The organism is Lacticaseibacillus pantheris DSM 15945 = JCM 12539 = NBRC 106106, from assembly GCF_001311175.1.
GTDB classification, from domain to species: Bacteria; Bacillota; Bacilli; order Lactobacillales; family Lactobacillaceae; genus Lacticaseibacillus; species Lacticaseibacillus pantheris.
On the sequence record NZ_BBAI01000015.1, the window covers coordinates 1 to 53,519 of the forward strand.

General features: G+C 50.3%; 40 protein-coding genes and 10 pseudogenes. 5 read left to right on the top strand and 45 right to left on the bottom strand.

Going from position 1 to position 53,519, the window contains the following annotated elements:
- The first annotated feature begins 164 nt into the window (after positions 1 to 164).
- On the top strand, positions 165 to 794 hold the full coding sequence (locus JCM12539_RS06295; protein ID WP_054650091.1) for a histidine phosphatase family protein: 630 nt from the start codon (positions 165 to 167) through the stop codon (positions 792 to 794).
- Positions 795 to 946: 152 nt separating this feature from the next.
- Here the strand turns inward: JCM12539_RS06295 and JCM12539_RS14650 are convergent, their stop codons facing one another.
- From JCM12539_RS14650 to JCM12539_RS15140, 15 genes and pseudogenes are all read right to left on the bottom strand, one after another.
- Positions 947 to 1,465 carry an enolase C-terminal domain-like protein gene (locus JCM12539_RS14650; RefSeq protein WP_082405370.1) on the bottom strand — a complete coding sequence of 173 codons (519 nt, stop codon included), beginning with the start codon at positions 1,463 to 1,465 and terminating at the stop codon, positions 947 to 949.
- 11 nt (positions 1,466 to 1,476) lie between these two features.
- A complete protein-coding gene (locus JCM12539_RS14655) occupies positions 1,477 to 1,872 on the bottom strand; it encodes an enolase C-terminal domain-like protein (RefSeq protein ID WP_054650095.1) in 396 nt (131 codons plus the stop codon).
- Positions 1,869 to 2,036 (bottom strand): hypothetical protein, encoded by a 168-nt coding sequence (locus tag JCM12539_RS14660; RefSeq protein WP_162204056.1) that lies wholly within the window; start codon positions 2,034 to 2,036, stop codon positions 1,869 to 1,871. Before JCM12539_RS14660 ends, JCM12539_RS14655 begins: the two co-directional genes overlap by 4 nt.
- Positions 2,037 to 2,756: 720 nt before the next feature.
- A complete protein-coding gene (locus tag JCM12539_RS06315; protein ID WP_054650100.1) occupies positions 2,757 to 3,038 on the bottom strand; it encodes a hypothetical protein in 282 nt (93 codons plus the stop codon).
- Positions 3,039 to 3,365: 327 nt separating this feature from the next.
- On the bottom strand, positions 3,366 to 3,854 hold the full coding sequence (locus JCM12539_RS06320; protein ID WP_156302094.1) for a hypothetical protein: 489 nt from the start codon (positions 3,852 to 3,854) through the stop codon (positions 3,366 to 3,368).
- Between the two features lie 187 nt (positions 3,855 to 4,041).
- On the bottom strand, positions 4,042 to 4,371 hold the full coding sequence (locus tag JCM12539_RS13155; RefSeq protein WP_156302095.1) for a hypothetical protein: 330 nt from the start codon (positions 4,369 to 4,371) through the stop codon (positions 4,042 to 4,044).
- 253 nt (positions 4,372 to 4,624) lie between these two features.
- A complete protein-coding gene (locus JCM12539_RS06330; protein ID WP_054650106.1) occupies positions 4,625 to 5,317 on the bottom strand; it encodes an AP2 domain-containing protein in 693 nt (230 codons plus the stop codon).
- 44 nt (positions 5,318 to 5,361) lie between these two features.
- On the bottom strand, positions 5,362 to 6,354 hold the full coding sequence (locus tag JCM12539_RS06335) for a glycosyltransferase family 2 protein (RefSeq protein ID WP_054650108.1): 993 nt from the start codon (positions 6,352 to 6,354) through the stop codon (positions 5,362 to 5,364).
- Positions 6,355 to 6,359: 5 nt separating this feature from the next.
- The gene (locus JCM12539_RS06340) at positions 6,360 to 7,352 is read right to left on the bottom strand and encodes a glycosyltransferase (protein ID WP_054650110.1); all 993 of its coding nucleotides are present in this window, start codon (positions 7,350 to 7,352) and stop codon (positions 6,360 to 6,362) included.
- 229 nt (positions 7,353 to 7,581) lie between these two features.
- Positions 7,582 to 8,649, bottom strand: a complete 1,068-nt coding sequence (locus JCM12539_RS06345; RefSeq protein ID WP_054650112.1) for an LPXTG cell wall anchor domain-containing protein — start codon at positions 8,647 to 8,649, stop codon at positions 7,582 to 7,584.
- A 20-nt stretch (positions 8,650 to 8,669) separates the two neighbouring features.
- Complete coding sequence (locus JCM12539_RS06350; RefSeq protein ID WP_439645125.1) at positions 8,670 to 14,210, bottom strand: beta strand repeat-containing protein; 5,541 nt, start codon at positions 14,208 to 14,210, stop codon at positions 8,670 to 8,672.
- On the bottom strand, positions 14,137 to 14,640 hold the full coding sequence (locus tag JCM12539_RS06355) for a mucin-binding protein (RefSeq protein WP_054650116.1): 504 nt from the start codon (positions 14,638 to 14,640) through the stop codon (positions 14,137 to 14,139). The genes JCM12539_RS06350 and JCM12539_RS06355 overlap by 74 nt, the downstream gene beginning before the upstream one ends.
- A gap of 22 nt (positions 14,641 to 14,662) precedes the next feature.
- A complete protein-coding gene (locus JCM12539_RS06360; RefSeq protein ID WP_054650118.1) occupies positions 14,663 to 15,970 on the bottom strand; it encodes a hypothetical protein in 1,308 nt (435 codons plus the stop codon).
- 28 nt (positions 15,971 to 15,998) lie between these two features.
- Complete coding sequence (locus tag JCM12539_RS12670) at positions 15,999 to 16,520, bottom strand: hypothetical protein (RefSeq protein ID WP_263849758.1); 522 nt, start codon at positions 16,518 to 16,520, stop codon at positions 15,999 to 16,001.
- Positions 16,521 to 16,529: 9 nt separating this feature from the next.
- Positions 16,530 to 16,613: pseudogene (locus tag JCM12539_RS15140) on the bottom strand (KxYKxGKxW signal peptide domain-containing protein); the annotation flags it as partial.
- A gap of 201 nt (positions 16,614 to 16,814) precedes the next feature.
- Between JCM12539_RS15140 and JCM12539_RS06365 the strand changes: the two are divergent.
- Positions 16,815 to 17,327 (top strand): recombinase family protein, encoded by a 513-nt coding sequence (locus JCM12539_RS06365; RefSeq protein WP_082405371.1) that lies wholly within the window; start codon positions 16,815 to 16,817, stop codon positions 17,325 to 17,327.
- A gap of 132 nt (positions 17,328 to 17,459) precedes the next feature.
- On the opposite strand, the gene JCM12539_RS06370 is transcribed toward JCM12539_RS06365, so the two are convergent.
- From JCM12539_RS06370 to JCM12539_RS06500, 27 genes and pseudogenes are all read right to left on the bottom strand, one after another.
- Positions 17,460 to 18,731 (bottom strand): mucin-binding protein, encoded by a 1,272-nt coding sequence (locus tag JCM12539_RS06370; RefSeq protein WP_054650120.1) that lies wholly within the window; start codon positions 18,729 to 18,731, stop codon positions 17,460 to 17,462.
- Positions 18,732 to 18,944: 213 nt separating this feature from the next.
- Positions 18,945 to 19,610, bottom strand: coding sequence for a hypothetical protein (locus JCM12539_RS06375; protein ID WP_156302096.1), 666 nt, complete (start codon positions 19,608 to 19,610; stop codon positions 18,945 to 18,947).
- A 278-nt stretch (positions 19,611 to 19,888) separates the two neighbouring features.
- A complete protein-coding gene (locus JCM12539_RS06380) occupies positions 19,889 to 20,983 on the bottom strand; it encodes a hypothetical protein (protein WP_156302097.1) in 1,095 nt (364 codons plus the stop codon).
- Positions 20,984 to 21,627: 644 nt separating this feature from the next.
- Positions 21,628 to 23,964, bottom strand: coding sequence for an Ig-like domain-containing protein (locus JCM12539_RS14005; RefSeq protein WP_162204058.1), 2,337 nt, complete (start codon positions 23,962 to 23,964; stop codon positions 21,628 to 21,630).
- A 317-nt stretch (positions 23,965 to 24,281) separates the two neighbouring features.
- Positions 24,282 to 25,871 (bottom strand): annotated as a pseudogene (locus JCM12539_RS06395) (Ig-like domain-containing protein); the annotation flags it as partial.
- 1,262 nt (positions 25,872 to 27,133) lie between these two features.
- Positions 27,134 to 27,646, bottom strand: a complete 513-nt coding sequence (locus tag JCM12539_RS12675; RefSeq protein ID WP_082405373.1) for an RES family NAD+ phosphorylase — start codon at positions 27,644 to 27,646, stop codon at positions 27,134 to 27,136.
- A 34-nt stretch (positions 27,647 to 27,680) separates the two neighbouring features.
- Complete coding sequence (locus JCM12539_RS06405; protein ID WP_156302100.1) at positions 27,681 to 28,136, bottom strand: hypothetical protein; 456 nt, start codon at positions 28,134 to 28,136, stop codon at positions 27,681 to 27,683.
- Positions 28,137 to 28,275: 139 nt separating this feature from the next.
- Positions 28,276 to 28,838 (bottom strand): annotated as a pseudogene (locus JCM12539_RS15145) (sce7725 family protein).
- Positions 28,839 to 28,869: 31 nt separating this feature from the next.
- Entirely contained in the window at positions 28,870 to 29,163 is a 294-nt protein-coding gene (locus tag JCM12539_RS14665; RefSeq protein ID WP_054650136.1) for a sce7725 family protein, read from the bottom strand.
- Positions 29,164 to 29,257: 94 nt separating this feature from the next.
- Entirely contained in the window at positions 29,258 to 29,728 is a 471-nt protein-coding gene (locus tag JCM12539_RS06415) for a sce7726 family protein (RefSeq protein ID WP_054650138.1), read from the bottom strand.
- Positions 29,725 to 30,018: a hypothetical protein gene (locus JCM12539_RS06420; protein WP_054650140.1), complete on the bottom strand. Its 294-nt coding sequence runs from the start codon at positions 30,016 to 30,018 to the stop codon at positions 29,725 to 29,727. The genes JCM12539_RS06415 and JCM12539_RS06420 overlap by 4 nt, the downstream gene beginning before the upstream one ends.
- Before the next feature lie 308 nt (positions 30,019 to 30,326).
- Positions 30,327 to 32,161: pseudogene (locus tag JCM12539_RS06425) on the bottom strand (monovalent cation:proton antiporter family protein).
- Between the two features lie 154 nt (positions 32,162 to 32,315).
- Positions 32,316 to 33,435, bottom strand: a pseudogene (locus JCM12539_RS06430) (NAD(P)-dependent alcohol dehydrogenase).
- Between the two features lie 173 nt (positions 33,436 to 33,608).
- Positions 33,609 to 34,746: pseudogene (gene wecB / locus JCM12539_RS06435) on the bottom strand (non-hydrolyzing UDP-N-acetylglucosamine 2-epimerase).
- Between the two features lie 33 nt (positions 34,747 to 34,779).
- Positions 34,780 to 35,634, bottom strand: coding sequence for a hypothetical protein (locus tag JCM12539_RS06440; RefSeq protein WP_054650142.1), 855 nt, complete (start codon positions 35,632 to 35,634; stop codon positions 34,780 to 34,782).
- Positions 35,624 to 37,138: a cellulose biosynthesis cyclic di-GMP-binding regulatory protein BcsB gene (locus JCM12539_RS06445; RefSeq protein WP_054650144.1), complete on the bottom strand. Its 1,515-nt coding sequence runs from the start codon at positions 37,136 to 37,138 to the stop codon at positions 35,624 to 35,626. Before JCM12539_RS06445 ends, JCM12539_RS06440 begins: the two co-directional genes overlap by 11 nt.
- A complete protein-coding gene (locus JCM12539_RS14670) occupies positions 37,138 to 37,695 on the bottom strand; it encodes a cellulose biosynthesis cyclic di-GMP-binding regulatory protein BcsB (protein WP_054650146.1) in 558 nt (185 codons plus the stop codon). The genes JCM12539_RS06445 and JCM12539_RS14670 overlap by 1 nt, the downstream gene beginning before the upstream one ends.
- Before the next feature lie 4 nt (positions 37,696 to 37,699).
- Positions 37,700 to 38,952 (bottom strand): annotated as a pseudogene (locus tag JCM12539_RS06455) (glycosyltransferase family 2 protein).
- Positions 38,939 to 39,961, bottom strand: coding sequence for a polysaccharide deacetylase family protein (locus JCM12539_RS06460; protein ID WP_054650148.1), 1,023 nt, complete (start codon positions 39,959 to 39,961; stop codon positions 38,939 to 38,941). Before JCM12539_RS06460 ends, JCM12539_RS06455 begins: the two are co-directional and overlap by 14 nt.
- Entirely contained in the window at positions 39,961 to 40,554 is a 594-nt protein-coding gene (locus JCM12539_RS06465) for a hypothetical protein (protein WP_054650150.1), read from the bottom strand. Before JCM12539_RS06465 ends, JCM12539_RS06460 begins: the two co-directional genes overlap by 1 nt.
- A pseudogene (gene wsfD, locus JCM12539_RS06470) lies at positions 40,551 to 42,031 on the bottom strand (glycan biosynthesis hexose transferase WsfD). Before wsfD ends, JCM12539_RS06465 begins: the two are co-directional and overlap by 4 nt.
- A gap of 67 nt (positions 42,032 to 42,098) precedes the next feature.
- Complete coding sequence (locus JCM12539_RS06475) at positions 42,099 to 43,226, bottom strand: glycosyl hydrolase family 8 (protein ID WP_225350274.1); 1,128 nt, start codon at positions 43,224 to 43,226, stop codon at positions 42,099 to 42,101.
- 261 nt (positions 43,227 to 43,487) lie between these two features.
- Positions 43,488 to 44,270, bottom strand: a complete 783-nt coding sequence (locus tag JCM12539_RS06480; protein ID WP_054650154.1) for a metal ABC transporter permease — start codon at positions 44,268 to 44,270, stop codon at positions 43,488 to 43,490.
- Positions 44,263 to 44,961, bottom strand: a complete 699-nt coding sequence (locus JCM12539_RS06485) for a metal ABC transporter ATP-binding protein (protein ID WP_054650156.1) — start codon at positions 44,959 to 44,961, stop codon at positions 44,263 to 44,265. The genes JCM12539_RS06480 and JCM12539_RS06485 overlap by 8 nt, the downstream gene beginning before the upstream one ends.
- Positions 44,962 to 44,992: 31 nt before the next feature.
- A complete protein-coding gene (locus tag JCM12539_RS06490; protein WP_054650158.1) occupies positions 44,993 to 45,448 on the bottom strand; it encodes a MarR family winged helix-turn-helix transcriptional regulator in 456 nt (151 codons plus the stop codon).
- A gap of 27 nt (positions 45,449 to 45,475) precedes the next feature.
- On the bottom strand, positions 45,476 to 46,378 hold the full coding sequence (locus JCM12539_RS06495; protein ID WP_054650160.1) for a metal ABC transporter solute-binding protein, Zn/Mn family: 903 nt from the start codon (positions 46,376 to 46,378) through the stop codon (positions 45,476 to 45,478).
- A gap of 523 nt (positions 46,379 to 46,901) precedes the next feature.
- A complete protein-coding gene (locus JCM12539_RS06500) occupies positions 46,902 to 47,744 on the bottom strand; it encodes a metallophosphoesterase family protein (RefSeq protein ID WP_054650162.1) in 843 nt (280 codons plus the stop codon).
- A gap of 410 nt (positions 47,745 to 48,154) precedes the next feature.
- On the opposite strand from JCM12539_RS06500, the gene fba reads away from it, so the two are divergent.
- The gene (fba, locus tag JCM12539_RS06505) at positions 48,155 to 49,036 is read left to right on the top strand and encodes a class II fructose-1,6-bisphosphate aldolase (RefSeq protein ID WP_054650164.1); all 882 of its coding nucleotides are present in this window, start codon (positions 48,155 to 48,157) and stop codon (positions 49,034 to 49,036) included.
- A 120-nt stretch (positions 49,037 to 49,156) separates the two neighbouring features.
- Here the strand turns inward: fba and JCM12539_RS06510 are convergent, their stop codons facing one another.
- On the bottom strand, positions 49,157 to 49,948 hold the full coding sequence (locus JCM12539_RS06510) for an ABC transporter permease (protein WP_420835971.1): 792 nt from the start codon (positions 49,946 to 49,948) through the stop codon (positions 49,157 to 49,159).
- Between the two features lie 29 nt (positions 49,949 to 49,977).
- A pseudogene (locus JCM12539_RS06515) lies at positions 49,978 to 50,918 on the bottom strand (ATP-binding cassette domain-containing protein).
- Between the two features lie 142 nt (positions 50,919 to 51,060).
- On the opposite strand from JCM12539_RS06515, the gene JCM12539_RS06520 reads away from it, so the two are divergent.
- On the top strand, positions 51,061 to 51,567 hold the full coding sequence (locus JCM12539_RS06520) for a MarR family winged helix-turn-helix transcriptional regulator (RefSeq protein WP_054650168.1): 507 nt from the start codon (positions 51,061 to 51,063) through the stop codon (positions 51,565 to 51,567).
- 119 nt (positions 51,568 to 51,686) lie between these two features.
- Positions 51,687 to 52,028 carry a thioredoxin family protein gene (locus tag JCM12539_RS06525; RefSeq protein WP_082405375.1) on the top strand — a complete coding sequence of 114 codons (342 nt, stop codon included), beginning with the start codon at positions 51,687 to 51,689 and terminating at the stop codon, positions 52,026 to 52,028.
- Between the two features lie 54 nt (positions 52,029 to 52,082).
- Here JCM12539_RS06525 and JCM12539_RS06530 read toward each other — a convergent pair.
- A pseudogene (locus JCM12539_RS06530) lies at positions 52,083 to 53,293 on the bottom strand (MFS transporter).
- Positions 53,294 to 53,519 lie beyond the last annotated feature (226 nt).

Consider the following 53,519-nt stretch of genomic DNA (forward strand, 5'->3'; position numbering starts at 1 on the left):
CACAGCGGTCACCGTGGAGCGGTCCACAAAGTCGCAGTACCCCACGGCACCCGCACCGGCCAGAACCGCCAACTCCCAAAATATTAATCCGTAGCTGACAACCATCAACGCGGTATGCGATAATATGCCCAACAAATAACGTACAGTTCAGAAACGAGGACCTCATGACCACCTTTTACTTCGTCCGCCACGGACAAACCGTCGCCAATGCGCTCGGCCTTAAACAAGGTACCATTAACGACGATATGACCCACCTAAACAGCGTCGGTGAGGCCCAAGCAGAACACCTGCACCGACAATTCGATATCAGCTTTGCCGACCAGATCATTATCAGTCCCCTCGACCGTACCCGCGAGACGGCGCTAATTCTCAACGACACGGCGCGCCTACCGCTCACCACCGACAAGCGCCTGCTGGAAATTTCTTACGGCTCCTGGGACGGCCAACCTAACGCCCAGCTTGAGGCTGAGCACCCCTCCGTCTTCGATCCCCTCCTCCACGACGTGCTCCCCGACTATGCGCAGCTCGCCCACGACGGGGAGACGTTTGCCCACGTCAACGCCCGCGTCAACGACTTCATGCACGACATGGCCGCTAGCCATCCGACCGACAACATCATCGTGGTGTCCCACGGGTTTACCATCAAAGCCGCCACGCTCGTCGCCACCAAGAGCACCGAACCCATGAGCATCCCCGAACCGGACAACACCAGTGTCACCAAGATTTCCTTCAGCGAGGAAACCATGCGCTACTACCTCTGGTATTACAACCGCTTCGACGCCCAAACATACTAACCAGCGCAAAGTAGCGGCAACTCTACCAACGCAAAATGGACCAGAGAAAATCCCGTACTCAGGGGTTTCTGCTGGTCCATTTTCGTAGGCCGGGAATCGCCATTTACCGGGTAACATCGTCACGTACACCCACGTGACGGCGTTCCCCCGGCTTACTTTGCACCCACCGCCCGAACGCTAATCGTCGACCGTGATGGGCGTGAGGTAACTGCCGTCCACCGCGTAACCCGGCGTCTGCACGTCGCGTCGGGCGCAATCATGTACGCCGCGTCCAGGTCGACGTACTGCACGTTGGCGTGCGCGGAGGCAAAGGCGACGGCGGCCGCCAAGCTGATCGGCGCCTCAATCATACAGCCGACCATACAGTCAATTCCGTAGCCCGCGCACAACTCTGCAATCTTGGTTGCCTGCGATAAGCCACCTGTCTTCATCAGTTTAATGTTGATGAGGTCGCACGCGTGCATGTTAACCAACCGCAAAGCATCACGGTAAGTGTGCACCGCCTCATCCGCCATCACCGGTAGGCCAACATTGGCCGTAACGTGGGCCAAACCGTCCAAATCATCAGCACGCACGGGTTGCTCCACAAACTGAATGTTTAGATCCAGGTCCGCAAAACGGTTAATGGCGTGGATGGCCTGCTTGGGCGTCCAACCCTGGTTGGCGTCCAGGCGAAGCGGCGTTAAGCGCCGACAGCGTTGGCGATTGCCCGCACCCGTTCAAGGTCCGTGTCGAGGTCGGCGCCCCCAACTTTGATTTTGAACGCCGCAAAGCCCTTGTCCGCCAACGTGCGGGCCTTGGCCACCATGTGCTCCGTGTCCGCGATACCAATCGTGTAGTCAGTCTGAATGGTCACCCCAGAGCCGCCCAGCAGCTGGACGAGCGAGGTGTCGAACTGCTGGGAACGGAGGTGGTACAAAGCAATTTCCACCGCCGCCTTGGCCGCCGAGTTGTTGCGGATGCTGCTTTGTACCAACGCTAGCAGGGCCTCCCAGTCATCGATGTCCGCACCAATAATCGTCGGCGTGATCCCCTCACGAACCGCCGACTGCATGGTGCCCATCGTGTCGCCCGTCACGATGCGTTCGGACTCGACGCGCCAATACCGGTCAGCCCGTTATCCAACTGAATGCGTACGACCATTGCTTCCAGCTGCGTTACGGTGTGCTGCGCCGTGGTAAACGGCTCCGCCAGCGGTAACCGCTGCGAATCCACCGTAATACTTGCAATTTTGTTACCCATAATGTAAGCCCCTTCACGTCGTTTACCCCAATGTAACATTCCGCGCGGGCAAAGTGAACGGGGGTGAGGAAGTTTTGTTGTTAACAGCGTCAGGTTTAATTGTCAGCCGGGCCGGTGTTGTAACCGAACTCGCTTACTCAGCCACACCAAAAAGTTTGACTTAGTGGTGCCATTTTTTTTGCGTCTAAAGCGGGCTATCAACGAGCACTTGCAAGTATGTGCTTATTGATAGCCCGCTTTATTTTGGGGATGAAACTCATCCATTGCTAAAACCGTCTATTCCGTACCTTTACCTGCCGGAGACTCCCGCTATGCCCCCAAATTTTTCAGCACATCCGCCGCGTACGTTCCGGTTAACACCCGCTCGACCATATCGACGTCGTTACTACGTTGCACAACGCGGCCTGGCCCAAAAATAGGTACATACACTTTTCATATTCGGTTTGTAACGCACCACTGGCAAGCACCTCGCTAAAGCTAAGGCAATACAACGGCATTTCGCTTTGATCCATGCAGTCCGCCATCGTCTGAAACCCACTCACCATGAGTAACTGTGAATCACCAGCAGCCCAGTCAATTGCGATAATGGGGCCGTTGCCAAAGTTGACCAACTGGCTTTCAGATATTGGCACCCTACCAACCAACTGCCGTAATAAATACGCCGGTAAAGTATCGATACTTCGCTGCGTTTGAATTAGATAGTGCCGAATACGGTCGACGTTAAATAAAAAAATACACAGAGAATTCGTCAAAGCTCAGGGTTGTCCGTAGCAACTGCCGTGTGTTATCTTGTCGACCCGTAACACGTCCCGCGTCTAATTGACGGTTGGTAATCGCCGCGGCCACCCTGAAGGCCTCCATCCAGGCATCCGACCACTGGCTAACCGCTTGTTCACTGATACCCAACCGCATCAATCTTGCTGACCACTGGCGGAACTGTGCGCGTACCCGCACTTGATTAAACTCCAGCTGCCGCTTCATCCCCAACATTGCAATCAACATCCCCCACTTTTTTTCTACAGTACGCCGAACTGTAGCCTCCCCACCGAATACCGTTCAGTCCCCAACTGTCCGGTATGTTAACTTATCTCAGTACCCTGTTAATTCGACCACTAGTCCCCCTACACGTTAGTCCGGCCCTCTGCCGCTTTGACCACTAACCGTGCCATTTTTACGTGCCGATGCGCCTTAAAAAAAAGACGGTGCGATTATGCCATTGAATCCCCACAGCCAAAGTGACTTGACCACCCGCGACGTTCATCAAACCAACGTAATGTTGTACGTTACTCGTGGTCACATCAACTGGTGCGACCGCGCCAAAGGGCCGAGTCACGCTAATGACACGTGCCAAAATATCATCACGCTAATAAATTGCCTGGCTGAGATTGATTGCAACGTTCGCTGCCAGTTAAGCCGAAACGCCAACCGTGAAGTATTAATCTCATCCGCCTCACGGGCTAATGCGACTGGTAACACCGCTGTGGGAACGGTTTTGGCTGTGTAAACCAACACTAAATCACCTACTAATGGTTCCAAGTACACGACATCGACGGTATTGGTGCCGTCAACCCAATCCCGATACAGACGGGCAATCTGGCGGTGCCGCCACCAGTAGAGGGTAACCGACACAATTAATAAACAGATGAACGCCAACACGGCGTACAACCACATCCCCAGCATTACCGGTTGATCAACTAACGCTACGCCAACTAATAACAACACCTGTAACACCGCGACTTCCATCGTGTGATTCAATAGGAGCAGTTTACCCAATAACAATGCACCCAAAATCACGGTCACGACGTAAATCAAACCCACTGGAACCCGCCCAGGTAGCCTGATCATGCGGCGAAAAGTTCGCCAGTTCCCCAAATCTTTCCTCACAGTTTCCAACGCTGTGTGGTCTTGCTCGCTCATAAGCGTTCACTCCTGCTTGATGGCGTTAGACACCATCATCAACTTTTCGTAGTAATACCAACCCGCTACCCAATCCATTACTTAACTATTACTGCACGCCATAGCCATCGTTGATGACAACGTGACGTGTTTGCTGTCGTGGTGTGTGCTCAAAGACTACAAACTGCCAAGCCTTGGCCGGCAGGTACTCGCGCTCGGCCGCCATGCGAGCCTCTACAGCGTCCGTGAAGTGATAAAAGACTCGATTCAACACCAACTTGCCGTGCACCATGAGTCGCGCACACCAGAGATTGGAGTCGGTCATTCTAGAAACACCCACCACACCAGTCTGGTTGTTCGCACGAATCTGGTGGTAAGATGCTGCGTCGTGCATAAAGTTCTGGTGGTTGGCTTGCCATTCTTGCTTTTGTTTAATCAATCGCTTCCGTGATAATTCACGGGCCAAGCACCCACAACTTTTAGTTACGCCACGCCGTAAGTTGTAACTATTGACTGTACAAACGTTGCCGCATTCACATTGGCAAACCCACATTGCATTCCCGTTAACGGCTAATCCACCCCGACGCAGTACCGTTAGTCGGCCAAATTTACGGCCGGTCATATCGATCGCTTTAACCATAGCTGTTCCTCCAAAGATCGTCCTACATACTTGCCTAATTCCGACAAACCCATTAATTACTTTTCCCCAAATACTGTCGTTCAGCAGCGTGGCGCAACTCTGCGGCCTCTTCGAATGTCTTGCAGGTCTTGTTTAAAACGTACCGGCTGTGAAACCTCAGCCGAGCCACCCAGCGGTCACTGCTTTTGTCATAAGAGACCCCAATGACGCCTGTGTGGTTACGTTTCGATAGATTTACCGAGCTGATATAAATTCCTTCATCATTCTTCAATGCTTGTACATTACCCATGTGTTTCCTAAATCCGTCATTATGCTGCGTCAATTTTCGTGAGTTCTCGATCCGCAAACATCCGCAGCTCTTGGTAACGCCATGGCGCAAGTTGTAACTATCAACTTCGGTATAATTACCACAATCACACTTGCAGAGCCAGCGTGCATTCCCACTAGATGATGTCTGTGGGGCCTGGCGGAGCACCGTTAGGCGGCCAAATCGTCGTCCCGTTAGGTTAATCAGACGCTTATGGTGCACGGCTGAAGCACAGTGCTTTGTTTTGCCACTAAGTAGGTGCGTTTGCGTAATGATGACCGTTTGCCCACACGAACACTGACATAACCATATCTGAATGCCCCCATCGTCCAATCCCAAACGTTGCTTGACTGTTAACTCTCCAAACTGTTGGTCAGTGAGATCAGCAAGCATCGATGGACGTAGTGCTGTTTCTAAATTACCATCCTTACTGCTCATGACCGGGCACCTCCTTTCTTCAGGATATGCTGCCCTCTAGGAAACTACCTATCGTACCTGGGCGGCATGTTCTTGTAGTACAGCATCTTGTGACTCGATAAATTTACCCAAGCCCTTGGTGGTGAAGGAACGATAGCGGATATTGCCCTGAATCCGTGCATTGACGGCATCTGGCATATTATCTTTGATTTGTTCCCACTGATCGGCAAATTCAAAGAATAGCTGGTTGTGTTCCTTCCGGAAGGCTTGAGCGTCGAGCGGTGGGGATGCTTGATACCGCAGGTAAATGTCGGCCATGTAGTCCAAGTAATCGGCCGTAAGGTTCTCTGGCCGGTACTTCGCAATCTTGCGAGATACAGACGTTTTGCGAATACCCATTGATCTAGTTGGCGGTGAACTTTTTGACCGTCATCCTCGTGAGTGATAGAATGCTCGTTCCACAAGTGGGTGTAGACAATGGGATTGAAGGTCGCAATATCTGTTGCCAATTCACAGGCCGTGCTGACAAAGTAAGTGTCTTCGTGTACTTGCAGACGTTCACTCCATGACAGCTTGATTGAATCTAGGTAATCGCGATTAAACCATTTGGCGTAGGCCACATTCCAATCGTTATAGCCGTGGGTGTAGTACTTAAAATCACCCTGATCATTGCGTATTTGGTTAATATAACGGCCAATAATTACCTGATGGTCTCCATGTTTAATGGCATTAAAGAAGTCCAGTAACGCGCCCACGTAATGTAGCTGATCATCGGCGTCCACAAACATAAAGTACTTGCCGGTAGCCATAAACATGCCCATCGAGCGGGCAAAACCAGGGCCTTTAACGACGTCGTACTCGTAAATTTTGATATCTAAATTAGCGAGGTAGGGAAAGGGATCTTGATCATCAACCTTTAGGCCACCATCGCCAATCAAGATAACCTCGACCTGTTTAAAATCGATACCAATCTGATTGTTAATGGACGACAAGCAAATCCCTAGTTGGGCTTCGGTCTCGCCATGAAACGGCACGATGATGGAAACTTGCTTCTGCATGGGAATCAGCTCCTCTCTTGGTTAATGTTCATCTGTAGGCCATATGCATTCAAATGTTGACTCAGGCCATTCAGATAGTTATCAAACTGCTGCGCTTCGGCATTCCATGGCGCGGCGGGTGATTGATCCTTGGCCCGCACCTGCTTCACGTAGGCCAGGGTAGGCGCCCAGGCTAGTGCGTTGGTACCAACAATCGTCTTCATGATGCTTTGGAGACTCGACCGGTCGGCAACCGGTACCGATTTCAGCTGCGTGTAAAAGCGGATAGTGAACTTCGCGAATTCGTTCATGTAGGCCACTTGGTCGGCATTCTGTAATTGCTGGAAGTACAGTGACATCATCTTCATCCAGGTCACGTTAATTGGCGCCTGTAGCGCATTATTATTTGGCAATGCCCGGCTCATAAACTTCATGACCCCGTAGTCGTCTAAATCGACAGCGTCGTTCGAGAGCTTGTTCACCAACCGACTCACGTATTCTTCGGCGTAGGGCCCAAAGTCGTCCTTGAACCGGATCTGATTGTCTTGCAAGAAACTGCGCTTGATCCAGCGACCAGCGATACTCTGGACCATCCGGCCAACTTGATAGTGGGCCACCCGCTGCTTATCAAAGTACTGAGTGGTAACAATCCCATTGATCGAATCTGCATCCGGGTGGGCATCACTCATCGTGAAGTAGCCTTGTAGTGTTGGGGCTTGGTGCAACTGATTATTTGGTTCCAGAATGGTCACGTAATCGCCCTGGGCCGCGTCAATGCCGAACTGGATGGCACTATTACTCTCCATTACCTGATCCGTAATCAGGTAACGCAGGTCAACGTTGCGGAATAGGTCAAAGAATTCTGGATGTTCCAATTTATAGGGGCCATTATCAATTAGTAGCAACTCGACATCATGAAAATCAATGCCAATCTGGTTGTTGATCGACGAGATGGGGATACTCAGGTCGCTCTCCTCAACGTTGTTCACGGGTAAGATGATGCTAATGCGTTTGTTCATGTGCTCTCCTCCAAAGTAGTGATTGTTTAGCCCTCAACGAGCTATATGTATGTGTCCGGAATTAAGTTCCGGACTATGAATTAGTGAAGCTATATGTGGGATCAAAGTCCCTATGTACGACAAACTGCACAGCCATTGATTCAGCTGTGCAGTCTGCCTAGTTCTTACCGCGAAGTCTGTAGCGAGCTGTCTGGTACATCATATATTTTCGATTGAGGGGGGATCTCTGTCAGAAAACATTCATCGGGTGGAAAGTAACCCTATTTCTAGTACAGACCCTCGCCATCGTCGTCTTCACGACGTTTGCGACTAGCAAAGGCGTAAGCATGGAAGCAGCCGCTGCGGTTAATCCAAGACCCAGAACAACAAATTCATTGTCCGAATCATCACCGGTTTGTGGCAGTGTCCGGGCCGCAACTGCGTTGCCAGTCATAGCTCCAGAGGCAACCACGCGTCCGGCAGAGGTCATGGTGCTGGTCGTAGTGGTGTTACCGCCATTACCATTGTTGTTACCGTTGTAGGCCAGACCGACCGTCGTTGCACCGTCAGTACCGTTGTTGTTACCGCCGTTACCACCAAAGTTCCCGGTGTTTGGCAGCGTGCCACGTGGCGAACCACCATCGGTACCAGTCTTGCTACCACCGTTACCGCCGTTGTCGGTCGTCGTAGTTGTGTGATCACCACCGTTACCACCATTGTCGGTTGTAGTAGTGGTGTGATCGCCACCGTTGCCGCCGTTATCGGTTGTGGTAGTTGTGTGATCACCGCCGTTACCGCCGTTGTCAGTTGTAGTAGTGGTGTGGTCACCGCCATTGCCACCATTGTCGGTCGTGTTATTGTTGCCGCCATCTACGCCGCCGTTGTTGTCAGTGTCTGGCGCCCCATTGTTGTCACCATCAGTACCGTTGTTGCCATCGGCACCGTTACTACCGTCGGTACCATTGCTGCCACCACCATTATTGTTGGTTTGAGTGTTATTGCCGTTCGTGGCATTACCACCGTCACCGCCTTCATTAGTGATCGTCGTGCCAGTACCTTTATCCGAACCACCACCGTTGTCAGTAGTGTTGGTGGTCTTTGAGCCTCCGGTCGTAGTCGTGTTAGTATCACCCGATGCACCATCAGAACCCTTGTTGCCATCATCGCCATCAGTATTGATGTTGATGTTGCCACCGTTGTTCGAATTATTGTTGTTATTGTTATTGTTGTTGTTGATATTGATGTCAGGTGTATTACCAGAGGCACCGTCAGAACCGTTGCTACCATCCGAGCCGTTGGAACCGGCTGGGATCGTCAAGGTCTTGCCGTCACCGAAGACTAGGACAATACTGCCATCACCGTTCTTAGTTTCAGAAACGATTTCAGCGTCCTTGCCGTCGTCACCCTTGTCACCTTTATCGCCTTTATCACCCTTAGCAACCGTAACCTTGGTGCCGTCACCGAAGACGAGTACCGTGTTGCCGTCTTGGTCAGTGTAATGATCGGTAACCTTAGCATCCTTACCATCAGCGCCGTCCTTGCCATCATTGCCTTTAGCAACCTTGACCTTGGAACCATCGCTGAAGACGATGACCGTGTTGCCATCCTCATCGGTATAATGGTCGGTGATTGTGGCATCTTTACCGTCGTCACCCTTGTCACCTTTATCACCCTTGGCAACCTTAACTTCAGTGCCATCAGCGAAGACAAGTACCGTGTTGCCGTCCTCGTCAGTGTAATGATCAGTAATTTTGGCGTCTTGACCATTGTCGCCTTATCGCCTTTGTCACCTTTGACCCGAATGGTCTTATCAGTTTGACCATCGATATGAATCGTGATGGTGCCATCACCATTATCAGTGACTTCTGGCGTCTTACCATCGTTCCCATCTTTACCGTTGTGCACCGTGATGACCTGTGTTGGGTCTTCAGAGCCTGGTGTCGTGATAGTGATGATGGTGCCAATGGTTTTACCATCAGAATCAACATCTGGCGTAGTGGAGATAATCGGCGTCTTGCCGTCCACGCCGTCTTTACCGTTGTGCACAGTACCGACTGTCTTACCATCAATGGTGATGGTGTAACCCGTAGTCTTGCCATTTTCATCAGTGATTGGCGTGAATTCAGGTGTCTTACCATCGGTACCGTTCTTAATTTCACCGGCTGGTTTGCCATCAATTGTAATAGCGTAACCAGTAACGTTACCGTTACCGTCCGTGACTGGTGTAATAGCTGGTGAGGTGCCGTCCACGCCATCTTTACCGTCCTTGCCGTCGATCCCATTCAGCACCGTACCGGAAGGCTTACCATCAATAAGGATGGTGTAACCGATGACCTTGCCACTAGGATCTTTAACTTCAGTAGTAGTGACGGTTGAACCGTCCTTACCATCGGTACCGTTCTTGACCTCGCCCATGTCCACACCATTCAGTGTGATCGTGTAGCCAGTCGTGTTCCCGTTGCCGTCAGTTTCAGGCGTAATGACTGGTGTAGCACCGTCCTTACCGTCTTTGCCGTCCTTACCGTTCATCACGGTGATAGGGTTCTGGCCGTCAATTGTCAACGTGTAGCCGAGCACCGTACCGTCAGTATCAGTAATTGGGGTAATGGTTGGCGTTTTACCGTCAACACCATCTTTACCGTCCTTACCATCTTTGACAGTGGCAACTGGCTTACCATCAATGGTTAGGGTGTAGGTGCCATCACCGTTATCAGTGACTTCAGGTGTTTTACCATCGACACCATCTTTGCCGTCCTTACCATTAGCCACATTGATGACCTGTGGTGCTTGGCTAGAACCTGGAGTCGTGATAACTAGGGTAGTACCAATTACATTGCCTTCACCATCAACCTCAGGTGTCGTTGTGATAATTGGTGTTACACCATCTTTACCATCAACACCGTCCTTACCATCGGTACCGTTCTTAACGGTTCCCAGTATCTTGCCATCAATACTGATGGTGTAACCAGTGATATTGCCGTTGCCATCAGTGGTTGGGGTAACTTCAGGCGTTTTACCGTCGGCACCATCAACACCGTTCTTAATTTCACCGGTCTTTACACCGTTCAGGGTAATGACGTAACCAGTAACGTGTCCATCGGCGTCAGTTTCAGGCGTAATGACTGGCGAAACACCGTCAACGCCATCCTTACCATCGACACCGTCTTTCCCGTTCAAGCCGTTGTAGACTGTCCCGGAAGGCTTGCCATCAATTAACAGCGTGTAACCAATAACGTTACCACTAGGATCCTTGGCTTCCTCGGTAGTGATGACTGAGCCGTCCTTACCATCGGCACCATTCGTCCCGTTCTTGACTTCACCCATGTCCACACCGTTCAGCGTGATTGTGTAGCCCGTCACGTGACCGTCACCGTCAGTTTCTGGAGTTATAACTGGTGTTGCGCCGTTTTTACCATCCTTGCCGTCGGTCCCATCCTTACCGTTCATCACAGTAACAGGAGTTTGACCGTCAATCGTCATGGTGTAACCAAGAATCGTCCCATCAGTGCCAGTTAGCGGCGTGATGGTTGGCGTCTTACCGTCAACACCATCTTTACCGTCCTTACCATTTTTGACAGTGGCAACTGGCTTGCCATCAATCGTCAGGGTAAAGGTACCATCGCCGTTGTCAGTAACTTCTGGCGTTTTACCATCAACACCGTTAGTGACGTTGATGACTTGTGGATCCTTATTGGAACCTGGTGTGGTAATTGTGATCTTAGTGCCAGTAACGTTGCCATCACCATCGGTCGTTGGCGCAGTGGTAATGACCGGCGTAATGCCATCCTTACCATCAACGCCATTCTTAATGGTGACACCTGGCTTACCATCGATTGTGATGGTGTAGCCAGTAACATTGCCGTCACCGTCAGTAGTAGGTGTGATTTCAGGTGTCTTACCATCGACGCCATCCTTACCATTCTTAATTTCACCGGTTTCAACGCCGTTCATGGTAATCATGTAGCCGATAACGTTGCCGTCGTCGTCTTTTTCTGGTGTGATGACTGGTGAAACGCCGTCGATACCATTCTTACCGTCAGTGCCATTTTTACCATCGGCGCCGTTGAGCACTGTGCCGGAATCCTTACCGTCAATGAGTAGCGTGTAACCAATGACTTTACCACTAGGATCCTTGACTGTTTCGGTCGTGACAACAGAGCCATTAGTGCCGTTAATGCCGTCTTTACCATCCTTAACCGTGGCAACTGGTGTGCCGTCAATTGTGAAGGTGTAGGTACCATTACCGTTGTCAGTGACCTTTGGTGTCTTACCATCGACACCGTCAGTACCATTAGTAACATTAACCACTTGTGGATCCTTCTCGGAGCCTGGCGTTGTGATAGTCAGTGTTGTGCCGATGACCTTACCGTCACCGTCCAACGTTGGTGTTGTGGTAATAATAGGCGTTGTGCCGTTGGTACCATTCGTTCCGTTAGTCCCATTGGTTCCGTTGATACCGTCCTTACCGTTCAATACGGTAACCGGAGTCTGGCCGTCAATTGTCAGCGTGTAGCCAAGAACTTTACCATCAGTACCGTTCAACGGCGTAATGGTTGGGGTCTTACCGTCAACACCATTCTTCACCGTGCCTACAGGCTTGCCGTCAATATAAAAGGTGAAGGTGCCATCGCCGTTGTCCTTAACGGTTGGGGTCTTACCATCTTGACCATTCAGGACGTCAAATGTTTCTGGATCCTTACCAGAGCCTGGCGTTGTGATCGTAATCGTAGTACCAATGACGTTACCGTCACCATCGAGTTTATCTGTCGGTGTAATAACTGGCGTGACACCGTCTTTACCATCATCAACAATCTGGGTATGGATTGAACCATCAGCACCACTAATTGTGACGATGAGCGTGTGCTTGTTGCCATCATTGTCGGTGTACTTCCGCGTTTGGATCGTATCGCCGTTAGTTCCGTTGGTACCGTCTTTCCCGTCATCGACAATCTGGGTGTGAATTGAACCATCTTTACCACTAATTGTCACAATGGCAGTGTGTTCATTACCATTGTTATCGGTATACTTCCGCGTTTGGATTGTATCGCCGTTGGTTCCGTTAGTACCATCCTTACCGTCGTCAATAATCTGCGTGTGGATTGAACCATCCGTGCCGCTAATTGTGACGATGAGGGTGTGTTCGTTACCATCGTTGTCAGTATACTTGCGGGTTTGAATCGTATCGCCATTAGTACCATTGATACCGTTGATGCCATCAGTCCCGTTCTTAACCTCACCAACGGGCTTGCCATCAAGCATAATGATGTAACCAGTAACCTTACCGTCTTTATCCGTTTGTTCTTGTAGCGTCGGCGTCTTACCATCAGGAATATCAACCACTTGATCAGTTGACTTCGTGCCGTCATCACTATATTGACGAATGGTCAGTTGCGTCCCGGTCGTGCCGTCTGCGTTCGTATATTTAACCGCATTAACGACTGGGCTCTTACCATCTTTACCCTTCAATGATTGTAAGAAGTCGACTTCAGTTCCTTGGTGAGTCTTATGCCAAACATCGTAAGCTGATTCGCCAGCCTTTGGTTCAGCATCAAAGATCAACCAAACGTCTTGTCCGGTTGTGCCGAATTCGGCGTCAACACCAGTATCATCGGCAATACCATTGACCATGTAACCGTAGTTGTCATCAATACCCACAAAGTGTAGCTTCGACGTGTTAAGTGCGCCATCGGCATCATCTAATTCGTTACCATCCAAATCAGTAACTGCAGTCGTACCGTCACCATACTTCGTAAAGTTATCTATATCATTGTCTAGGTCTGGTACATAATCGTAACCGTAGTCGCCAGTGATCATATCATCCTTTTGTAACTTAACGCCAGTTGCACCCTGGTAGACGTAGTGAACGTTGACTGTTCCAGTCATCTTATCGTAGTTGAAGTTTCGCTTGATCGTGTCGTTTGCTTCAGTAACCGTGACGTCAGCATTGTCATTGGTTGCTGCTGCATCATCAACCTGGGTTGTGGCCTTAACTGTGTAGCCAGTAGGGGTCTTATCCTCAGCCGAACCAACAGTTACCGATGTGTCACCTGTCGTTGCGACACCGTTTTCGTTAGTTGTCCAAGCTGTGTAGTCATAACTATCATCCTTAGATGGATCAGCATCGTTAGACTTAAGCGTTGCTGTCCGATAGAAACTTGCGACGGTCTTTGTTGAGGTGGTACCAACAGGATCACCGTAAGTATCAGTTTCAGTGACCTTGTGCGTTAATTCCAGGTTGTTCGGGTTGTTCGTTGGTGTGTAGGTAACTGGTGTTTGCTGAATTGTCCGTACAACTTCAGTATTGTTATCAGTACCTTCCAACGTAACGTCGGTATTGGTTGTGCCTTTTTGTGTGCCATCAACATCAGTGCGGAGGTACTTAGAAGTGAATCCTTCTGGACTTGCTAAATAGCCAGGGTTCAGCGCTTCAATGACACCTTCCTTATCAGCATCTGATTGTGAAACACCACTAGGTTGAGTTGTCCAATCAGTATAATTCCAATCGTTGCTTCCATCTTCTTTGGCTGTTGCTGTACGGTAGAAGGTTACATTATCAATATCCTTAATGGAACTAATCGTGGCGCCACTAGCATCTACGTAGTTGACCGTTTCAGTAACCATCTTCTTGAGATCAGTATCGCTAGGGTTAGTTACTGGAGTTCGATTATTAGGTGTATACGTGATGGTTTCGGTGTTATCTGTAGGAATACCATTGTCGTCAGTTGTGCTAATAGCTGGAATGTTTGGTTTATCCGGCGTTGCGTTTTCGATAGTAGGTGCGGTAACCGCATCAAATTCTTCCTGATTATTCGTGTTTGTATAAGTGACTTGCTGCAGGACTGTACCATCTTTTTTTGGTATAAGTATCTTGCCCGGCAGCCTTTAATACTTCGTCCGTTTGAATAGTAAACGGTACACTAGTTGTGGTCGATTTTGAGGCCGGTGATCCATCAGCATAAACATAATTAATGGTCTGAGTTGCATTTGCTTCGCCTGGTGTAATCTTGTGAGTTAACTGAATTGTGTATGTGGCACCCGCTTCAGTGTTTCTGATCAATTCAAACCGTCCATCGGATTCCCCCTGTTCGACAGTACCATCCGGATAGGTCTCACTCATCTTGCTTGAATCGAAGTTGTAGTTTTTAAAAAGTGCACTTGAAACACCCATCTCGGGTGCAAGTGATCCATCATCATTAACAACATTGCCGGTAGTTGTTCCATACACTGCGTGGGGATTACCTGGATCAACCATCACTTTGACCTGAATAATTTTTCGATTGTCTTCATCCTCATCAACGTAGTTAACCATATAAGAATCAGCTACTGGCGTTTCAATGTTTTTTTGTAATCGTGTAAGTCAAGGTGGGCGTTTTGGTCAATGACTTGGCTGTTTTATAGTCCAGAGCAATTTTAGCTGTTCCATCATCATTAACATCGTAAAACCCTTCTTTTTGATTGGTGTCATCAACAGGAGTTGCTTGAGTATCAACTAATTTATACGTAGTTGTACCGTCACCTTTAAGTGCTGTAGTCAAAGCATCACTGACGTTAATATCCTTTTCTGCTAAATCATCTTGACTATCATCTTGAAAGTCAGCTGCTGTAGCGCTTAGTTCATTCAGCCCGGTGTTGTTCAATTTACCACCTTCAACTGAAACGTCAGTTGTGAAAACTATTGATGCCGGATCGTCAGCAGCCACGGTGTTTCCATCTTTATCAGTGGGGTTCCCATCAGCATCAACACGCTGAATCTGAACCTTAGCACTAGCAGCGAAGTCTACGCCGGTAGAATTAATTGGAGCATCAAGTGTTTTATAGGTTGCTGTGGTTTGATTTGAGGTTAAGTCATCAGTAAATCCATTAGTAGAGGCATACAGGCCAGCAGAATTCCCAGGTGCAGCGCCATCTGATCCTTGAACCTGATTATTTAAACCATTATCCGCTGCAAAGGCCAAAGCTCGAATAATTGCGGTTGTCTCCTCGGGTGTTAGTTCATATCCGTAAACTGCACTTCCGCCCGCTTTTACCGCATCCGCGGCTATTGTTGTCAATGGCTTTAATGAAGCTGAATCAACTGGAATGTATTCCCCGTTACTGGCTATTTTTAGAGTTCCGTCGTCATTCTTCTCAAATGTGTTGTTGTTGGCCTGAACAACCATTTTTGAGCCCAAGTAAAAACGGGTAAATGCTTCACCCTTCATCATTAATACGACAATTTTGGAATCGGGATACACTTTCATAAGTGTACTATTTGCACCATTGTATTGAACGTGACTGAAAAAGACGCCGACCTGGGCCTGACTCAAATCACTGGTTACTTGCCCATTTTCTTGGCCTACTTTTGATCTAACAGAAAACCAATTAGTTAATTCTGTTAGATCGGTAGGATCATCTGCTTGTTCTTCAAAAACGTAATTACCATCAGCATCAACCCCAAGATCAGTGTAGGTAACGCCTCCTGTGGATTCTGGAAGCCCAGGTTTTACGGCCTTAGCATCAACCCGTGCATAACTGGCCTGCAAACCATTAGAATTGGCATATGACGTAACTAAAGCTTTATCGGTACTTGAAAGATCGTCACCACTATAGTCAGTGAGAGTGATTTGATTGCCATCAAGTGTCGCTTTAGCATCAGTCAATCCGATAGCTTTAGTTAAATCTTGAATATCAGCTGAAGCTAATGAAGTAGATGATTTTGCCGAATCGACATTTTCGTGAGTTTCTGTGTTTTTTTGTTATTGCATTATTTTGACTACTGAGGACATCAGAGTCAGTATTATTCGGTTGCGTTGCGTTAGCCATCGGCTGAGCACTATCATTATCATCAGATGTTGTTGCAGACTTAACTGTATCTGATGCAGAGGCAACACTTGATTGAGCTGCGCTGCTTGCAACAGGCTTAGCGTTAGTTGTATCTACCGGTGCAGACTGCGGTGCATTAGAGGCAGCACTGGACTGTGTTTGTGGACTCGTTGCTTGCGAGTCGGTTTTTGACGAACTGGCACTTGACGGTGCAGCACTACCCTTGTTAGTAGTGGCTGTTTGCGTGTCATCTGCTGCACTATTGCTTTGACTAAGTACTACATTTTTCTTCTGCAGACTTGCAGAAGATGTCGTATCATCGCTGGTTTGTACAGCGGCCCCGGAATCATCAACTGTGTCGGCTTTAACGACATTACCATCGCTCAAGGTGAATCCCAGCCCCGTAAGACTTGCTACAACAGCCCCGGCGATCAGCCATTGCTTTCCGGATTTGTAAAGCTTGAAATGTTTTTTTTCGATCGACCATGTCTCCGACTAATTTGTCATGAGCATGTATAACCTGTTTTGACATATCTTCTCCTCCTAAAAACCCTGTTGAATTTAGGAGCACTACCAAGCATTAAAAGTCGATTGCAGAAATGTAATTATACAAGTTTTCTAAGTGTACTTAGAAAACCGAAATGATGTAGCCTGAATAATATATATTTAGGAGGTTACATAATGAGGTACGGGTACGCGCGAGTTAGTAGTAGAGATCAAAATCTTGAACGTCAATTGGTTAGGCTACATGATGCAGAGGTAGACTGTATTTTTATGGAAAAGGTTTCGGGTGTTGAACAGGATCGCCCAAAACTAGCGGCGGCAATGGCGCATCTCAAAGAAGGCGATGAACTAGTTGTAATCAGCCTAGACCGCCTTAGTCGCGACACTGAGCAGCTGTCACAACTAATGCTTAGAATATCTGTAAAGCGAGCCAAATTAGTGGTTCTGGACATGCCACGGTTTGAGGAGGTGTCAAACATTAATACTCGTCATCTACTAGAGGATATAATCGTGTCTTTGAAGACGTATTTTGCTGCTGAAGAACGCGCTCAGATCAAAGAACGTCAGCGACAAGGAATTGAACTGGCAAAAAAAAGCGGGGTGCCTTCCACGGTGGTCAGAAACTCTACACGGCTGACAGCGAGGATCCAGAACGCAGGCATAAATACCTTCAAATTCAACAAATGGTGACCAACCATGAACGTCTTACGGATATTATGCATGCGACTGGTTGTAGTAATACGTTAGTTTACCGGGTTAAACACGAACTAGAAGCATAGCAAAAGAACCATTCAGCCAACAAGTCCATGTCGCTGAATGGTTCTAATTATTTCGGATGCCAAAATTGATGGTTCCGGAAAGGCTGATAAAGAATTTACCCAATTCTGATATGTCCGGTTCATCATTCCCGCCACCTCGACCAGATGATGCGAGGATAGCGTCAATTTCCTTGTCAAATATGACTGGTTCATTGTGATCTTGCTTCTTCGTACGGTTAGTCCGTCGTTTGTGTCCGTCATGGTTATGATGACTGCTTGCATTAGTAATCGGTTCAGACTGCTTAGTATGCTTTCTGGTGGTGTCAGACGTTCGTGGTGTTTGTCCCACACCAGCATCATCTTTCGTCAATCTCTGTTGCTCTAGCACTACTTGGTAAGTTATTGGTACATTGGTAAAGTAGGCTGCAGTGAAACGCATAGTGTCATCACGGACAATATAGTAACCCTCGCGTTGAAGACTAACTATTTGTTTGTAGGTATCGAAAATTATTCGTTCTCCAATTTTACCGGTTAAAATTTCTGTACCTAAAGTCCTACCCGTCGCGCCATCAACATACATAATCGTGGCTGTTGACAGATGTCCCTTTGAACGCATGGTCGTGTTTGACTCCGTAAGTTGCTTTTGTGAATTAGCAGCACCGTGGCTCGGGATAATTGGGAATGCAGTGGTCAAATGATCACGGTTGTTGTTAACTACGGACGATTTCGTTGTAATTGATTCTATTGCAACCGATAATGGAGTTCCGCTTGTAGTAAGAGTGTACGCAATGTGAGTTTGGTTATTGTTAACTAACCTGTATCCTGATGGTACAACAAGGTTGTATGATCCAGAATCACCTGTCAGTCCATTGATAGTATCTGTTTTTATAGTTTTTCCATTTTCATCAACGTAATCAATTTTCTGCGTTACTGGCTTTTTATTCGATGTCTGGTTAACTTGTATATTAATTGGCTTATTTGAGCTCGATAAAGTGTATGGAACAGTTTTATTCTGTCCTTTTGCCAAATCATATCCATTTGGAGTACTGGTAGTATAGGTGCCTTGTTCGCCAACGTTGCCTTTTACTGTATCGGTTTTAACCAAGACACCATTAGTATTAGTATAGTTAATTGTTAACGACGTAGCCTGAGGCTGCACAACTTTCTTGAGTTTGATAGTCAACTGATTAGTTGAGTTGGCTAGTGTGTAGGAGCTAGCCTGACTCTGACCATCAGCTAAGGCATAACCAGTAGGTGCTTTGGCAGCGTAGCTTCCCTTATCACCAATATTTCCGCTTACTGTATCTGTCTTAACAGTTTTGCCCTGGTCATCCACATATTTAATAGCCAGAGTCGCTTTGGCCGGTGCAGCTGGTGTAAGACTAATCTTCCTGTGTCAGATGTGTCAGCAGTATAGTACAAACCACCAGAAGTCAGTGCCTTCTGATTAATCGTATTAAGAGCCGTATTAACTTTTTCTACTCCAGAGTTGCTAAGGGAATAAGTGTACTCTTTTGGATCAGTTCCATCCTGAGCAACAGTAATATCACTACTGCCTAAGAACACGCTCCCAATTTTTTTGATTATTGGCATCAATAATTGTTCCCGTCTGATCTTTAAAATGGGTACTTGCCTTTTGATCATCTTCCGTATCCGCCACTGTTGGTAATTGGATAGACGCAGTACTAGACATGGTTTTAATATTAAGAGTTGTTAGATACGATGTCTTTGTGGAGCCATTAGTAATATTGATGTGTAGCTTGCCTTGACTAGTTTGTGCAGCATCAAATCCAGCCTGAATAACTGAGCTTGGCAAGCACAATGCATAGTACGAGTTACCACCAACATTAACTTGTGTAAAGCGTCCACTAGTAATTACAGCGCTATTACTAGTGTTGGTAATAGTGTATGTTGCACCACTTAAATCTTCGCCGGTATTATAAATAGAAATGAACTGACTGGATTCACTGTATATAACGCTACCATTCACGTTTTTAACATTCGTAACAAAAGAACTATTAGAACTGTTACCATTAATTTGGACCACACTATCATCTGTGGATTGAAAAGCATAATCCCCTGTGCCTAACTCAATTTTTGAGGTATCAAATTGATCGGAGCTATTTTGATTTTCATTGTCATTTTGGATTGTGGTGCTGGCAATAACAGTAGAAAAGCTAAAATTATTTGAAAAAAAACATAGTAGTGGCAACAATCACTCCCAATGCTGTTCCCACACCATAAAAAGCAGCTGATGAACGTTGATTTGTAGGTTTGCTTGGTGAATTCATACGAAACGCCTTCTTTCCGAATAGTTAATACTATCCATTTTGCCACTTATAATTTGGGAACAATTGACCCAGGCGCCTATGCTTAATCTCCAAAATTAAGTCGGCAAGTTCAGACCAGTCTTGCGATGTTGGTGGATCCAACCAGATAACCTGTGGTGCACTAACTTCCATGGAATGAAAATCTGAAATGTAGATATCAGTATCATCCGTTATGTTTTTTTTGAATCACGATATGGGCATGATTAAATGCTTTCAATGATTTAATCACATAGTTTGTATATAGTTGGCCCTCAGAAAAATCAACGCAAATGAAAACACGATCTTTCATACTCGTCGTTGGAATACTGTTGATCAAACAAAACATGTACGAGAAGTACAAATTAACAATCATTCGTTCACTTAGATCGAATGAAATCATATGTTTCAACGCCCCCAAGAAATCACGAATGATTAGGTCAAACGTAGGGTAAAGATCCCGGAAAAAAGTTACCTGTTCCGGACTAATAAATGTCGTTGGCTCAACATAAAAGGTTGTGAATTGAAGGTTTACTGAAAGTAGTTGGTTGTATAAGTCAGTACTGTGGATATCTGTTCTTTCTGTTAGAACCTCTTTTGCGAGTACCATCTCTACAAACTTCTTAGAAATAGTAGTGGCCGTCGGAAAGTTATGCTCAACATACTGAACATCATTTAATCCTAAGAAGCCTTGGGTTAACAGGAAACTAAAGATATAATCAGCTTCTGCCGTATCTATATGAAGCCGATCTTTTAGACCGTCTTGTAACGTTTCGTACACCGTTTGATAAGTTCTGTCTCTCAAATTATCGTCTAGCAATTCAGATTGAATAAATCGGTGGTTTTGCTGACGAAGAATCCAAACCTTGAGCAATGTTTCTAACTTGACGACTTGAGTCGGGTTAAGTTCACCGGGGAAAAGCCCTTCCAGTCGAGCACACAACTCATCACTTATCAGGTTTAGTTGCGGCAAAGGTTTCTCAATACCAGTAAATGTTGTGTAGTAAAACTGAAAAAGCCGTAATCGAGAAATAAACTCAGGATCCTGATTAACACCTGCAATCAAGTAATAGTCATGGTCATCTAATTCCTTCTTTAGCTTGCGGTCGTTTTTGTAGAACGTAGACTCTGTTTGGAAATGTTCACGTGCATAAACACTAATCTTAATGTCCTGTTGATCATAGAACGCCCGAAATTCATAGGCAGGAAATAAATTTGATCGCCGTAAGTACAATAGATAGATTTTTTTGATTAATAAAAGTTGTAATGTTATGGCCGACAAAGGTTCCCTTCGTAGTTTCATCAATGAAACTTGGTTCGTTTTCAGAAACCGTAGCCAAATCCTCATTCATAATCACAAGGTATTTATTAAGGTGATAGTTAGTAAGTCCCAATTTCTCACTAATGCTTTCACGTTTGGCCTTGTGCGATGGTTCCTTGGCAAGCAGCATCAAGATACTTAGGCACGCACTATCCCCAGAGTTCAACATAAAATCGTAGTACATAAACGTCCTCGCCCCCCTCACTTGAGTCACAAATTGTATAAATACACAAAATGAGACAATTATAACTATATAATACGCCGAATCGGAGCTGAATACTGGATTATCCGTAAACTTTTGACTGTCCACTTTTTCCAAAAATCAAGAAAAACATGACAGTTAAAAAATCTTTTAATTAACCTCTATTGGCCTTACTATTGGTCGTAAAGAAGCGCCACCAACAATTTAAAATAATTCGACGTTTTAGAAATTACTCCTGAGTACGGGTAAAAAGTACGACGGAATTTCGGTTTTCTAAGTACACTTAGAAAAATGTATAATAATTCAAAAAAAGCACTCCGTACTGAGCTCTTCAGTGCGGAGTGCCTCTCTATTTTATTCAGGTATAACGATTAAGAAACTACAACAATAGACGAAGGCGAACTTACGGTCCTATCTGCATTTGTTTCCGCAATCGCGTATGCAGTACCTTGACTGCCTGATCAGGTAAATCAATAGTAACAACACCATCAGCGGGAATTTCTTCTTCGGCTATTACAACCCCGTCACCATTCGTAACTCGGATTAAATTACCTACATTATAACCACCTTCCGAGTTTTGACCTGCATTAACAATAATTTGTGTAGCTCCACCTCTTACCCCATCACTGGTAGGCTTAGGTAGAGTGGTTTCTGTTGCGGTTGGTACAGTTGCATTCGCTGCCGGGCTTTCGGTAGTCCCCTTACTTTGAGTAACTGAGATTTTGTCGCCTGGTTTAAGCTTTGTATTCAATAGAACACTATAGCTACCGCCGTCGTCAACGATTCCTGTACCTAGTGTTGTACCACTAGAGTTCTTAACAGTGACGGTATTGCCAGCAACTCCAGTTCCTGTTACTGTTCCTGTTACGGTAGAAGATCCATCAGTAACACTGGTAAGATCAATAGTCGGTTTGGCAAGCTCAGTGGGTGTCGTTTCCTTATCCTTAACTGTCTTACTTGCTGGTGCGCTAGTTAGCGTACCATTTGACTCTTCAACAGCGATAGTATCCCCTCCAACCAGTGGTTGGTCAACCGCTACATTGTACTTGCCATTATCGTCAACTTTGCCAGTTCCAATGGTGTTACCAGCATTATCGATAACAATGATAGTGTTGCCTGGTGTGGAGCCAGTACCTGTAACCGTCGTATCTCCTTCGGTTAGGTCATTGATGGTTGGTGCCTTGATTGACGGTACAGCCTGTACAACTGCAACAGATGGATTGCTAGTCTTATTTCCGTCAGTTTCAGTAGCGAGAAGATCATCGCCTTCCTTCAATTGACGATTGAGCGGTACGCTGAAAGTCAAATCATTATTCACTTTCGCTGTACCTACAGTCTTACCATCTTGATCGGTAATGTTAATCGTGTTGCCAGCAGTCGTGCCTTTACCCGTAACAGTTGTGGCGTTTGCGTATACTGGACGATCTAAGGCTGGCGCATGAAGCTCAGTAGTCACTTGAGTTTCAACCACTGCTACTGATGGGTTACTAGTAACAGTACCGTTACTTTCAGTAGCAAGAATATCGTCGCCTTCCTTCAGTGCGCGAGTCAATTCAACTGTAAAGGTGAGGTCATCGTTAACCGTGGCGGTACCAAGGGAGGCTCCGTTCTGGTCAGTAAGGCTGATTGTGTTACCAGCAGTTGAACCTTTACCCGTTACTGTCGTATCAGTAGTGTACACTGGGCGATCTAATGCAGGTGCATGAATCTCCGTAACCGCTGGTTTTTCAACAACCGCCACTGATGGGTTACTTGTAACTGTGCCGTTTGTTTCAGTAGCCAGCAGGTCATCACCTTCTACTAATGCTCTATTCAGTGGCACGGTGAATTTAAGATCATTACCAACCGTGGCCGTACCAAGCGTATCGCCATTCTGATCAACAATTGTTACCGTGTTGCCGGCAGTTGACCCGGTACCAGTAACTGTAGTGTCAGTAGTGTACACTGGGCGATCTAGGGCTGGTGCATGAATGGTTGTCACTGTTTCCTTAGTAACTACTGCCACTGCAGGATTACTTGTGACGGTACCGTTACCTTCAGTTACAAGGAGGTATTCATTTTCAATTAGTGGGCGATTAAGCTCAACCGTAAAGGTCTTGTCCGTGTTAACGGTTCCAGTTCCAACAACGTTATCATTTGAATCCGTGATTTCAATTGTATTCCCGGCAGTTGACCCTGTCCCTTTGAGCGTCGTATCAGTAGTGTACACTGGACGATCAATCGCTGGTGCATGAATTTCAGTTGCCGTCTGCGTAGTCACGGTCACATTGGTTGCTGAGCTGGTGTTCTTACCGTCAGTTTCCACAACGGAGATGATTTCGCCAGTGTTCAGTGCCCGAGTTAATGCGACCACGTAGTTGAGGTTACTACCAACCAACCCAGTACCGATCACGTTACCTTGGTTGTCCGTGATCCGGATGGTGTTGTTGGCTGTGTGCCCTTGACCATGAACAGTCTCTGCGGTGTTGTAAACTGGCGTTGTTACGGTTGGAGCGAGAATCGTAACGGTTTGCTGAGCTTTAACAGCCGCGGCTGTATCCGGGCTAGCGTTGCCCTTGTTATCGCTTTCGATGGCGTAAATGATGTCGCCTTCTTCGAGGATAGTGTTAACTCCGACATTCCAAGTGCGATCGCTATTAACCGTACCAGTACCGATGACCTGGCGAGCAGAATTTTCGATGGTAATCGTGTCACCAGCAGTTTGGCCGGTACCAGTAACAATTGTTTGATCGGCGTACACATCATTGATATGTGGAGCGGCAATGGAAACTTCTGTTGTTTCCAGAACTCCTCTTTCGGCTGGAGCACTCTTATCCGTACCATTCGAGGCAACAGCACTGATAATCTCACCGGCGCGTAGTGCACGATTAATATTGATGCTGTAGAGTCCGTTGCGTCGGTGTAACCATAGCCTAGAGCATTTTGACTCTGATCAGTAATCGTAATCTGAGTTCCTGGAGCATTGTTAGCAGCCCCTGAAACCGTAGTCTCACCAGAATATAGCGGACTGATAGTTGGTTGCTGCAGTTCAACTGGTGCGTGGCGAACCGTAACTGTAGTTGCGTCACTTTCACCATCTTCGGCCGTCGTCTGAGTAACGTTGAGTACCGTTCCTTGCTTTTGCAGTGGAATCGTTACACTGTAGTAGCCGTTAGAGTTAACCGTGCCGATACCCAGTGTTGTCATCCGGTCTTCGTTGTAAACCTTCACAGAAGCTCCAGGGACACCGGTACCACTCACAACAGTATCGTTGTCTTCAACCGGTTGAACCACGTACGGTTTTTGAATGCCTTGAGACACCTCAGCAGGCATCAGGTGGTTAGTCTGCAATGCGGTAGTTGATGCCCAGTTTGAGAATACGTCCCAGTCAATAATTGAAGTTGGCAGAACCACAGCCCCATCGAAGGAGTAGTTGGAGTCTGAAGGGTCAATGACCATACCAGACTTGTTAACCATATCGCCGACGTTTAAGTTGACAGTGATATCAACGGGAGCGTAGGCAACGGTGAGCATTGCCGGGTTGCTGAAAGTAATGATGGCTGAACCGTCAGTATCCTGTGTAATGGTGAAATCACTGGCGGTGTATTCGTGTGGTGTTCCAAGAATTCCACCCGTAAACGTACCGGTGATATCACTCTTATCTGCTTGAAGAATTAAAGGTGATAATTCTGCAGGCACCTTAATTACATATTTAGACGTCGTGGCATCAAGCCCAATCGTTGAACCACTGTAGTCCAAGGTAATAACACCGGTATACGTCCCGTCAGCGTTCTTCTTAAGGCCATTTACTCCGGATCCGCTAGCGGTGATAGTACCATTGGCAAAGAATGAACCACCAATACCACCTTCAGGATCAGCAGCCACTGCAAGTGGGGCCATAACAGCCTCATCTGCGGCAGGAGCTGGAGCGGCCACAGCGTCTACCTTCGTAGTTTCACTAGTAGCTGCTGATTCAACTACAGCAGTTTCAGCAACAACGTCACTACTCTTTTCTGAGTTTTGTACATCTGAATTTTCTGTGGTTGCTGAAGCGGTTGTAGTCTCGGTTGCCGTGTCAGCAGGTGCGTCGGTCGTTGACGCTGCACTTGATGTTTCTGATGCTGCAGATGTAGCAGGAGTTGCAGCAGCATCACCGTTAAGCGCTTTCAAGTCGCTGGCAGAAGAAGAACTTGTTGTGTCCGTGGCCTCCACCGTGGCAGCTTCAGCCGTCTTTGCTGGAGCTGAACTAGCATCACTCGTTGCGGAAGATGCTGTTTCAGTGGTCGGTGCGGCTGATGAAGTAGCAGTAGTTTCAGTTGATTGGTCACTTGCAGCGCTGCTAGTTGCTTCGTTACCGCTATTGGTAACAACTGCAGCTGCAGGAGTATCTACAGTGTCGGCGCTAACAGTTTCGGATGATGCGAATGCCGATGCACCAAGTACTGAAAAGAATACTGCACATGCGAAAACCCAGCGGCGCCCGGCCTTGAACATCTTGAAATTCGTTCGTGTAACATCTAAGTGTTGATTATGCATATCGATTTCCTCCTTGTGGGTATTCGTACCCATCTTATAGTATTGTGAATCAAGTAACATCTGCATCGTTTGAAGGTTATGGCCTTCACCAGTAACACAACCCATAAATATAATTACTCCACCATGCGTCATTAGCAAACGTTATTGCTTTTGTCGTTTGGCTTATTTAAAGCATAACCTGGCCAAATCAATAACGCAACAAAAAAATTATTAAGTGTTGGATTAAATGACAGGGATTTCAATAACTATATAGATACATATTCAGCAGTGTAACCACGATTATGAGATAGTTATTGAAATCCCTTTTTAAAAACATAAAGAAATTTGCTATTGCCCATCAAATCGGTCAATATTAACCGACATGCGTCCAAGTCATAAGGCAAGTACTTACGCTTTTATTTATGCTACGATTATCTAATTAATACTAACAGTCTCCCTCTCGTGGCACTTACCATTACTCAATAGACACATAAAACATTAGCGTAAAGTTGTTCAATCTACACTGTCAATAAATGAACAATACTCACATGCCACTTGACCCAGTTCACTTTAGTAGCTTTGCCCGAAAAAAAAGCTCTCAAATTAGTTGAGAACTGAATGCGCTAATTCAGCTTAATGGCTGGTGTGGAGTATAGATTGTCATCTCTCCCTGCAAAAATGGTCTTGATTTTAGAAGAAAATTCAACCGTAGAATAACGTAACAGTCAATTTATCGCTGTAGCCTGTACTCTTATTGGTCACTAATCGCTGATTGTCGATAGCGACCCTTGTTTGCCACACTGACTTAACATCTCAGAAGATATCTCCGTCTTGGTCAAGCGGCGTCCACCAATATCGGTCACAACTCCATGCAATTAACGGATACTGTCTGTGATATCAACTCTTTATGCGTGCATAACAATAAATCATGCTTCCTTCACACTATATCCCCGCCCCCATTCATGGATTCAGGGGCCGCTAACTGTGACAACATCAATTAGGATCATGCGACCTTCGAAACTACGCCAAAAAAAATTTGATCAATCGCCACGAACAAAAAGCGACAACAAAAAGCGACCAAACATTACAGCGGAATTCTTTTTGGTCACAACAAAAAAAAGGCTCTCAAATCACATCACCCTCACGGTGTTGATTTCAGAGCTAAAAAAACGTAGGCTTTTCAAATTTACCGGCCGGAGCACTCTTTCTAAATTGACTTCTTCGTTATGTTAGAAACACCCTAATAACCTGCCACTCTGGTTTAGCTGATACAGGCATATACCCAAGCATTGCCAAAATTAAACTAGGACATAGTAGTTCTAAAAAAAATAATCACTGTTGTTGCGCACCTGCCTCTTACTTTATAGTGCGTGGAATGCCTCTGATTCCCGAATCACCACTCAGCCCAGAAAGTATTAGTCATTAGCAACCTTTTTAAAGGTGAAGTTCATTTGCTCAATTTCGTATAGTTTAATATCCCCAAGTAGTTCAACCTTTTTCGTGTCAAACAAAACCAAGTCAACCGCGTCAGTCGGGCTTACCGAACTAGCATAAACCATACCATCGACACCCATAGTCTTTATTAGGTCACTGATATACTCGGTCGGAACATAATCCACCTCAGAGCGGTTCCGGCCAGTTTTACGTCGCATCGCCTTATCAATGTCAATTAAAATTGAACGATTAATCAAATATGACATTTTATCAACTCCAGCAAATGGGCTCAATTCAGCCAATTTATCTAGGTCAACAACCTGTATCGGACTTCTCAACTTAAATGTGCCTACTGCAACAATATCCTGAATTGATGCCCTAATTTCAACCAGACTCGTTCCAACATCACTACCCAAGTATAAGTATGAAAACCCCGGAGCATTTAACCGTCCGGCTTTTGATTGCCTTTCAGGAGCGGGGCCGATGGCGGACATACCGTGTAGGCCATTCTTGGATCTGTCAGTATCATTAATTATTCGTGAGCGAAAATAATGTGTATCGTCCGCTTCCAGGGAGGTGACCAAGAGTCGCAAAAAAATATTCCAATCGTTCAGTGACCATTAAACTGTTATGATAACGATTTTTTTGCCGTATTACAGTTTCAAACTCCGACCAGCTCTTTCCAGAAAAGATACCCATATTCTGTTGATACTCGCCATGCAGACTATATAGCGGTACAACTAGGCCGTGGAGCATTTCCTGGTTTTCATTGAAATAATCCGGCGCAAAATGTTCCAGTAAGAGTTCTATTTCATCTGATTTAAGGTTAAAAATCCCCCATTGATCACGAAGGTGAGTCGATAGTTTTTGTGCCATGCGGGTAGAGCCTGTATCATATAAGTCAAAAATCTCGATAAATTCAGACTGAAAGCCTTGAAAATTGACATCGTTTTGAAGTGCATCCAGATCAATGACCTTATTCAAATGGTCCTTATGTTCTATACTTACGTCACATCGACTCTGTACCAACAGCGCGAATCCATTTACGAATTTGCTCATCACGAAAACACTCAACACAACATTTCATGAATCCGCCCTCTCGTTTAAATACCTGCCCATAATTTCAAGATGATGTTCGATGGAAAGTTTTTTTTACTACTCCGAGGCCCGAGTATTGTTGCTGATCATACATGCGTTTAAACTCTACCAATGCTGTGGAATCATTTTGATCGCGATTAAATTCGGGCGACTGATACCACTGCATGAACGCCTCCAACGCCTCAGCAAATTTACCCGCGACATTGGTAATATCATCATTTGTAGTGGACACAAAATGACGAATACGTAGCTGACCATCAGCTCGAAAATATACTATGTGAATCGCAACAGCCTAGGTGCATAGCCACTATCAATGTACTCGGAGCCAATTACGGAGTAGTCGCTGAAGCCAATATATCCATCCTCGCTATAATACATATGCGTTTCCGAAAAGAACTCATCCTCATTATTAGCGTAGTCAACATTGCGAGGCCGTTTCGTAAAGGCGTCATCGAGAACGACCACCCTACTACCATGTGAACGGCGCAAAAATGATCGATTATCAGGAGCAATAACCTTGAGAGCATTATTCAAGGGTTGACTTTCCCATTCAAGCTCTGGATGAACCGTTTTCGGTAGTACTACCATAGAATTAGGGCTGTTATATTTACCTAGGGTATCAACTGCTTCCTGCGATGTCCCTATTACGGCTGGAATAAAAAAAAGGCTCTTGTTTTAACTCATCCACTTCCTCGTCATTTGCAAAAGGGGTATACGGGGTGGCCTGTGGATTTTGAATAACAGCCAGGCTATGCGATTCCCGCCCAAACAACTGAAGCACCGTCTTTAGCGTACTACTAGCCTTAACGGGCTCGATAATCGGCACTATAGAAGCAGTTAGTGTTCCATTAGTAATCATTTCGCGTAGGGCAATTAATTCGAACTGCTTTCCACGTAAATATGGATAGTACATTTGAGAAACCCCCATTATTTCCGACCCAACATTGCAAACAATTTACTGTACTCATTCTCTTTGTAATTTTGAAAGTACACTAGCTCTTTGATACTCATTGGCACTTTTTTTTAAACGCACACTCATGCTGGCGAACGGTATTTCTTGCTTTTAGAAACCGCAATAAATACCGATGACAAGTCTCTACATCCATTTTCTCGAACCACATCTGACAGGCCCGATAATAGTCAAATTGGCTGACATTAGGCAGAGTATTGTAATGTTCCATAAGCGCAGTTTCATACTCTGGCTTCCGCAAAATTTTGAACATGGAGGTTTGATTAAGACCACTCAAATGCTCATGGGGCTCGATTAGCGTGCTTAATGTCTGCCGATTTGTTAACTCAATCAGGCCGACATCCGTTCCCTGTAATCGTTTTCTTAGCACATCCGCATGGGCTTTATCGGTAACAATCGAGACATACTTAAAGGCTTGGTAGTAACTAATGATTTGACTTGGTAAACGTTCAAGATTATCTAATTCTGTCTTGATCTCATATACCTGACCGACACCATTAATGATCAAAAAAAATCCAGAATTGATCCACCCACTGGTAATTCTCTGATTGCAGTAGAAGTACGGACACTGTGCCTCCCTAGTAATATCTTGTTGAGTAGTGTGTTCTTAAAGAAATACTCATTACGGTATCGCTTAGACATCAGGGCGTATGCCTGATCGAAAAATTCACCATTAACTATGAAAGAGTCACTTTCTTGCTTGATCTGGTCAATAAACGAATGCGATGAATCATCGACAAGCTTTCTTAGAGTCGAGGGAGAGAACAGGCGACTCAATTTTCTGTTACTTATTTCCACGATGCCACCTCCTAAACATTCCGATATGCAATCGTTTACGACTACCAAATTATACCCAATACTCGTCCTTCTGAACAGCACCGACCGCAAAGTTTTAAGCTCTTGTTTCTCCATAAATGCCGCGATATTAAGGCCATTATCGTGGTTGTTACGTGGCTTACATTAGCGTAAGTTATCCGATTTTACACAAAAAAATCATTAGTTTTCAGACAATTAATCAATTACTTTAATTCAAATGCAAAAGACGCCAACACTCTACGTGTTGACGTCTCTGTTTAATCATAAAACCGTTTCACGCGTAACAAACCCTAATTTCGCGCCCCCAACTCACTGCGCAGCGCCCGGGCGGCGTCCTTGCTACCCGTAAAAATCAGGTGGTCATTCGGCTCAATTAACGTGTCGCCATGCGGGGCCACAAAGTTACCGTTGCGGTATATCCGGCTGACCGTAATTGCGCCGATATCCGGCAGGCTCTGTAACGTTTTGCCCGTGTACCGGTGATTGTGCACTTCGACTTCGTACAGGCCCGCCTCCGTGTCCGTGAGCAGCTTCAACGTCGACGGCGACTCAATCATCCCCCGCAACAAACTGACGTTCACGGTAAACGTGTTAAACAGTTCCACACCATCGGCGGCCAATTCCTCGATGCGCTCGTTACCCGCCTCGCGCGTTTCAAACCGTGCAACGACCCGCGGCACCTGGTGATCCACCGCCATGCGGGCAATTCGGTAGTTGCGGTCAGCGTCCATATAGCCCAGCACCATAATGTCGGCGTCAAAGGCCCCCGCCGACACGAGGGCGTCCTCGTCCAATGTGGATAATAGCTTGACGTTGACCTGACTATTGTACGTCCGGAAATTCTTCTCCGAATCGGTCACCATCGTAATGTCGTACAGCCCCTTTGCCAGCTGTTGCGCCACCGGCACGGTCAGGATGTTCGCGCCTACGAACACCACGCGTGTCTTGACCTCGTCTTCGGGTTGCGGTTGGTACAGCTTGTTGAACACAATCGGTGCCAGCACGCAGCTCAGCACGGCCGCTAGGGTAAACGCCCCCGACTGGTCGGCAGTAATGGCGTTCAGGTTGCGGGCAATGGTTAACGTCGGAATCACCAAGGTAATGGTTGTTGACGCCAGCACGGCACCTGCGCCGAGTTGCGGGCGTTGAACCGCTGGTGGTAGATAACGTACGGCACCACTTTGGCCAGCACGAAGCACAGGAAAAATACGGGAATCAACATCAGCGCCTGCGGATTGCCCATCATGGTCCGCAGGTTCAACTTTGCCCCCGTCATAATGAAGAAGATGGGAATGAAGAAACCGTAGCCGATGGACGTCAGCTTGTCGCGCGTCACCTCACTCGGCCGGAGGAGCTTCATCACGATGCCCGCCAGGAACGCGCCCAGAATGTTCTCCGCGCCCACGTTCTCGGCGATGGTCACCAGCACAAAGATGAGGAAGAACGCCAGGCGGATGTCCAACTGCGTCGTGGACTTGTCAATACGGGCAAAGAACCGGTAAATCGACTTGAACCGGCGTAACAGGATAATGGCCGCCACAAATATCAGCAACACTAACCAGATGCGGGCCGCGTGCCCGCCATTAATCGTCGAATAGACGGTTAGCGCGAGCAACGGCACGATTTCACCCAGTGCCGCGGTGAGCAGAATCGTCTGCCCCAACGGCTTGCTGAGCAACTCCTGCTCGGTCAGAGCCGCAATGACCACGCCTAACGCAACGGTCGAAAACAGGATGGTCGCCAGCATTACGTCACTAAACAGGCCGAAGAACTTGAGGGCAACGCCCAAGATTAACGCGGTGACCACAACACCGGCAAAGCCGACGCCGGCCATAAAGACGGGCGACCGTTCCGTCGTCCCGTCCTGCTTGGGCCGCGGCTTTTGTACGAAGAGGTCAAAGTTAATTTCCATCCCCGACAGGAAGATCAGCACAATCACCCCGAGGCTCGACAAAAACGTCAGGTCAGCAGTGGTGGTCACGAAACCGAACCCCGTTTTGCCTAGAATAATCCCGACCACAATCTCGGCGACCGCGGTGGGAATCCCGTTGATTTTGAAGCGCGCCATGAATAATGGAATCATTAACGCCGCAACCATTACGACTAACATTGAAATTTGCGCCATGATGCACGTCCTTTCACGTGGTGTGTCAATTGGTTTCCAGTATAACGCACCTGACATGATGATTTCATAACAATCTTGGTGTTAGTCATAATCTGTCACGTACATAAAGGGAGCCGGCACGTGTGCGCCGACTCCCGCTTTGACCCTATCGCATTTATGCGCCCGGCTGATAGTCGGGATCGATAATCAATACCGGCTTAATGGTATCGCCACTGCGTGAATCCGCGTTGGCCTGGTTAATCTGGTCGAACGGGTAGAACTTCTCCGTCTTATCAAAGTCAAACATCCCCATCTGGTAAAACTTAATCAGTCGGGGCACGTCGATTTGTGGAATCGAGTCGCCCATGTTAACCCCCACAATCTTCCGGTCAGAGGTACACAGGTCGTTCCAGGTATCGACGTCAATATGGTGCGCCGTGACCGCGATGGTCGCCGTCGTACCACCCTGCGCCAGGGCCTGAATGGAACTCTCCATCACGCCGTCACGCCGGTGGTATCGACGGCCCAGTCAACACCGTAACCGCCGGTCAAATCGCGAATGCCTGGACGGCATCCGTGTTGCGACTGTTGATGGTATCCGTCGCGCCCAGCTCCTTGGCCAGGGCTAACCGGCTGTCCACGATGTCCACGGCAATCACTTTGGTGCAACCCGAGATCCGGCCGGCCATCATGGCGGCCAGGCCGACCGCGCCGGTACCAAAGACGGCGATGGTGTCGCCCGGATGTGGTTGCAACGTGTTCAACACGGTACCGGAGCCGGTTACGTAGCCACAACCCAGTGGCCCGAGCATCCGCAGGTCGAGTTCCCTGGGTACTTTGACCGCGTTCCGCTCCCGAACAACGGTCGTGGTGGTAAAGGAACTCTGGTCAAACATATCCGCCACGTGGTGTCCGTCGAGGGTAAAGTGCGATGAACCATCGGGCCGGACACCAGACAGATTATTATGTGCGTAATTCAAACACTGGGTAGGCACCCCGCGCAGGCAGTTAGCACACTGCCCACACGCGTAGAAACTGAGCACCACGTGGTCACCCGGCTGAAACTGGGTCACCTCGGGGCCAACCTTCTCGACAATACCCGAACCCTCGTGGCCAAGGACAATCGGGTAATCAATCGTGGCGTCCCCCACCCGGAGCGCCTCGTCCGAGTGGCAAATACCCGTGGCGACCATGTGGATTTGTAGGTCATCAGGACCCATTGGGCACAGTTCCACGTCGTCCCGCAATTCAAAGTCGGCGCCCTGGTGGTCCACAACTGCAGCAGTTATCTTCATTATCAATACCCCCAAACGTATACGTACGGTTAACGGTCTACGTAGTTAATCATCGCACTACCAGGATAGTTTTGCAAAGGCTTACATTATAATGGAAGCAACGTGTTCTGGGGATAATAAAATACGCGTCGGCAACGGGACCAAATCTCCGCTGGACGCGTATTGTGCACTTTTTAGCTAAATTCAGCGGGTCGCGTAACCGTCACCCCAAAGTGGTACTGGATGGCCGCCAAAATGCGCTCCGTCGCGTGCCCATCCCCATACGGGTTACGGGCCCCAGCCATCTGGTTGTACACCGCCGGGTCGTCCAGTAACTGCGTCATGGCGGTGCGCACCCGGTCCGGGTCCGTTCCAACCAGCCGCAGTCCCCGCGGCAACGCCCTCGGGCCGTTCAGTGGTATCCCGCAGCACGAGCACCGGCTTGCCCAGTGACGGTGCTTCTTCCTGAACACCGCCGGAATCACTCATAATGAAGTAACTCCGGGCAGCCAGGTTGTGGAAATCCACCACGTCTAACGGCTCAATTAGGTGTACCCGCTCCTGACCGTCGAACACCGCGTGCGCAACCCGCTGCACCGCTGGGCTCAAGTGCACCGGATACACGATATTCACGTCGGAGTGAGCCCGCAGTACGTCCAGCATGGCGTTCAGGGTGCGGCGCATGGGCTCCCCCTGATTCTCACGCCGGTGCATCGTGACCAGGATCATCCGCTGGTTAGCGGGTATCTTGTCCAGTACGTCGTGGTGGTACTGCGCGTTCACCGTTTCGTGGAGTGCATCAATGGCGGTATTCCCCGTCACGAAGATATGCGCAGCCGCATGGTGTTCCAGCAATAAATTATCGCGGCTCTGCGCGGTAGGGGCAAAGTAGAGGTCGGCCAACACGTCGGTCAGTTGGCGGTTCATCTCCTCCGGAAACGGATTGTACTTTGCCCACGTCCGTAACCCTGCCTCCACGTGGCCCACCGGCACCTGCTGATAGAACGCAGCTAGGCACGCCGCAAAGGTAGTGGTGGTGTCACCGTGAACCAGCACGATGTCCGGCTGCTCACGCGTCAATACATCACCCAGAGCCAGCAGCACCCGGCTAGTGATTTGCGCAAGACTCTGCCCCGCCCGCATGATATCAAGATCATAGTCGGGGTGAATATTGAATACTTGCAGCGCCTGATCGAGCATCTCGCGGTGTTGGGCCGAAACGACCGTAACCGGCACAAACGCTGGATTCCTTTGCAACGCCTGCACGATGGGCGCCATCTTGATGGCCTCTGGACGCGTACCAAACACCGTCATTACCTTAATTGCTTTGATCATTTTGCCACCCCCATGGCTAACATCAACACCCTAAACGTCGTACTCCAATTCCTTGATGGCCCCATTCATGAGGTCGTGCGGGTCGTGCATCGTTTGACCGTCCCACTGTTCGATGCCCGCACGCAACGAGAGGTCGACGCTCTGTAACGCGACCGATGCCGCGGTGGCCTCCACAAAGCGTTCCTTAATGCGCGTTGCGGCAATACCCGCGCCCGCCGAATCCGAGTACAGTAGCACCGCCCACGTGGGGTTCGTATCGTCCAGCATGTAGACGATGTCGTTGTCCCGGGTAGCGTCGTTAATTGCAGCCGACGCTACTTTGATTAACTCATCCACCCGCTCGGTGCTCATCATGCGTTGCAGGTCGGTAAAGTAGCGGACCTGAATCACCACCGTGGTGACCGGCAAGTTAAAGCGCCGGTTCGTCTCGGTGAACACCCCCACATCCTGAATGTAGGAGACCATCGTCCGCAGGTTGGTTTGCTCGTCCAACGCACCCCGCTCCACCATGTCCGCCCGCATCCGGGCATTATCCGTCTGTAAAATCCGCAATTGCTGCGTCATGCCGTTAAAACTCAGCAGCAGCAACACCGGCGCCACCAACCAGAACAGCATCACCCATACGTTGAACGTCCGCTGCATCTCGGCCAGATAGATTATAAATAGCGTCTGCCCCAATAGGAACAACAGGTCGGCGGCGAGGCCCGGAATGGTGCCGAAAAAGTAGCCAATGAGAATCAACACCACCGTCACGATAAGGTACACGGCCCCCAACAAAACGGTGTGCGTAACCGCCGTGACTGCGGCAACGAAGAAAACCAGCACCAGAAACACCATCAGCAGCACGTCACTCATCGTGGCGGCGCGGCCATCACTATTTTTCATCGCCGGTCTCCTTCCGTCGTAGCATACCGTTCTTCCGCAAAATCAGGACCATTATCGCCACAACCACCACGATGACGGCCGCCGCTACGACCAGGTAAATAATCACCTGCCGGTTGCGGGTTAGCTTCTGCTTCTTGGCGGCGTTCACGTCAGCCGCTGCGTTCTTCTTGAAACAGTACGAGTAGTGGTTATTATCCCGGTCGATGACCAATGCGTCGCCCTTGTATCCCGACACGTCCGCCTGGGTACTCAACTGCGTGGTGGCATTAACCACGTCGCTACTGTGCGCCGCCGTGGCGACCAGCAACGCCCGCTGCTGGTTGTACGGGGACCGCAACAATTGCGCCGTACCGATCGTCGCACCGTAGCGGTGTTCGATACTCAACTTTTCGTTACTCAAAATCCGGTTGCCACCCCGCGCAAAGCGGAAGTACAACTGCCCGTTGAGTTTCCGCACCAACGCATTATCGTGGTACGTGCCAAAGGCAATCACGCTACTTTGCTTCATCCGCGCGGTGCTAGGCACCTGCGTGGTAAAACGAATGCTCCCGGTATTCTGTTGGGCGTAGTTACCAAGCAGGTTCATGATGTTCGTTAGCGCGGCCAGGTCATCGTCGTTCATACTCCGGGGCCGCACGACCACAACGTTGTCAAACGTCTGGTTGCTGATAAAGGTGCTCGGGTAATTGGTAAAGAGGAGCGAGTTTTGCGGCGTGGTTTTAATGGCCGCCGTCGACTGACTGTCCAGCTCGGCCCACGGGGTAGTCACATCCGTCGTACCACCACTCCCCGCCAATTGCAGGTTAAAGACCACGCTGACCGTGAACGAATTACCCAGGGTGAGCTTGGTCGGCAAGCGGAAATTGTACGTGCCTCCGTTGGCCCGGGCGCGGTCTAGGTGGGCACTGCCCACACTTTGGTCACCAACCTTCAGGGTGACCAACGAATTCTTGAAGTTCAGGTTGTCCGCGTAACGCAAGTGCAGGTGGACAACCGAGCCCTGCGAGTTAGTACGGTCGATGGGCACACTCAGTACGTACGTGAGGGTGTGCTGCCCGGTGCCACTAACCCGGTCCGTACCCGTGGTTAGTTGTCGCGAACCCTGATACTGGAGGACCGACGTTGACGTACTGGTCTGCGCCGTCACGCTCTCGGTTGGACCGGTGGTTTCCTTCATTAACTCTTGGTTGGCCACAAACTGCGCCGCCTTCTTCAGTAGGCCGCCCGTCCTGGCCGTCACAATCAGATAATGGGTGCTCCCGTCAGTGGCCGTTTGCAATACTGCACGCTGCGCGGTTACCTGGTCGGCTTGGACGAAACGCTTCAAGTCTGCCGGTAAACGGTCATATTGGGCGACCACCAGCCGGTAATCGGCCTGCTGGGCAATACTGCTGCCCCAACGCGTCAGGTTCAACTTCCCGTCCGTTGTCACAATAACGCGCGCCACCCCGGCAAAAGCGTAGGCACTGGCGGTTAACTCCGCGTCATTGGCACCATGCGGCATCACGATGGCACTCCGCCGATTAACGATGGTATCCATCCCAATAAAGTGGGCGTAGAAGGAATTGATGTCCTCACTAGCTCATTGAGGTGGTAAGTAAAGTTGACGTTGGCCCCGCTACTCAGCGTTAACCAGTTAGCCGGCGTCGTCACTAGATCACTCGTTTGCCCCGCCTGGTTGATGATCTGGCCGTTGATGGTTAGCACGTTGCTACCCCGCAGCAGGTCTAACGGTAGGTCCACGGTTTTACTTTGCAGGCCACTGGTCTTATCGGGCCGGAACGAGTAAAACTTCACCCCGTTGAGGCTCAACGTAATGTCTGAAGTTTGCCGATTGGAGAGCTGGGACACCTGAAAACTAAAGTTAAACTGGGCCTTATGGATGTCCCAATAATCTTCCTTCGTGAAGTTCAGGCTCGTCGTGACCGACTTACCGGAGAGGGTCATCGTGTCGTTTTGGAAGTTCTGCGTGTAGGTCTGATCACCGTCATCGGCGCGGACCGTATGTGCCGGTGCCACCAGCACCATAATTGCCCCGATTAGCGCCACCAGGGCCATCATTAAGTTACTTGTAACGCTTTGTCTTGTACCACTTTGCTTGTTGATGAAAGACTTGTTCTCGAACATAATTCACCATCGTATGCCGCTACAACTAGCCACATCTGACTGTAGATTAAATACATGGCAATGATCACCAATAGGTTGCTAAACTTCATCTCACTCTTTTCGGTCGTGATGGTCACAAAGGTGCTAATGACAAACGCCAGCACCGCCGTCAACCAGAGGCCATTACTGAACCCGTTGATGTCGGAGTGGACCACGCCCGCAACCGACAGGACAAACACGGAGTCCGACAGTATGAGCGACGTCATCAACAAAAAGTAAATCGACATGAAGTAGATGAGGTCGAACCGGATGTGCCGGCCCGCCTTGGTAAAAATTTTGTGGGCGTTCTTCAACACCACGTAGATGTTGCCCTTCACCCACCGCGTACGCTGGTGAAACCAAACGTCCAGCGTCTGCGGCTCCTGCTCCCAGGTGACTGCCAGCGGCTGAAACTTAATGCGGTAATTCCGCGCGTACACTTGAAAGCTGATTTCGGTATCCTCGGATAGCGCCTTGACGTCCCACCCACCGATTTGCTCCAACAAATCACGCCGGATGACGTAGTTGGTTCCCGGAATCGTGCACAGTTTGAACAACTACTGGCGTCCGGCCTGGGCCATCCACTGAAACGACAGGGTCTCCACGTTGATAAAACGGGTGAGGACGGTGGCGTTTTTTGTTCCGGGTCCGAAACTTACCGATAACCGCCCCGTAGTGATCGTAGCTGAGTAGTTCCGCCACCAGGTACCGTAGCGCGTCGTGCTCGGGCGTATTGTCGGCATCGTAGATTGAAATAACGGAGCCTCGCGCATGCTGTAACCCGATGTTCAGGGCGTTGGATTTACCTTTGCCCCCGTTGGTCTTGTCGGTGTTAACCACCGTTAAGTTACGGTCCGGGTGCAGTTGCTGCAAGGCTTTGAGTAGGTCGGCAGAGTTATCGCTCGAGTTATCGTTAATCACAATAATTTCGTAGCGGTCGGCCGGGTAGTCCAGTGCCAGCAACGCCTGCACCGTTTTGACAATGACGATACCCTCGTTATGCGCCGGCACCATAATTGAGACAAAGGGGGGCGTGCTGGGCAACGTCGGCGGCGTCGTCCTCGACCATTTCAGGTAGTACGCATAACCGGCGATTGTCAGTATCACGTTGACGATGAGAATCGCCCAAATTGCAAAAATCGCTATGAATAAAAATCCATCAAGAATGGTGATGAGGTTCGTCCCCCTTTCGCCGGTACATGCGCCGGTAAATACTGCGACCAACCGCAATAAATACCAACATAATGGTCAGTGTCACGCCAAAGAACACCCACATGACCGTACTTTGCAGTTGGAAGTAACGGTTATACCAAGCCTCGCGGGGTTTAGCCGGCGTGGTCGCACCAGCACTAGCACTTTGACCGGCGGTAATGCTCTGGGCTTGCCCGTTAAGCTGCCACTGACCGTGATTGTACGCAATGGTTGTGCTACCCACCGTGAATTGGGTCCGCCAACTAGCGTCGGGCGACTGCCACGACCCGTTAAACCGGCTAATCGTTCGTTCGAGGTCAGATAAACCGCGACCACTATCTGGCAGGCCAAAGGTAATGGCGGTAGGCAGCGCGAATTGGAGCGACGACTTTGCCAATGCGGAACCCATTTTGGTCGACGTCAGTTTCCGGCCAGGCAAAGCGTAGTACGCGTTGGCAAAGGTGCGGCCGCGACCGTCGTGATCAACGTTCACCACCGTTTGCTCGTTCCCCATGAGAACCACGGTCTGGGGCTGACCCAATCCGTCTGTGCGTAACACGGCGTCCTGGTTCCAGTACGCCTCGACGCTCATCCCCACCGGTAGTACGCCACGGTTCGCCAGGGCCGTCACCATCGCCTGCGTGTGGTTCCGCAAGGCTTGCCGGCTCGCGCTACTATTACCGGGATCGCCAACGGCCAGGTTGTGCAGCAGCACCACACCACCAGCGAGTTCAACCGCCCGCAGTGTGCGGGCATAACGGTCGAGCTCCGGCAGGTCGGTATTGGTATACACGCCCGCGACGCTGACGGCAAAGTTGATGCCGCGATTCTGCAGGTAGGTGGCCAATTGCCGTAGCACCCGCATATTGGTGTACGGCGTGACGCCGGTGATTGTAAGTAACGGTGCGCTGGTGGTGTGGCGCCCCCAAACGGCTGCGAACATTTCCTCGGCCAGCATGATGTTCATACCGCTAGTCGTGAAGTAGGGCATCACGCCGTCTGCCCGTGAACGGCGGTGAACGGGTACTGTGTAGTGCCGTTCTGCCGCGTGAGCGTGCCCAGCGTGGTGCTGTCGGCGGTTGTGCTGGTAATCACCTGCTGGTCCGCGCTAAACGGTAACAGTTGCTGGGTGTTACTTTGCGCATCATGCAGGATAAACTGCTGGCGGTAAACCGTCCGTAGTGTCACCCCCGCGGCTTGGGCCTCGTTAGCCGTCACGTTAGGTCCCAAGTGAACGCGCACACCGGTGAACTGGTCGCGATCCCGCATAAACGACTGGTTGGTTAACCGTAACTGTGGCCAATTAATCAGTGTGACCACACCGTCGTAATGACCACGGCTCAACATCCCCCGACGATAATTGGCGATGTTGACCGTCTGAATACGTACCCCCGCCGTCGTAAGTAACCGCTCCACTGCGTACAGGTCGCCCGTTTGGCCGCCAGACACATTCTCGGAATCGTACGCCAACATGACTTTGGGCGTGGTGTCCGCATGGACCGGGGTGCGTGGTACGGTTGCGACCACAACCACCGCCGCGGCGCTCACAAGTGCTACTTTGAGTAACCTCACTAATCTACTCATACGTCCTGCTCAGCCCCCTCACGGTACGCGTGCCAGAGCCGTCCGTTCAGCGCGTCGGCCACCAGAATTACTAGGATAATTTCCAGCGACATTGGCGCCAAAAACATGTGCTTGGCGAGGTCCGCGGTACCATCGCCGATAACCGACACGATGGGTACCCCAATGAGAATCGACAGGAGCCCGAGTACCAGCATGAACCGGAGCACGCCCTCCGTTGCCCCCGCCCGGATGTCCGCGTATAAACCCACCGAGAAAACGAGGATTAACACCACGGCCAGCAGGATGTTGAACGCAAACCGGCGCGGTAGAACGCGCGCATCAGCGTGCTCATCCCGGTGAAGTAGTGCGCCTGCTGCTGGGCGGACCCGCCGGCCGATTGCGGGTAGTCGCCCACCGCGCCCACCTGAACCACCATGAGGTTCTTGGCCGTGACGTCCATCAGCGCCATGAATTGTTGGGGATGCTTTATGTAATAGGCCACAACCCAACCGGTCGAGAGCTTGCTGGTCAAATGCTTCGTGGTGGCCTTATTCGTTGGTAGCACGGACGCGTACTCCGGCGGGTTGTAAGCACCGTTACGCATCAGCGCGTACTGCCGGTTGATGCCGGCGCCAGCAATCGCCTTCCCCGGGTGCTGCTGTTCCACCAGCACGCCGTAAGTAAACGTCTGGTACATATTAATGTCGTTAAACTGTTTGGAGATTAAGGCAAAGGTGACCACGCCGGTGAGCAACACCGCCGCAATACCCCCGAGTATGTATGGCCGTACGCGCCGCCACTGGGGAATAAACAGCAACCCGAGCGTGACCACCGCCATGCTGAGGGCGAGCGGCGCATTTTGTTGCTTGTTAAACACCATCAGGGCACTGCTGACAAAGTAGAGCACCACGAGGGGCCACCTGCGTCGGTACACGTTGCGGCTCAGCAGTAAAATTGCCGCCACGGCGTACAGCAAAAGCGTCAAGCCCCCCGGCTCGGCGAAGAAACTATTCATATATAACGTGATGGCAGAATCATCAAAAACAAACACCACCATCAAAGCAATGATGTAGCTCCGGATCCCCCGGACTGGGTGCGTTAAGGCCACCGTCAACAAGTACAGCGCACCGAGGTAGAGGGCAAAGTTCACGATGCCCATAAACCGAATATCGAAAATCTTGTGACTATACAGCAGGCCGTTCAGAAGCTGGGCTAGCTTGACGAAGAGCGTCTGGGAGGAATGCACCACCACCGCATGCTCGTTAAAGTACTGCATGATGTGGTATTGCGGGTGGAGGTACGCAAAGTAGTCGCTACGGGAACCAGCGGCAAACGGGTACATGCCGTTAGAATAAATGACACGCCAAAAATCACCGTTATCGGCATAGCGTGAACGACTGGCCCGAATAAAAATGGGCACACAACCAGTAGACTCACGATGACCATGAACAATCCCGGTGACACGAATCGTTGAAAGCCACGCCAAAAGCGTGACCATACACTCCCCATTAATCGCACGCGGTGACACCCCCTTTGGTGAAACTAGCGTCCCCCAACGCTAGTGATTACTGAAACGCGGCCACTAACGCCGCTAAGTTGTTATAAGAAAATGCGTCCTGCGTAGTGGCATCCCCAATGCCACCGAACAGCGGTGATTGCGGCTTGGTAACCTGATCGGCCCACACCCGCCGCATCGCCGCTTGGTAATGCTCGCGGTCATGAAGCACACGGAAAATCTGCGCGCACACCGCGTAGCTACCAGCCGACTGACCGGCGTTGACAACCTCACCCGCCGTACTGTAGCTAAGCGCCAAATCGCCACGGTTCACGCGTTGCACCAACCACCGCCGCGTTGTCGCCCGTAGCTGACCGACTTGCGCCAGGTGGAGCAACGTTTCCATGGCCTCCGTGGTGTTCAGGTTCTGGTGACCATACTTACCGGTCTGCCAGTTGTAGTCGACCGCATACAGCGGAAACGCGTCGCCCAGGTAGCCGCCTTTGACCACACGAAGTTGCCGGGCGTACTGCCGCCGCGTGGTGGCATTCTCACGGCTGTAGTAACGCAGTACTTGCAAATCAAAGTAAGCCAGGCTGCCGGTGCGTGTGCCGGATTTGGCGGCGGGATCGTAATAATTAGTCACCTCGCCTTTGCCCAACGCGCCGGTGCGGAGATGTGCGTACAAAGTCGCCGCGGTGCGTCGGTAGTGGTGCGTACCGCGCAACTGGTCGTACGCCAGTAACGCGCGAATAATGCGCAGGTCGTCAAGCGTCGCGTTCACCCCGTAGCGCTTGCCGGACCGGGGGTCGTAGCGGTAGCTGAACTGCCCATCCTTGTAGAAGGTCCGCTTGGTGACGCCGTAAAATTCGCGGAAGTCCCGCCAACGGTGCGCCTCAGCCAGATAAAGCAGCCACATGCCAGACGATTCACTCAGCATCTCGTGCCCAGTGGCCGCAGATGCTTGCCGTTGCTGGGTGTCACGGTAGTTCGTGTACACACCCTGCTTGCGGACCATCTTTGCTTGCGTAAAACGGACCAACCGTTGGCGCTGCGTGCTGTCACGACCATAACTAGTCGACGGCACCATCGCGGTCGGCGCCGCTTTGGGCACAGCAACATGCGCGGTCGACCGGCCACAAGCGACCGTACCCAGCACAATCAACGTTAAGCCCACCGCTAGAATCCAGCGCTTCATCACCAACATCTCCACAAAAATATAGTTACCTCGCATTAGCCATTCTTATACCAAGATAATAACAAACATGGAGGGGTAAAACAGTGTTTATCGACAATTTTTGCGTATACGACGTCAAGTCACGAACGAAATTTATGTGCCCTCGCCGCCCAAACAAAAGGAATCGGCACTCGTGGTGAGCACCGATTCCTACTTTGGCGGTCAACCCGCCTGTTTAATTTTGCGTATTTGAACTGTACGTAATTGTAGCACCAACTGCCGCTACCGTGCGGCGGTAGAGGCGAAGTAAATCATGGACTCAATCATGGCGATGAAGAAGCTGACCGGTACGTTCGTCCAGTACGACAGCGCGAGTGCACCCCACACGCCGACTAAGGCGAAGATAATGGCGAGCCCAATCATGTGGGACACCCGCCGACCCCAGCGCATTGCGGCACTAGCTGGCAACGTCATCAGGATGAAGATCAGCAACGAGCCGACCACCTGCGCGGAGACCGCCACCGTGGTTGCCATCAACACCAGAAAGACCACATCGACCATTTTGACGTACGGCAGTGAATCGACGGCCGTCGCGTGGTCAAACGCCACGTGGCGCAATGGCCGGTACAATACGACGCCCACCAGGAGCACCGCCAGCGTTAGGATAATCACCTGCACGATGTTCGCATGACTGATACTGAAAATGGAACCAAACAGGATGCTGGTGGCCGAACTGGCATTCTTTTGCGACAGCGCCAGGAACGCAATCCCCAGCCCAATCGCCACGGAGCTGACGGCCGACACGGTCGACTCACTCCGGCGCTCGTCGCCCATGTCGAGCTGCCCAATGCTGGCTGACGACACGAGGGTAAATCCGAGCATCCCCAGCAGCGGTGACCAGCCCATGAACAGGGCAAAGGACGCGCCGGCAAAGCCAATTTCACTCAGCACGTGGGCCAGGAACGACATGCTCCGGGCGACGACAAACACGCCAATGAAGCCGCTGACGATGGCAATGAGCGTACCAACGACGTACGCGTTTTGCATAAATGGATAATTAAACATGGTCGCGGCCCCCTTCCTCAAGCTTACTGGTATCCAGGTCCGCAATGGGGCCAAACTCCGCCCCATCCGGGCTCAGCAGTAAATAATTATCGGAGTACCGTTCCACGATATCCAAATCATGACTCACCATGATGACGCTCAGGTCGTGGTGGTCACGGTAGTGCTTAACAACGTCCATCAGGGCAAACTTGGCCACGTTGTCCAAATTGGCCGTGGCCTCGTCCAAAATCAGCACGTCCGGGTCCTGAATCATTGCCTGAGCGAGAAAGGCCCGCTGCTTCTCACCACCGGACGCGCGGTCAATCCGTTCGTTGGCAATCTCCGTGAGGTTAGCCTCGTTCAGTACGTGCTCCAGGTGCTCCTTCTCACTCCGCCGTAACCACGGCAAGAGCCCGCGGTCGTAGCTGAGCCCAACAAAGTCGGCGATGTGGAGCGGAAAGGCACCGATATCGTCGTGATACTGGGGTACGTATCCGATCCGCAGGTCTTGGGCGTGATCCCGCACCAATTCCCCCTCCGTTAGTGCCCGCTGGCCCATGATGGCCCGAATGAGCGTGGTCTTACCCACACCATTGTCGCCCACGAGCGCGAGAATCTGGCTGCTATCGAGGTGGAAGTCCACGTGCCGGTAGAGCCAGCGCTTGTTGTCGGCAAACTGAATACCGACGTCCTTACCAGTAAGAATACGCACTTAAATACCTTCTATCTTTATCTAATCAACACTACACGTCGAGGCAAACAGTCAGCTTATGGATAAACTGCCCAATCACGGCCTGCTCGTCCGCGGAAAAATCGTTGAGCACCGCCATGTACGCCTTGAGTGTATCCTGGTGGTTCTGCGCGTGTGCGGCGGCCAGCTGCTGCCCAAAGTCGGTCAGTGACCACTGCTTGCTGCGCGCATCATCGGGGTCACGCGTCAGCGACACGACGGCAGGCACCAATTTTTGTAGTCCACGCATCGCCTTGGTAACACCAGCCGCCGAAATGTCCAGTTCCTTGGCCAAAGTCGAGTTCGTCTGCGGTCCTTGCAGCAACATCATCAACGCGTGCCCCTGCGTGCCCGTGACCTGCCCCGTACTTTCGCCCAGAAGGACTTCCTGCTGATTCTCTGGCACCACCCGCCGTACCTCATTTAACAGGTTGGCTAGCCGTTCCGCGTATACCTTTGTGTCTGCCATTTTTGACCTCCGTGTCGTGTTAATGCGTTACTTCAGCGTATTGAGTACCGCCTTTAGTTCCTTTGTCTGCCACTGGATGTACGTTTCGCCAGCGGGCTTGGTTTCCGTGATGTTCACCACTGGCACCCCGTGATTCCGGGCGTACGCCACCGCCGACTTCACCAGCCGCCCACTATTTTGCGGGTTGTTAATCACAAACTGGACCGTGTGGTTTTGAACGTCGGTCTGCCACTTACGAATATCGTTCGCCGTCGGGTCATTTTCGGCGTCGACAGCCTCGGCAAAGCCGGTGGAGTCACTTTGCGCGCCCAGTGCCGTTAACATGTTATCATACACCGGCTCTGTTGCTAGGTACCGTTTGCCCGCCAACTGCTGCTTGGCTTGTTGCTGCAGCTTCGTGAGGCTACCGAACTTCGCCAAGTACCGTTTGGCGTTGGCGGTGTACTGCTGACGGTGCTGTGGGTCAATCTTGATTAGCTTGGCCTTGACCGCGTTGACCACTTTGCTAGGCGTGGTGGGTTTGTACCATAGATGTTCGTTGCCACCCGTCTTAAAGCCCGTCAAAGTAGCAACGTTAATCGACTGCGCCCCCGTGTTCTGCTTGGCAAACTGACTACTCCACTTGTCGTAACCACCGCCGTTAGAAATAATCAGGTCCGCCTCCGCGTATTCCTTGGCGACGTCGGAAGTGGGTTCGTAATCGTGGGGGTCCACCTTGGTGTTCTGAATGACCGCCGTCACGCTAGCGTACTTCCCCGCCACGCCTTTAGCCATCTCCCCGTAAAAATCCAAACTCGTTACAATGTGAATATCCTTTTTGGTGGTGCCCTGTTGCTGCTGCGACAGACCGCGATTAATCACGAATCCCAATGCCACAACAATCAAAACCAGCGGCACTGCAACCGCCCACCAGATGCGTTTCTTTTGCATGAGTCAATCTCCCCAATTTCTGCGTTAACATACCAACATCGTTTTAATTAACCGGTTAATTAACCAGTTAAATATAATTGACTCTGGGGACGGTGTCAACACTTACTGACAAAAAAAATAGTTAATTTGTGGATTTGTCAGTCAGTTATGTGGGTGGCGGCAGCGTAGGCCGGACCGGTGATCTGCGGCTTTCGTGGGGTGCTCCATGGTAACCACTGTTGGGGCGAAGGCTTCAACCCGCCGAGTGCGGGCGTGTTTCCGCCGCGATTTCAAGCCTGCCCGGGCTTGGCAGGCAGGCTCTAAGTCGCACCGGAAACCGCGGTTTTTGCGGTTGGAGGTTTCGCCCTAGCAGCGGTCACCGTGGAGCGGTCCACAAAGTCGTAGCACGCCACAGCGCCCCCGCCGGCCAGAACCGCCAGCCAGGAGCGCATATTTGACGAAATCACCTAAAAAAAATCCTGCACACATGAATGTTTGCCAGGCTTAGTTGTCTATATATACTCTGTTTCCAGAGGGAGTTCCATCAGTCCTTATTTCCCGGGAAATAACCAGTGACTTCCTCGGTATACCCGTACTCCTCGTTAAACCGGCGCAAAGTCTCCTCATCGTGGGTGCTAGCCAACCCCTCCCGACGCAACTTAACGTACAGATCATAGTACGGTAAGCGGCGTTCACGGGCCAAGGCCAGCTCGGCGTCCACGTCGTAGTTAACGTGGCGCAAGTCAATGTCCGCAATTCCCTGCTCATCAACGGTCAACAGCAAATACTGCGCACGCTGATCACGCCTCATCGCTGGATATGGAGAGTACGGTTGTCCTACCGCGCCGGGATTGAGTACTAGCTGTCCATCATCCCCATACCGAACCAACTGCGCGTGGATATGGCCATACACGGCGACATCCGTCCGCCCATCGGCAAACAGGGCGTTGAAATTACTTTGCTCGGCCCGTGGGTACAGCGTGTGGCCAAAGTTAATTGCCGGTAAGTTGTGCTGAATGCCAAAACGAAGGCCGCCAATTTCACGAACTGCACGTAACGGCCATTGACCTAACCTTTGCAGGTCTGCTGCGGGCATTCGCTCCAATAAGTAGCGGACGTTCCGGGCGACAAAGATATCCATCGGCCGCTGGGGGTGGTAATCACCCCGCATAATCGCGGCCGCAAAGTCATCCCAATTACCCCGCACCCGTACGATTGGATGGATATCATCCAGCAATGACCACACGTCTTCAGCCCCCGGACCCGGCATGTAGATATCACCCAAGCACCAATACTCATCAGCTGATGCCGCCCGGGCGTCGGCCAAAACGGCACGCAAAGCCGTGATGTTACCGTGAATGTCGGAAATAATTGCAATTTTGGTCAATCTGCCGCCTCCTCAATGGTTGATCAATTATCAGTTACCGTTCAGTATACTCATTCTAACTAAATAATTGCTGGTGACAAATCTGCGTACACTACCGATTTGACGGTGCAATTTTCCCTGTCGGTTTTGACCAACTCCACCCTAATTTAGCGTAAATATTTATCGTCATCTCCCACCTTGCAAAACATTGCACTTTATCATCCCAAAATTTGCATAACCTCTACGGCCGCCGTGAAAGCGATGCCAATTATTCACTACGCAATCCTACCGCCCTGACCGGAGTGACATTGTTAATTTGTGATGCCACACTTGTTGCATTAGGGGTGTAAACGGGTACGACAATCTTTGTAAACTATGTTAGAATGAACGAGTAAAAAAAATTTGTTTCCAGTTTTTAGGAGGACTTTATAATGCCATTTGTTAACGGCACAGAACTGTTTGCTGCGGCTCGTAAGGGTCACTACGCTATCGGTGCGTTCAACACCAACAACCTTGAATGGACTCGTGCCATCCTCAAGGGTGCTCAGGACTTGAACGTTCCTGTACTTATCCAGACTTCCATGGGTGCTGCTAAGTACATGGGTGGTTACAAGCTTTGCAAGGCTCTGATCGAGCTGACTGCAGAATCCATGAACATCACCGTACCAGTTGTTATTCACTTGGACCACGGTAACTACGAAGCTGCCAAGGAAGCTATTGCTGCCGGCTACAACTCCGTTATGTTCGATGGTCACGACCTGCCATTCGCAGAAAACTTGGAAAAGACTAAGGAAATCGTTGCCTTGGCCCACGCCAAGGGTATCTCCGTTGAAGCCGAAGTTGGTTCCATCGGTGGTGAAGAAGACGGTGTTGTTGGTGAAGGCGAATTAGCTTCTGTTGACGAAGCTAAGCAGATCGCTGACACTGGCGTTGACTACCTAGCTGCTGGTATTGGTAACATCCACGGCCAGTACCCAGACAACTGGAAGGGCCTGCACTTCGACCGTCTCCAGGAAATCGCTGATGCTGTTGCTCAGCCACTGGTATTGCACGGTGGTTCCGGTATCCCTCAGGAACAGGTTGAAAAGGCCATCTCCATGGGTATCGCCAAGCTGAACATCAACACTGAATGCCAGCTTGCCTTTGACAAGGCTACTCGCGAATACATCGAAGCCGGCAAGGACCAGCAGGGCAAGGGTTACGACCCTCGTAAGTTGCTGGCTCCTGGTACTCAGGCCATCACGGATACCTTCAAGGAAATCTGTGGCTGGATGGGCACTAAGTCCGTTAAGTTGGTTCCTGAAGAAGTTTAATTACTCCTTCACGACCACAGCAAAACCCGCTAACTTCGGTTGGCGGGTTTTTGTGTGCTCCCAGATGGACTGGAGTTTCAGCAAGTCTGTGTAAAGACGCTACCGCGAAGCTGCTAGTTACTATCCCTGACGTCGGTAAGCCCATACGGTCAACGGTACAAAGGCCGCCATAATCACGGCACCACTCACCAACACCACGGTGGCGTCCATACCCCAACCACCATTACCCAGGAGGCTGCGCATCGCACTAATGGTCAGGGTCACCGGATTGACCTTAACCAAAGTCTGAATCAACGGCGGCAAGGTGCGTGTGGGAATAAACGCGTTAGACAGGAAGGTCAGCACCAGAATAATGATCATCGACAAGCTCCCGATCATCTCCGCGTCTTTGGCCAACAGCCCCACCAGCGCGAATATCCAGGAAACGGACCAGCCGATAAAGATGGCCAACAATAATGCCGCCGCCACGTCGACCAGGCCGGCGGTTGGGCGCCACCCCATCACCGCGGCCGTCACCAGCGCCATCACTCCAGACACTAGTAGCCGGAGCACATCCCCCACCAGCTGACCGGCAAGCGGGGCCAGCGGCGATATCGGCAGGGTCTTGAAGCGGTCAAAGACGCCGGCATTAATGTCCGTACGCAACTGCTGACCGGAGCCGGACGCAGCGTTGAGAATACTTTGAATCAATATCCCCGGCACCAGCATCGGTAGGTACGCATGAACGCTGCCGGCAATCGCGCCACCAAACAGGTAGCCAAATAGCAACGTAAAAATGACCGGTTGCATCACCACGTCGCTCATATTATCCGGGTTATGCAGCGTCTTGAGTAGGTTCCGGTAGGCCATGGTCATGGTGTTACTAATAACGTGATTTGTTGATTGATTATCCATATTTTGATACCTCGTAATGTGATTTCCTTAATTGGGTCCAGCCCGAATTAGTTTTTACCCACGGTCATCCGCAAAAATACATCATCGAGTGACGGCTCGGTGACCGCAAAGTTGCTCAGCGGAACGCCGGCATCCTGTAACTTCGTCGTGATGGCGGCCACCGCCCGAAAACCATCGTCATCGAGGTACGCACTCACTTTACGGTTCTGCACCTCCGTAGGTCCAGCCAACACGGCCTGCACCACCGCTTGTGCTGGCGCAACCCACCGCAGCTCCGGCACCTCTATTTGCAGGTGCAGACCTCCCACCCGCTGTTTGAGGGCGCTCGGCGTACCCAAAGCAACCATACGTCCATGATCAATCAACGCAATGCGGTCGGCCAACTGGTCCGCTTCCTCTAGGTACTGCGTGGTCAGTACACCGTCGTGCCGTGTTGTACCAGCCGACGAATGGCAGTCCACATCTGCGTGCGCGTCCGGGGATCCAGCCCCGTCGTTGGCTCGTCCAGGAAGAGGATGCTGGGGTTGCCAATCAGGCTGACGGCCAGGTCAAGGCGCCGCCGCATCCCGCCGGAGAACTGGTCGAGGCTCTTGCTGGCGGAATTGGTTAAATCAAAGTCGCCCAGTAACTCAGTAGCCCGGCTCCGGGCATCAGCACGGGTGAGCCCATGCAGCCGGCCAAATATCACCAGATTTTCCATGGCGCTCAAGTCCTGATCAATGGATGCGTTCTGACCCGTCAACGCGAACTGTTGCCGAACCCGCGGGGCTTGAGTCACCGTGTCAAAGCCGTTCACCAGAATGTGCCCCTGGTCCTGCCGCAACAAGGTCGTGATCATTCTCAAGGTGGTCGTCTTGCCCGCGCCATTCGGTCCCAGAAGCCCGAACACCTCACCTTTGCCGACCGTAAAGGAAACATCGTCCACGGCCACCTGGGTGCCGAATTGCTTCTGGATACCCACTACTTCAATTGCATTATCATTTGTCATGTTGAAAACCACCTTTGCATTTAATCAGGTGCCCTGATTGAATACATAGTAAGGCCCCCTGATTAAAAAGTCAACCATTTGCTTTCTCCGGCCCCGGTGGAATACGGTATACTGAAGAAAATAAGGAATGGACTGATTAACCGTGGGCAAGAATATCAAGGCCGAGCTCGTTGCCGGCAAGCTGGCTGAATACGAACAGCTCAGTAAAATATACGACGATATCGTCAAACAACCCCGACCACGCCTAACGGTTGAGGGCCAGGGCAAAGTACTGTTGGTGTTGGCCGAAGATGACCACCTCTCCCAACGCCAGATTGCAGACCGCCTAGGCATGTCACCCCAATCAGCCAGTGAGTTTATCGCTAAGCTGGCAAAACGCGAGTTGGTGACCCTGTCCAAGTCCCCGAATGACAAGCGGGTGAACCTCGTCCACCTGACCGCAGCCGGTCGCCAGGAAGTAGAGGCGGCCGCGCAGGAGGTGCCCCCCTTTGTGAACACGCTCAGCGACGATGATCTGGACGAGCTCGCCCGACTGATGGGCAAAGTTACGACTGCGATGTACGCCGATATTGACGCCGCCAACCCCACATTGGCGGTCAAGTTTCACAAGTTGTTCGCCAGCCGCTACTTACGGCAGTTTAAAAGCTAGTGGGTGCCAAGATTAATCGTTAGGCTTACCTTTTGTAAGCGTGCGTGGTATAATACAACTTAAATAAAGTGGTGTCCCGGACATTTTTCCTGGCACCAACAATTGGGGGTAATTCATTCATGGAAATGTACAAACCAACGGTGGTGTCCGACGACGCTGTCCGGACCGAACTGAACAAGCCTGGTAAGCAGGTCATGTTTATGACGGCGGACTGGTGTGGTGATTGCAAGGCCATCAAGCCTTTCGTCCAGCAGATTAAGGAACACGCAATGAGCGATGGTGCCGGCTGGGTTGACGTCGACCGCGACGCCAACATCGAAATTGCTAAGGAGCAGGGCCTGAAGGGAATTCCTGCCTTCGTCCTCTTTGAAGACGGCAAGCAGATCAACCACATTGGTAATGGCGAGCGCCTGAGCCCCAAGCAGGTAACTGACTGGGTTAACGGCAACGTCCTCGCTTAATCCCCGCTAGGCACAAAAAAAACGACTACTGAGTAGTCGTTTTTTGTGCCTCAATTAGTTCAATTGCTGGCCCATCGTTTCCCGACCCAGCACCATGACGGCGAGTACCGCAATAACGATTGCCGCCGTGAAAATAGCAAAGATGCTGGCGAAACTAACGCCGCTCGCAATCAGGCTACCGACCAGTAGTGGCCCCACGATGCCGCCAATTCGGCCCACGCCGGCCGCTAAGCCGGAACCACTACTACGCACGCTACCCGGATACTGCTCCGGTGAGTAGGCGTACAGGGCGCCCCACGCCCCCAGGTTGAAGAAAGAGAGGAGCATCCCCATCACCAGCAGCCAAGCCAGGCTCGTCGCCATCCCAAAGCCGAGTGCGGCGGCAGCCGTGCCCAATAGGAACGTGGCCAAAACGCGCTTCCGGCCCCACTTTTCAATCAACCACGCCGCCGTGAAGTACCCCGGCAGTTGCGCAATAGTCATCACCAGCACGTAACCAAAGCTGCTGATCATGCTGAAACCTTTGAGTTGCATAACACTTGGCAACCACAGAAACATGCCGTAGTAGGAGAAAACCACCATGAACCACACAATCCACAACATGGCCGTCGCCCGCAGGTATGGTGGCCGCCACAGCTGGACTAACGTGGCCCAAAAGCGGGGCTTGCGGTGGCCGGCCGCCAGGTAAACGGGTGACTCTTTGATCCCGCGCCGGAAGTAGAACGCGTACACCGCGGTGAGTCCGGTGAGGACCATCGCCACGCGCCAACCCCAGTTGGGGATAACAAAGTATGAGATCAAGCCGCGGCCAACCAGCCCGCCGCCCAAAAGCTCTCCAGCAGCACAACACTGCGGCCCCGGTGTTCGGTCGCCACGCTTTCAGAAACTAACGTAGACGCCACAGGCAGCTCACCGCCTAATCCGGCCCCAATCAGCAACCGTAACGTCATGAACATGGCGTACCCCGTAGCCAAAGCCGATGCGGCGGACCCAATCGAAAAGATGAGTAACGTGATAATGAGCACCGTTTTGCGGCCAACCCGGTCAGCCAGCATACCGAACAGCACCGCCCCGATGGCCATCCCAATTGAGCCGATACTACCAATCCAGCCCATTTGGACAGCGTTCAGGTGCCACTCACCCTTAACGGCCGCAATAACAAACGAAAGCATCCCGACGTCCATCGCGTCAAACAACCAGGCAACACCAACGCCGGTGATTAGCCGCGCGTGTGCCCAGATTCCTACCTGTTTAGTCGATTCCATGAATAATTCCCCCAGATATAATTGCCATTAGGTGTCTTGACACCCTACGTAACGAAACTCATTTTCCACTTTGTGGGGTGTCTTGTCAATGGCTGTTGCAGAAAAAAAACGCGCCACGCTGGTGAAACTTACCGCTGCTGGTAGGTAGTCTCGGGTTGCTACGGTGGTGTTTGACGGCAGCGTTGGTCGGAACGGTGTGCTGCGGCTTTCGTGGGGTGCTCCATGG

Excerpts from the sequence above, each read along its gene's own strand:
- JCM12539_RS06490 (WP_054650158.1), bottom strand. The coding sequence starts at position 45,448 with ATGGCAGACACAAAGGTATACGCGGAACGGCTAGCCAACCTGTTAAAT.
- JCM12539_RS06330 (WP_054650106.1), bottom strand. The coding sequence starts at position 5,317 with ATGAGCAGTAAGGATGGTAATTTAGAAACAGCACTACGTCCATCGATG.
- JCM12539_RS06355 (WP_054650116.1), bottom strand. The coding sequence starts at position 14,640 with ATGGTTAACTACGTTGATGAGGATGAAGACAATCGAAAAATTATTCAG.
- JCM12539_RS06495 (WP_054650160.1), bottom strand. The coding sequence starts at position 46,378 with ATGCAAAAGAAACGCATCTGGTGGGCGGTTGCAGTGCCGCTGGTTTTG.
- JCM12539_RS06465 (WP_054650150.1), bottom strand. The coding sequence starts at position 40,554 with ATGAGTAGATTAGTGAGGTTACTCAAAGTAGCACTTGTGAGCGCCGCG.
- JCM12539_RS06475 (WP_225350274.1), bottom strand. The coding sequence starts at position 43,226 with ATGAAGCGCTGGATTCTAGCGGTGGGCTTAACGTTGATTGTGCTGGGT.
- JCM12539_RS14665 (WP_054650136.1), bottom strand. The coding sequence starts at position 29,163 with ATGTACTATCCATATTTACGTGGAAAGCAGTTCGAATTAATTGCCCTA.
- JCM12539_RS06295 (WP_054650091.1), top strand. The coding sequence starts at position 165 with ATGACCACCTTTTACTTCGTCCGCCACGGACAAACCGTCGCCAATGCG.
- JCM12539_RS06445 (WP_054650144.1), bottom strand. The coding sequence starts at position 37,138 with ATGCCGCATGGTGCCAATGACGCGGAGTTAACCGCCAGTGCCTACGCT.
- JCM12539_RS06315 (WP_054650100.1), bottom strand. The coding sequence starts at position 3,038 with ATGTTGATTGCAATGTTGGGGATGAAGCGGCAGCTGGAGTTTAATCAA.
- JCM12539_RS06335 (WP_054650108.1), bottom strand. The coding sequence starts at position 6,354 with ATGCAGAAGCAAGTTTCCATCATCGTGCCGTTTCATGGCGAGACCGAA.
- JCM12539_RS06365 (WP_082405371.1), top strand. The coding sequence starts at position 16,815 with ATGAGGTACGGGTACGCGCGAGTTAGTAGTAGAGATCAAAATCTTGAA.
- fba (WP_054650164.1), top strand. The coding sequence starts at position 48,155 with ATGCCATTTGTTAACGGCACAGAACTGTTTGCTGCGGCTCGTAAGGGT.
- JCM12539_RS14670 (WP_054650146.1), bottom strand. The coding sequence starts at position 37,695 with ATGATGGCCCTGGTGGCGCTAATCGGGGCAATTATGGTGCTGGTGGCA.
- JCM12539_RS12675 (WP_082405373.1), bottom strand. The coding sequence starts at position 27,646 with ATGTCCGCCATCGGCCCCGCTCCTGAAAGGCAATCAAAAGCCGGACGG.
- JCM12539_RS06440 (WP_054650142.1), bottom strand. The coding sequence starts at position 35,634 with ATGAAAAATAGTGATGGCCGCGCCGCCACGATGAGTGACGTGCTGCTG.
- JCM12539_RS14660 (WP_162204056.1), bottom strand. The coding sequence starts at position 2,036 with ATGGGTAACAAAATTGCAAGTATTACGGTGGATTCGCAGCGGTTACCG.
- JCM12539_RS06460 (WP_054650148.1), bottom strand. The coding sequence starts at position 39,961 with ATGCCCTACTTCACGACTAGCGGTATGAACATCATGCTGGCCGAGGAA.
- JCM12539_RS06525 (WP_082405375.1), top strand. The coding sequence starts at position 51,687 with ATGGAAATGTACAAACCAACGGTGGTGTCCGACGACGCTGTCCGGACC.
- JCM12539_RS06480 (WP_054650154.1), bottom strand. The coding sequence starts at position 44,270 with ATGTTTAATTATCCATTTATGCAAAACGCGTACGTCGTTGGTACGCTC.
- JCM12539_RS06340 (WP_054650110.1), bottom strand. The coding sequence starts at position 7,352 with ATGAACAAACGCATTAGCATCATCTTACCCGTGAACAACGTTGAGGAG.